Below are 54904 nucleotides of genomic sequence, written 5' to 3' on the forward strand. Positions count from 1 at the left end.
CCTCCAGACGGCCACCGTCCTCCTCGCAGACCTCCGCCGCCACGACCCCCGCCTACTGCTCAGCCAGCACGACACAGCCCACCTGGCCCCCGGCGTCGCCGCCTGGCTGGAACGCGACCTCACCCCCACCGCCGTACGCCACGCCCTGACTACCGACCTGCCACCCGAGCCCCTGTGCCGCCCAGCCGCCCTCCTGGCCCACCGCCTCACCACCCAACTGCCGCCCCCACCGCCGTTCCGTGCACCCGCACCACCGCCAGCCGTCCGGCACCCGCTCCAGAACTGCGACGGCTGCGACCTGGCCTTCCGGGCCCCGCAACCGGGCAAGTGCCGGGCGTGTGCAGCGGTGGCGGGCCGAGTCGCAGGAATCCACAGCGGCCGGGATGTCGTACCGGCAAGTTGATCCGCACGGCATTCGGGGGGGATCGATGACGGCTTCAGTCAGGAGCAGATCGCGCAGCCGGACTGACCACGCCTGCCTCAGGACGCCGTCTCATACACGACAGGACTTCATGTGCTGCCTTCCTTCGCCGCGAACGGTTTCCCTCCGCTGGGCCGGTACTCGGTCTCCTTCGACGAAGCAGAGGCCACGCTGGTCAGTGCGCCAGACTTTCGGGACTCCGTCACGCGCACAGAACTGTGGGACGGACTGCAGGGCTATCTGGAGCGCTTCTTCACGCTCGAGGACAAGTACGCGGACATCCTGGACGGGCTCACGCTCGTCCACCGGTTGTGGCTCGGCGGCAGCTTCGTCAGCGCGAAGCTCGACCCCGGGAACATCGACACGACTCTCCTGATCGACATGCGGGCCGAGCGCGCGGTGCGTGGCAAGCCGGGCTCGAAGTGGCTCACCAGCGCCTTCAAGAGCCGGGACAGTGTGAAGGGCAAGTTCGGCGTCTCGCCGGTCAGAGTCGGGTACCAGCCCGTCAGCCACGTCTTCCAGCCCGAACGCATGACACCGGAGGAACGGACATACTTCATGGAACGGGGTGTGTGGGACGACTGGTGGCAACGCTGCCGACTGTCTGACCCAGCGGACCGCTCTCCGTCAGAAGGGAGTGCCGCCCCGGCACGCGGATATCTGGAGGTGCGACTGTGACGACCAGCGACAGCTGGCGCGAGCGTCGGCGTGCGCTTCTGGCGAACGATTCCGCGGCCGCCGAGGCCGCAGCGCGTCTACTCGAAGAGATGGGTACCGAGGAACGGGACGACGAGGAGGTCGAGGCCGAGCACCGGGCGAGCCGCCTAGCAGCGGTGCGCGAGTATGAGCCGGACGCCCGTCTCGACGAAGAGCTTCAGATCCGTCTGACCGGGCCGGACACCGAAGGTGGCGCTCTCCGCTTCCAATGGGGCGACGCCCTGCTCAATCCCGTGGAGAACGCGGTATCCGCCGCCGCGGGCACCCCGGTGCAGCTGGAAGTCACGGGCATCTCGTCGGGGAGCACCGTGGTGCACGCCCGGCCCGTCGCCCCTGCTACTTCCCCAGAGCCGTACGCCTTGGACGCTTCCGCCACTTCCGCCGCGAGCACGGGTATGAGCATGCTCGCCGATCTGCTTGCCGCGGTGGAGTCGGAGCAGGACATCCGCGAGTGGGCGCGAATCTTCGACGCGGTGGAGACCCTCGCCCGTGCGCTGGGCAAGTATCAACTCGACCTGGGCGTGACCTGGTACGGCGCGGACGGCAGCATGCGCCGCGCCAAGCTGACCGAGCGGGGCAGGCGCTACGTCGAACGGCTCCGCGAGACCAGGGACCGCGACCAGGAGATCACCATCTCCGGGCGCATCACCGAGCTGCGCGAAAGCGGCTGGGTGAAGGTCAAGACGGGCACCGCCAAGAATGCGCCGGCCTACGACGTCCGCTTCGAGGAGCCTGGGGAGTTGTTGCGTATGCGCCCTGGCCTTGGGGACAACGTTCATTTCCGGGTCCGCTTCCGTCAGCGGCTGGACTCAGTGGGCATCGCGCGGGCCACCGAGTACACCTACCTGGGCCCCGCAGCGGAGCAGACCTCGCTTCCACTCGAATCCTGAACAACGGCGCACCGAACCATCGGAGGACACCACGAACCCCCAGCCCGGCCATCGACACGAGCTGATCCCCCGTCCCGAGCCGACCCCTGATGCCCTACGTGCCGCCCTCGCCGTCGTCGCTCCAGGTCGCCTGGACGAAATGCAGGCCATGAAGGACGAGGCCTTCGCCAAAGCAGTCGAGTGGCAGTCGCTGAGCCCCCTGCGAAGCTGGATCCTCATCTGGGCCAAGGAGATCGAGATCGCCCGTCGGGCGGACCTGTCCACGCGCTACGCCCAGGCGGAGAACAACCTGGAAGACGAGGATCCGGCCATCGCACGGGAAGCCCTTCGCGAGCTGAGCGCGGTGCTGGAAGCGGCGATGAAGGCAGTTCGCGAGTGAGAGCAACCGGGTTGAGCTCGCACCGCTATCGGGCCATGCGGGACCTCGTACAGTCCATGGACGACGTCCTTCCCGGCAAACTCGAGATCACCAAGGAGGGGCTCGTCCACGACCTGTCGTCGCCGAACGGCCGACACGAGCTCACCAGGGCACGCCTCCGAAAGCGCATGGAAAAGGTGATGCCGGAGGGAATCGTGGCCCACACGGGCAAACCTGACGTGGAGGACGAACCCGAGGGCATCCTGCGTCGCCCCGACGTGATGGTGATCGCCGAGGCCGACATGGAGGGAGACGGCTCCTTCGACCCCCGCACACTTATTGCCGCCATTGAGGTCGCGTCCAACTCCAACCCGGACAACGACTGGGTAAGCAAGGTCCGCGACTATCCCCTGATCGGCATCCCCGTCTACGCCGTCTTCGACCCCCGCACCGGCTGCGGCGCCGTCCTCAGCGACATCCACGCCACCCCCGACGGCCCCCGCTACGCGACCCGCAAGGACTTCGTCTACGGCGAGGACGTCACCATCGGCGACTGGACGATCTCGACGGAGGACCTGCCTCGCTATTCGGCCGCGGCCACGGCCAAGGGCCAGAGCTGAGGCTGGACCCCGTCCCGAGCAGACCCCTGACGCCCTGCGCGCAGCGCTCGCCGTAGTAGCCCCCGAAACGCCAAGGCAGTCGAGTAGTCGAGTAGCAGTCGCTGAGCCCCTGCGGAGCTGGCCACGATGCCCCCAGGGTTCCGGCCCTAGGAGTGCCCCAACTCCGCCGACTCCTCGTCCCCCGCCACCGACACCGACCCCGAATCCGGCGCCGGACGCAGCGGGAACGGGTCCACCCGGGTCTCGTCGATCACCGGCGGAGCCGGACGCGGCGGCTTGGGCATGACCGCGGCCTCGGAGTGTCCGCCGCAGCCGTAGGTCAGGGACACGACATGGCCGTCGGCCGGGGAGAACTCGTTCGCGCAGACGCCGAAGGCCTGGCCGAGCGAACCGCCGATGGGGGCCAGGAAGCCGCACGTCACGCAGGAGGCCGGGGCCGCCTGGGCCATGGGGGTCTTGGCGCCGTACGACTCCTCCCAGCGGTCCGCGGCGACGTGGAGGCCGTAGCGGGACAGGACGCGGGCGCGGCGCATGCCCAGTTCTTCGGCCACCGCGGCGATCGAGCCGCGGGACGGGGCCATCGGCAGCTCCGCGGGGACACCCGCCGTGACGTCGGCGTCCTCCGCCTCCACCAGTTCCGCCATCTCGTGCGAGACGGCCGAGCTCGGCACCGGCTCGTCCTCACCGGAGTACCCGGGCTCCAGCCGGAGGTCCTCGGCGTCCGTGGGGAGCAGGTCGCCGGGGCCCATGTCGCCTGGGCGCAGGCGCTCGCTCCACGGCACCCACTCGGGGGCGAGGAGGGCGTCCGGGCCGGGGAGCAGGACCACCTCGTCCAGCGTCACGATCTTCGCGCGCGACGCCCTCGCCACCGTCACCGCCCAGCGCCAGCCGCGGTATCCGAGTTCCTTGCACTCGAAGAAGTGCGTGACAACGCGGTCGCCTTCGGAGAGCAGGCCCGCGTGCTCCCCCACCACGCCTGGCGCGGCGGCCTCCTCGGCTGCACTGCGGGCGAGGTCGACCGCCTCGGCGCACAGACGGTCGGGGGTGCGGCTTCGCGTTGTCGCTGCGCTCACAGGTATCGCTTCTCTCCTACGCCGTCTCTCGGGTGCGGTGCCTTGAGGCGGTCGAGCGAAACGGAGCGGACCTGTGGGCCGCGTCGACGTCCGCATCCGAATCGCGCTCGGGCGCACCTACGTCATCCATTGTGCGGGATGGCTGAGATACGCACGCTACCTGTTCGCGAGCGCTGGGCCTACACCGACGGCCCTTTCACCGCTGCGCGGCGGTGCCGAAACCGTGCCCGCGACCGGACAGTCACCGTCGGCCGACCCGAGTCCGTACCCTCCATACGCGCCGTAACCGCACTACCCACCCCCATCTCGGGGCACTATTGCGTCGTGGCAACCGCGAAGCCGCCCCAAGGAGCCACCGGTGTCGGTGGGGCCAAGGGGGGCCGGAGTCGAAGTGGCGGATCGGGCCGGAGGCGCGGCTCCTTCCGCTCGGTCGGCCGTGCCCTGCACTTCCCGTTCACCGGAACCGCCCGCGGCATCCGCAAGGCCACCCACGCGCACGGCGCCGGAGAGTCCGGCCTCGGCAAGCTGATCGAACTGCACGGGGTGAACGGCGCCGGGGACATGATGATCACCGTCGCCCTCGCCTCCACCGTCTTCTTCTCCGTGCCCACCGACGAGGCCCGCGGCCGGGTCGCGCTCTACCTCGGCATCACCATGGCGCCGTTCACCATCCTCGCGCCCGTGATCGGTCCTCTTCTCGACCGTCTCCCCCACGGCCGCCGGGCCGCGATGGCCGGCGCCATGTTCGCGCGGGCGATGCTCGCGCTGGTCCTGTCCGGGGCGGTCGTCACCGGCAGCATCGAGCTGTATCCGGCGGCGCTCGGGGTGCTGGTCGCGTCGAAGGCCTACGGCGTCGTCAGAAGCGCCGTGGTCCCCCGGCTGCTCCCACCCCACTTCTCCTTGGTGAAGGCCAATTCCCGGGTCACTCTCGGCGGCCTCCTCGCCACCGGCATCGCGGCGCCCATAGGCGCGGGACTCCAGGCGCTCGGGGCGCGCTACCCGCTGTACGGCGCCTTCTTGATCTTCATCGCCGGTACGTTCCTGTCGTTCACCCTGCCGCCGAAGGTCGACTCGGCCAAGGGCGAGGACACCGCGCTGCTGGCGGCCGACGCGCAGCATCTGCACGGGCCGCACCTCAAGCCGGTCAAGCGCCCCGGGCTGCGCACGGTCGGCATCGCCGTCACCCACGCCCTCGGCGCGAACGCCGCCCTGCGCTGCCTCTCCGGCTTCCTGATCTTCTTCCTCGCGTTCCTGCTGCGCGAGCACCCGATGTCCGGGCAGAGCGCGGCCGTGTCCCTGGGCATAGTCGCGGTCTCGGCGGGGGTCGGGAACGCCTGCGGTACGGCGGTGGGGGCGTGGCTGCGCTCCAGGGCGCCCGAGATCATCATCGTGACGGTCGTGGGCTTCGTGCTGCTCGCGGCGATCACGGCCGCGGTCTTCTTCGGCGCGGTCCTGGTGGCGTTCCTCGCGGCGACCGCCGGGTTCGCGCAGGCGCTGGCCAAGCTGTCGCTGGACGCGCTGATCCAGCGGGACGTGCCCGAGCTGGTCCGTACGTCGGCGTTCGCGCGCTCCGAGACGCTGCTGCAGGTGTCCTGGGTGCTCGGCGGCGCGGTCGGCATCGTGCTGCCGCTGAAGGGCTCCCTGGGCCTGCTGGTGGGCGCGGGGATCGTCGCCGTCGGCTGGCTGACCACCATCAAGGGCCTGATCAGCTCGGCCCGGCACGGCGGCCGCACACGGCCGGACGTGGCCTGACACGCGCGCTCCGCCCCCGTGACGTACCGCGCTGACGTACTGCGCTCCGCCCCCGTGACGTACGGCACGCCGCCCCGCATAGAGAGAGCGTCACGCGGGCCCGATAGCCTTTGCCCATGACCTGGATGCCACGCGGCGGAGCCGCTAATGTCCGCGCCGTTGTGCGACGCCGCCGCGCGCTCGCCGCCGCCGGCGCCGTTTCCGCCGGACTGCTCGTCCTGTCGGCCTGCGACAAGCCGACGCCGATGGCGACGATCACCGTCGGCACCTCCTCCGTCAACGCGGAGGCCACCTGCGGTGGTGAGGGCGACGCCCTGAAGACCGCGGACCTGGCCAAGTGCCTGAAGGACAAGGACATCAAGTCCATCACGGTGGACCCCGACGAGACCGTGCGCTTCGGGGTCGACCCGGAGATCGCGGACGAGGGCTGGACCGTCCTCATGAACGGTCAGCCGCTCACCGACTCCAGCAAGAAGACGTACCGCACCATCCCGGGCAGCGTGTTCTTCAACGCCCAGTACGGCGCCAGCGGCGACTCGACGCTGGTGTCGATCAAGGAGGGCGAGCAGGACGTGAAGGGTCTGTGGTCCTTCAAGCTCAAGAAGGACAGCTGACCACGTCCGGCGTACGCGTACTGGTGGCCACCGCAGTCCCGGCTGAACGGGACGCGGTGGCCCGGGCGATCGAGGCACCCGGCGTCGACGTGATCGCCGCCGGCGTGGGCCCCGCCCTCGCCGCCGCCTCGACCGCCAAGGCCCTCACCACGGCCGCCCTCGAAGGCGCCCCGTACGGCCTGGTCGTCTCGTCCGGCATCGCGGGCGGCTTCGCGCCCCCCGCCCCCGTCGGCTCCCTCGTCGTGGCCGACGAGATCACCGCCGCCGACCTGGGCGCGGAGACCCCCGACGGCTTCCTGCCCGTCACCGAGCTGGGCTTCGGCACCGTCACCCACCGTCCTCCCGAAGCACTCGTACGAGAGGTCGCGACCGCCACCGGGGCGCGCCCCGGCGCGATCCTCACCGTCTCCACCGTGACCGGCACCGCCGTCCGCGCCGCACAGCTCCGCGAGCGCCACCCCACCGCGCTCGCCGAGGCCATGGAGGGCTTCGGCGTCGCCGAGGCCGCGGCCGCGCACGGCACGCCCGTGCTGGAGCTGCGCGCGATCTCCAACCCCGTCGGCCCGCGCGACCGCGCCGCCTGGCGCATCGCAGACGCCCTCGCGGCCCTCACCGAGGCCTTCGGGAAGCTCGCACCCGTCCTGGAAGGTTGGCACCCGCATGACCGGTGAGCAGCAGCAGCGACAGCCCTTGCAGATCGCGTACTCCCCCTGCCCGAACGACACCTTCGTCTTCGACGCCCTCGCCCACGACCGCGTCCCCGGCGCCCCCGCCCTCGACGTCACCTTCGCGGACATCGACATCACCAACGGCATGGCCGAACGCGGCGAGTTCGACGTGCTGAAGGTGTCGTACGCCGTGCTGCCGTACGTCCTCGGCGAGTACGCCCTGCTGCCCTGCGGCGGTGCGCTGGGCCGGGGTTGCGGACCGCTGGTGCTGACGCGCGAGGCCGGGGTGGACCTCACCGGCCGTACGGTCGCCGTGCCGAGCGAGAAGTCGACGGCGTACCTGCTGTTCCGGCTCTGGGCCGCCGACACGCTCCCCGGCGGAGTCGGCGAGATCGTGGTCATGCCCTTCCACGAGATCATGCCCGCCGTGCGGGACGGGAAGGTCGACGCGGGGCTCGTCATCCACGAGGCGCGCTTCACGTACCAGAACTACGGGCTGCACAAGCTCGCGGACATGGGCGAGCACTGGGAGGCCACCACCGGGCTGCCCATCCCGCTGGGCGCGATCATCGCCAAGCGCTCACTGGGCGCACGGCAGCTGAAGCTGCTCGCCGACTCCATCCGTACGTCCGTACAGGCCGCCTGGGACGACCCCGAGGCCTCCCGCGCCTACGTCATGGAGCACGCCCAGGAGATGGACCCGACCGTCGCCGACCAGCACATCGGCCTGTACGTCAACAAGTTCACCGCCGACCTCGGCGAGGACGGCTATGCGGCGGTGCGGGGGCTGCTCACCCGTGCGGCGGCCGAGGGGCTGGTGCTGCCCCTTGGATCCGAAGCACTCACCTTCCCCTGACCTCTCGCGCTCCCTTCAACCGCCGGACGCCCGCTACGGCAACGGCAGATGCCAACGCCGGCGCAGCCACCCGCAGCCCACGAAGCGGTACAAGGACGGCGAAAAGAGGCGCCGCGGCGGTGCGGGGCCTGCTCACCCGTGCGGCGGCCGAAGGGCTGGTGCCGCCCCTTGGACCCGAGGCACTCACCTTCCCCTGACCTTTCGCACTCGCTTCAACCGCCGGACGCCCGCCCTGCTCACACGTGCGGCGGCCGAGGGGCTGGTGCCGCCCCTCGGCCGTGATGCGCTGGAATTCCCGTAAGTCCCTGACGTACCTATACGTCGAGCTGGTCGGCGACCGCCCGCAGGAGGCCGGCGATTTTCTTGCCGGCGGTCTTCTCGGGGTAGCGGCCCCGTTCCAGCATCGGCGTGATGTTCTCGAGGAGGGTCGTCAGATCCTGGACGATGGACGCCAGTTCGTCCGGCTTCTTGCGGGTGGCGGCCGCGACCGACGGGGTCGGGTCCAGGACCGTGACCGAAAGTGCCTGGTCGCCGCGCTGGCCGGCGACCACGCCGAACTCAACTCGCTGGCCCGGCTTGAGTGTCTCGACTCCGGCGGGGAGGACCGAGGAATGAACGAAGACGTCACCGCCGTCGTCGCGGGAGAGAAAGCCGAAGCCCTTCTCGCTGTTGAACCACTTGACCTTGCCGGTAGGCACGTCTGTCCTCGTCCTCGTACTCGTCGGAAAACTGCTTCTGAAAACGGCTCTTGATAGCACTACAGCGGGTCGACCATGACCCGCCGCTACCAAGGCTAATGCTCCCGGAGCCGGTGACAAGACGTCGCCCGGTTGTTCCTTCGCGCAGGGAACTACCCTGGTCCGGTGCGTGACAAAACCCAAACGAATTCCGCCGCTCCCGGTGACCGACTGATCCGTGCCGGAGCCGTCGTGTTCTTCATCGGTGCCGTGGCCACTCTGGTCACTGTGGCCCCGTTCCTGCTCGGTACGACGCCATTTCCGACGTACATGTTCGGACTGAGCATGCTCATGGGCGTCGGATTCCTCGTCGCCGGCGCGGGGGTGCTCCGCTCGGTCGCGGCGGGGCGGCGTCAGGCGCGGGGCGCGTCCAGGTAACCGGTGAGCCAGGCAGGGAACTCGGTCAGGTCGGTGAGGATCACGTCCGCGCCGAGCGCACGCAGCTGATCAGTGCTGTACGGCCCGGTCGCCACGGTGACCGACAGCGCGTCGGCCGTGCGGGCGGCGCGGATGTCGCCCTCGTGGTCGCCGACGTAGACAGCCGCCTCGTGCTCACGCAGGGCCACCGCCTTCTGCTCGGCCCAGAGGTCGCCCACGACCGCGTCCGGCTCGATGCCGAGGTGTTCCAGGTGCAGCTTGGCGTTCGGCTCGTACTTGGCGGTGACGACGATCGCGCGGCCGCCTGCGGCGCGTACGGCGGTGATCGCCTCGCGGGCGCCGGGGAGGGCGGGGGTCGCGGTGATGGCGATCGCCGGGTACATCTCGCGGTACAGGTCGGCCATGGCCTCGACCTGGTCCGCCGGGAACCAGTTGATCAGCTCATCGGCGAGGGGCGGCCCGAGCCGCGTGATCGCCAGGTCGGCGTCGATGTACGTGCCCGTCCGCTCGGCCAGGGCCGTGAGGCAGGCGTGGATGCCGGGGCGGGAGTCTATGAGGGTCATGTCGAGGTCGAAGCCGACGGTGAGCGGGAGCGCGGTCGTGTAGGCCATATGCGTCATTGTGCCCAGCAGCTCGGTCCTATTCGTTGTATGGCGGCTGCGGGTGTGTTGGGTCCTTGGCCCGTGGGCTAGGTCTGCTTCTGCGAACGCCAGACGATGAACAGCGCCGACGCCACCGCCGCCCCCCGCAGCACCCACGGCCAGGTCTCGGCGATCGCGTCGCTCATGTGGGCCTCGGCGATCGGGGTGCCCCAGCGGCCCTCGGTGCGGCCCCACAGCCAGACGACGCCGGCGGTGAGGGAGAGGCCGGGCAGGATCATGACCGCCCATTTCGTCTCGGCGTCACTCAGCCGCCGTGAGCCCCAGGCGATGAGCCAGCCGAGGAGCAGGGCGATGAGGTTGCCGAGGACGGCACCGGCGACGAGGAGGGCGGCGGCGAGCAGGAGCAGGGGGTTGCTCCAGCGGCCGGTGGGGAGGGTCGGGCGGCGGGGCAGGAGGCGGCGGCGACGGGGGGCGTCGGTGTCCGCGTCCGGGGCGTCGGCCTGCTCGACGGCGGCCGGGGCGGGCTCCTCGGCGGGCTCCTTCTTCTTGAGCCGCGTCTCCTCCGCCGAGGGCGGGCGGCGGAGCATCTCCGGGATCTCGACGCCGCCGACGAATCCCGGGACGTCCTCGCCGGGGCCGAAGGGGCTGCTGTCCACCCGCCACCAGTCGGACTGGGTCGCGCTGCCTCCCAGTTCGTCCGTGCTGGCGAGGTGGGGCGGCGGGGGCGCGTAGTCGGCTGCCGGGGGCGCCTCGGCGGGGCGCGGGCGCGGCACCATACGGCGCAGCCCCTTGGGCCGTTCCTCGTCGGCCTGACTGTTCCGGCTGTCCGGCTGTACGGGCACGGAGGTGACCGGCGCCTGGGGTGCGGGGGCGGCGTTGCCTCCGGCGGCGGCGACCACCTCGTCCGGGGTGCCGAGGCGGGAGATGATGCGGCGGACGGCGGCGGGGCTGTCGACGGGGGCCTTCGCGCGCCGCCGGTCGATCTCGCCCCGCAGCTCGTTCACCAGGCGCATGCGGGTGGACGACGGCAACTGCCGCTGCTGAGCGACGTCGCCGACGCGGCTCAGATACTCGTAGACGACCTGGTCGCTCTCGATCCCCACGAAGTCCCCTCCGGGGTGGGTGCGTTGAATGCCCGGTGGGACGACGTTAGCGCAGGACAGGGTGGGTTGGGCGGGTCGGACCGGTGGGCGGTGCGGGTCGGAGCGGAGTTGGGTGGCCGGTGGGCGTGACCGAGGGCCGGGGCGGAGCCACCGGGGACACCCTCGTCGGCCCGGCCGCCGGAGGCAACCCGCTAACGTGGGCAGGATGAGCGACCCGGCTACACCGCCCCGTTCCCTCGCGGAAGCCCTCCGTGCGCGGGACGACGCCTCCCTGGCCGTCCTCCTGCGCAGCCGCCCCGACCTCATCACCCCCGTCCCGACCGACCTCACCCAGCTGGCGACCCGCGCCGGCACCCGGGCCTCCGTGGTGCGCGCCCTGGAGCGGCTGGACCGTTTCGCGCTGCAGACGGCGGAGGCGCTGGCCGTGGCTGCGGATCCGGCGACGTACGGCGAACTGCTCGGCCTGATGACCGGCGACGAGGGCGATCAGGCCGTCGCCGGCGCCCTGCCGCACGCTCTCGGCGCCCTGCGGGACCAGGCCCTGGTGTGGGGCTCCGACGACCGGCTGCGGCTCGTCCGTACGGCACGTGAGCTGCTGGCGCCTTCGCCGCAGCACCCGTCCCCCACCGGCCTGGGTCCGACCGTGCAGGAAGCCACCGCGGGCATGTCGCCGGGCCGTATCCAGGAGATCGTCACGACGGCCGGGCTGGCCTCGACCCACGACGCCGTGTCGGCCGTGTCGTCGCTCACCGCCCTGTTCGCCGACCGGCGGCGCATGGCGGCCCTGCTCGCCGACGCCCCGGAGGAGTCGCTGGAGGTCCTCGCCCGCCTGGTCTGGGGGCCGCCGTACGGCCAGGTCACCGCCGATCCGGCGCCCCGCCTGCGCTGGCTCCTCGACCGCGGCCTGCTCCTCCCGACGGCGCCCGGCACGGTCGTACTCCCCCGCGAGGTGGCCCTGCACCTGCGCGCCGGCCGCGCGCACCGCACCACCGAGCCGCTGCCGCCGCCCGTCGAGGCGACCGCGACGCACCGTCCACAGGTTGTGGACACGACGGCGGCCGGGCAGGCGTACACGGCGCTGGCGACCGTCGAGGAGCTGCTGAAGGACTGGGACGAGGGCGGGCCGACCGTCCTGCGGGCGGGCGGCCTGAGCGTGCGCGACCTCAAGCGGACCGCCGTCGCGCTCGACGTGTCCGAGCCGATGGCCGCGTTCTGGGTCGAGCTCGCCTACGCCGCGGGGCTGCTGGCCTCCGACGGCGAGGCCGACGAGCGGTACGCGGCGACGCCCGCCTACGACGAGTGGCTGGAGCAGCCCGCCCCGCAGCGCTGGGTGCGGCTGGCGGAGGCGTGGCTGACGGCGACGCGTACGGCGGGCGTGGTCGGGGGGCGGGACGCGAAGGACCGTACGTTGTCGGCACTGGGCCCGGGCCTGGACCGCTCCGCCGCGCCGGAGGTACGGCACCGGGTGCTGACCCTCCTCGCCGGGCTGCCGGAGGGAGCGTCCCCGTCCACCGAGTCGGTGCTGGCACGGCTGCACTGGGAGCGGCCGCTGCGCGGGCCCCAGCAGAACGACGACCTGCGCAGCCGCCTCGCCCGGTGGACGCTGAACGAGGCGGAACTGCTGGGAGTGACGGGGCGGGGGGCGCTGTCGGCGCAGGGGCGGGCGTTGCTGGGCGCGCGGCTGCCGGAACCGGCCGCCACGGAACCGGTCGGCCCCGGCGACAAACTCCCGGTGCACCACCACCGCCCGACCGCACCCCCCGAGCCCCTCACCCCCGCCGAGCAGACCGTCGCCTCCGCGGCCGCCGCCCGCCTCCTCACCCCGCTCCTGCCCGAGCCGCTCGACCACGTCCTCCTCCAGGCCGACCTCACGGCCGTGGCCCCCGGCCCCCTGCAGCGCCCGCTCGCCGAGATGCTGGGCGTCCTCGCGGACGTGGAGTCGAAGGGCGGGGCGACGGTCTACCGCTTCACGCCCGGCTCGGTACGCCGCGCCCTCGACGCCGGCCGCAGCACCTCGGACCTGCACGCCTTCCTCGCCGAGCACTCGCGTACGCCGGTGCCGCAGCCGCTGGCGTACCTGATCGACGACGTGGCCCGCAAGCACGGCCATCTTCGGGTGGGCGCCGCTTCGGCGTACGTCCGCTGCGACGACGACGCGCTGCTGAACGAGATCCTCGCCGACAAGCGGGCTGCCGGGCTGCGCCTGCGCCGCCTGGCGCCGACGGTGCTCGCCACCCAGGCCGATCCGGCCGCACTGCTGGAGGGCCTGCGCGCGATGGGCTTCGCCCCGGCCGCCGAGTCGGCGGAGGGCGATGTCCTGATCACCCGCGCCGACGCCCACCGCACCCCGCCGCGCACGGCCCCCGAGCCGGTCCCGGAGGGCCCGCCGACGCCGGATGCCACGCTGCTGGCGGCCGCGATCCGCGCCATCCGCGCGGGCGACCTCGCCTCCACGACACCGCGCAGGCCGAGCGGGGCCGCGGCTGCGGTGACCGGCGGTGAACTGCCCCGCACGACCCCCGCCGAGACCCTCGCCACCATGCAGGCCGCCGTCCTGACCGGCGAGGCGCTGTGGATCGGGTACGTCAACGCCGAGGGCGCCGCGAGTCAGCGGGTCATCGCGCCGGTGCGGGTCGAGGGCGGGTTCGTGACGGCGTACGACCACACCGCGGACGAGGTACGGACGTATCCGCTGCACCGGATCACGGGGGTCGCGGAGCTCGCGGACGACGAGACCTGACGGCTGGACCTGACGGCCGGATCCGACGGGCCCACTCGTTCGGGTGTACGTGTCATTCCATGCACGCCACGCCGGGCTCTTCCAACTCTTGAGGGACCTTACGGACCTTTCCGCATCGCGTCATGAGGCGCAGGGCAGCCACCCGGTGTCCTGATCACGCTCTCAAGTGAGCGCAACAGAGAGGTTGTTGTCCCATGCGCACTGCGCGCCGCATCGCCACCGTGCTGACCGCCACCGCCGCCATGATCGGAGCCTTCGCCGCCCAGGCCGCGGCGGTCGCCGTCGACGTCGCCGGCGCGGTGGTCGAGATCCCGATCTGACCCCGCCCCCGCACGCGTCGGGCCGGCCCCCGTACTCCGGGGTCCGGCCCGTCCGGCTCACATGTCCCGCTCCGGCATCAGAAAGGCTCACCAGTACCCATGCGCCCCACCCCCGCCCGCCTCGCCACCGTCGCTGCCGCCGTCCTCGTCGGCGTACTCGCCCCCGTGGCCGCCGCGGCCCCCGCCCCGGCCCTGCCGCTGCCCGTCCCGGCGGCCGGCGCGGAGTCCCTGGTCACCGAGGGCGTCACCATCGAAGGACCACTGGTCAACAACCTCACTCTGCCCATGCTGAAGTAGCGCGCCGCATCCGGTAGCTGTCGCCGTCGATCCGTACGAGCTCGACGTGGTGGGCCAGCCGGTCCACCATCGCGAGCGCCGAGGGGCCGCCGAAGATCTCGTCCCAGCGGCCGAGCGGACGGTCACTGGTCACGATCAGCGAGGCCCGTTCGTAGCGGTGCGCGACCAGCTGGAAGAAGAGGGCGGCGGTCTCCGCCTGGAAGGGGGTGTAGCCGACCTCGTCGACGATCAGCAGGGCGTGGTCGTCGAGCACCGCGAGCTCCTCGGCGAGCCGGCCTGCGTCCTGTGCGCCGGCCAGCCGGGCGGCCCACTCCGCGGCCGTCGCGAACCGCACCGAGTGGCCGGCCTGGCAGGCGCGCACGCCGAGGCCGACGGCCAGATGTGTCTTGCCGGTGCCGGGCGGACCGACGAAGACCACGTTCCGGCGGGCGGCGACGAAGTCCAGCTTGCCGAGCCGGGCCACGGTCTCCCGGTCGAAGGCGCGGGGGTACTCCTCGTCGAAGTCCTCCAGGAGCTTGCGGGCGGGAAACCCGGCGGCCCGGACCCGCGCCTCGGTGCCGGCGTCGGCGTTGGCGTGGACGTTGGCGTTGGCGTCGATGGCCGGGTGCGGGGCGGACGCCTGGGCGGGGATCGGCACGGAACACACGGCGGCGGTCACCGCTGCCGTCGGCGCCGCGTCGGTTCCCGTTCCCTGCCCCCGGTCCCCCTTGTGCGGTGCGTGATCGGCGGCCCGGTGGGCGGCCATCGGCCCCGACATGTACGCCAGGATCGCCGCCGACGCGATGAACGCCATGTGGATCACCGTGCCCCACAGCAGTGAGTGGTGCGAGGTGTGGTGCACATCCACGAACATCTGGAGCAGATGGACGGAGGAGATGCCCACGATGGCGGTGGCGAGCTTCACCTTCAGCACATTGGAGTTGACGTGCGAGAGCCATTCGGGCTGGTCACGGTGGCCCTGCAGACCGATGCGCGAGACGAATGTCTCATAGCCGCCGACGATCACCATGATCAGCAGGTTGGCGATCATGACGACGTCGACCAGCTTGAGCACCGCGAGCATCACATACGTCTCGGTCGCCTGCCCGCTCACGCACCGGACGAGTAACGTCCACAACTCGTAGAAGAACTTGTAGACGTACACGCCCTGGGCAGCCACCAGGCCGAAGTACAAGGGAGCCTGGAGCCAGCGGGTGGCAAACAGGGCGAAGCCGATTGTCGTGGTCGTCACGATCCGCCATTCTTCGGAAGCGACCGCCGAACAGCTCAACCGAACCACCCACAGGACTGAATAGACATCCTGTAGGACCGCAGGCGCCGACCCGTCCCGGCCCGGGGGACGATCAGGCAGACTGGACGTTTGGTCGCGTCGTCCGGCCGTACGGAAAGGTTGCCGCGCGTGAATGGTCCACTGATCGTCCAGTCCGACAAGACCCTGCTCCTGGAGGTCGACCACGAGCAGGCCGACGGCTGCCGTCGGGCCATCGCGCCGTTCGCGGAGCTGGAGCGGGCGCCGGAGCACATCCACACGTACCGGGTGACGCCGCTGGGGCTGTGGAACGCGCGCGCGGCGGGGCATGACGCCGAGCAGGTCGTGGACGCGCTGGTGCAGTACAGCCGGTATCCGGTGCCGCACGCACTGCTGGTCGACATCGCCGAGACGATGGACCGGTACGGCCGCCTGACCCTGAGCAAGCACCCGGCCCACGGGCTGGTCCTGACGACCACCGACCGTCCGGTCCTGGAGGAGGTGCTCCGCTCCAAGCGGATCGCGCCCCTCGTCGGCGCCCGTATCGACCCGGACACCGTCGTCGTCCATCCCTCCGAGCGGGGGCAGATCAAGCAGACCCTGCTGAAGCTGGGCTGGCCCGCCGAGGATCTCGCGGGGTACGTCGACGGCGAGGCGCATCCGATCGAGCTGGCCGAGGACGGGTGGGCGCTGCGGCCGTATCAGAAGCAGGCCGTGGAGAACTTCTGGCACGGCGGCAGTGGAGTCGTGGTCCTGCCCTGTGGGGCGGGCAAGACCCTGGTCGGCGCCGGGTCCATGGCCCAGGCGAAGTCGACCACTCTCATCCTCGTCACGAACACCGTCTCCGCCCGGCAGTGGAAGCACGAGCTGGTGAAGCGGACGTCGCTGACCGAGGACGAGATCGGTGAGTACAGCGGGACGCGCAAGGAGATCCGGCCCGTCACCATCGCCACATATCAGGTGCTCACCACCAGGCGGAAGGGTGTCTATCCGCACCTGGAGCTGTTCGACTCCCGGGACTGGGGTCTGATCGTCTACGACGAGGTGCATCTGCTGCCGGCGCCGGTCTTCAAGTTCACGGCGGACCTTCAGGCCCGGCGACGGCTGGGGCTGACCGCGACGCTGGTGCGGGAGGACGGGCGTGAGTCGGATGTGTTCTCGCTGATCGGTCCGAAGCGTTTCGACGCCCCTTGGAAGGAGATCGAGGCGCAGGGCTACATCGCGCCCGCGGACTGTGTGGAGGTGCGGGTCAATCTGACCGACTCCGAGCGGCTCGCGTACGCCACCGCCGAGCAGGAGGAGAAGTACCGCTTCTGCGCGACGACCGACACCAAGCGCAAGGTCACGGAGGCTCTCGTCCGCCGGTTCGCCGGGCAGCAGATCCTGGTCATCGGCCAGTACATCGACCAGCTCGATGAACTGGGCGAGCACCTGGACGCCCCCGTGATCAAGGGCGAGACCTCCAACGCCCAGCGCGAGAAGCTCTTCGACGCCTTCCGGCAGGGCGAGATCAGCGTCCTCGTCGTGTCCAAGGTCGCCAACTTCTCCATCGACCTGCCGGAGGCGACCGTCGCCATCCAGGTCTCGGGCACCTTCGGCTCCCGCCAGGAGGAGGCCCAGCGCCTCGGCCGCGTCCTGCGCCCCAAGGCCGACGGCCACCAGGCCCACTTCTACTCGGTCGTCGCCCGCGACACCCTCGACCAGGACTTCGCCGCCCACCGCCAGCGCTTCCTGGCGGAACAGGGGTACGCCTACCGGATCGTGGACGCGGACGAACTCCTGACAGAGGGCTGACCGGGCCGGCCCACGCGACCGACGGGGCCGGATGCACGACGCGGCCCCGTCCGCGCGCCCCCGCTCACGGCGCCGGCAGTGTGAACACCAGGAGCAGTACGAACAGGGGCGGCAGCAGGGCGGTGAGCGCGGCTGCGGTGCGCCAGGGGGACCAGCGGCGTTGCCAGGGGAGTGCCCAGGCGGTGAGCCAGGCGGCGAGTGTGGGCAGGCTGCCGTAGGAGAGGGTTCCGTAGATCACGGACAGTTGCGTGTTGAGCGCCGGGGAGCAGTCGTCGGGACCGCAGCTGTCCGTCGCCATGGCGGAGAGCCCGCCGAGGAGCAGCGCGGCCGGGCCCAGGAAGACCAGGAGGATCGTCGCGACGAGCGGCGCGATCCAGGCCTTGGGGTCCCGCTCAGCCGCGTCCGAGGGGCTCGGGGGCTGTGCCGCGATGTGCTGTGTCGTCATGCGAGCAGTGAACCGGCCCGGCGAGTGCCGGGGCACCGGTGCGCGTACTCATCCGGCGGGTGATCACGTACTCAGCCGTGGGCAGGAGCAACACCAGCAAGGGGTATGGGGACGCCAACGGCTGTTGCCACCAGGGCAGTTGGAGATCCAGTTCCCCCTCGTGCGGCAGCAGCCACATCGTGCGGGCGGTGAAGACGAGGGCCACGAGTGCGGCCGTACGGGTGCGGCCCTCTGCCAGGAGTACGGCGATCAGCGGGACGCACCACACCCAGTGGTGGGACCAGCTGATCGGCGAGACGAGCAGCGCCGTGAACGCCGTCAGGAGGATCGCGTGGCGGTCCTCGGCAGCCCGTGCGGCCAGCCACAGCCCGGTGAGCGCGACCGCCGCGCATGGCAGCGCCCAGGCCGCCGGGCCCGGTGCCGGGTCGCCGAGGGCGCGGGCGATCAGGCCCTGCAGCGACTGGTTGTCGACGATCCAGGCCTTTCCCACGCGGCCCGTCTCATAGAGGCGGCGGGTCCAGAAGTCGAGGCTCGCGGAGGGGAGGACGAGGGCGCCGAGCGCGACCGTCCCGGCACAGGCCGCCGTCGCCGTCCCCGCCTCCCGGTGTCGCCCGCGCAGCAGCAGGTACGCGATGAAGATCGCCGGAGTCAGCTTGATCCCGGCCGCGATGCCCACGGCGGCGCCCTTGAAGCGGGCGCCCGACGGCCGGGTGAGGTCCCACAGGATCAGGCAGGCCAGGGCGAGGTTGATCTGGCCGAAGAGCAGGGTCTGGAAGACCGGCTCCAGCCAGAGGGCCGCGGCCGTGGCGGCGCACAGCAGCGGGGGGCGGATCTTCGGCAGGCCTGCCAGGCGGGCGGAGAGGCGGACGAGTACGGCGAGCAGGAGCGCGTTGCCCGCCAGAAAGGCCGCCTTGAGGGTTGTCACCGGGATCAGGGCCGCCGGGACGAAGAGGAGTGCCGCGAAGGGCGGGTAGGTGGCGGGGAGGTGCCACTCGGTGACCGTGAAGCCGTAGAGGTCGTCGCCGCCGCGCAGGACGGCCTGTCCTTCGGCCCGGTAGACCAGCGCGTCGGCCATCGGGATGCGCTGGTGGACGCAGAGGGCCGTGAAGGTCGTCAGCGAGAGAACGGAAACGGCGAGAAGGACGCAGGGAGTTGCGGAGTGTGATCGGCGGGTCACGCGGTGACCCTAGACGGTCACTTGTGGCGGACGCCCGCCTCCTCGCCGTACTCACCGAGGATGATCACGTCGAAGGCCGCACCTGCGAACACCTTGACGGCACGCAGGGCTTCGCCGATGCGATGACGGTGGTGACTCCCCTGGAGCGCGGTCGCTCCGCGGGGGCCCACGGGGGCTGGGTTGATGGTTGCTGCGCTCATGTCTCCATGATGGATTCGCGGGCACGAAGACCGCATCGGCCTGCGGTCCCAAGTGCCGCACTACCTCCGTACGCCTCGGGACGGACCCCTTCCCCCAGGGAGTAGGGCCGCATCCCCTAGGGGACGGAACGGAACATGCCCGGGCAGGGGGCGGCGGGCAGCGGGCAGCGGGCAAGGGGCGGCGGGCAGGGCGCGGGCACGGGGACAGGCGCGGGCACGGGCACGGGCGCAATATTCGGTGGCCATCGTCGTCCCCCCTCACCTAAGATCTCCGCTCTTGCCCGCCTCCCCCGTGGAGTGCCGCCGCCCGGACGGAAACCGGTCGGCTCTCTCGATCACCTACCTGTAGGTCCCTCCGGAGGCACCCCCTTGGCCACGCCCGTCGACGACTCCCTCGACCCACTCTCCCGAGAGCGCTCCCACCTCGCCTCCTCCCGTTCGGCCCTGCGCGCCATGCGTGAGGACGTCGAATCCCTCGACATCAGCGACGTCACCGCGAACTGGGTCAACGCCGAAGTCCTCAGCCGCCAGATCGACGAGCGCATCAAGGCCCTGGCCGACCTCAGCGACACCCCGCTGTTCTTCGGCCGGCTCGACTATCTGCACGCTCCCGGCGCCGAGGAGGCGGAGGGCGCGGAGGGTGAGCGCTTCTACATCGGGCGCCGGCATGTGCACGACGCCGAGGGCGACCCGATGGTCATCGACTGGCGGGCACCGGTGTCCCAGCCCTTCTACCGGGCCTCCAAGAACGACCCGATGGACATCGCGCTGCGCCGCCGTTTCGGTTACACGGGCGGCGACCTCACGGCGTACGAGGACGAGCACCTCTCCGACCCGGCGGAGGCGGCGAAGACCAGCAAGCTGCTCCAGCAGGAGATCGAGCGGCCGCGCGTCGGCCCGATGCGCGACATCGTGGCGACGATCCAGCCGGAGCAGGACGAGATCGTACGGTCCGGACTCGGCGGGACCGTGTGCGTGCAGGGCGGCCCCGGTACCGGGAAGACGGCGGTGGGCCTGCACCGGGTCGCGTATCTGCTCTACGCCCACCGTGAGCGCCTCGCCCGCACCGGCACCCTGGTCATCGGGCCGAACAAGTCCTTCCTGCACTACATCGAGCAAGTCCTCCCGGCGCTGGGTGAGTTGACGGTCCGCCAGGCGACGGTGGACGACCTCGTCGCGCACGTCGAGGTGCGCGGCACGGACGACGCGGCGGCCGCGGTGATCAAGGGTGACGCGAGGATGGCGGAGGTGCTGCGGCGCGCCGTCTACTCGCATGTGACCATGCCGACCGAGCCGGTCGTCGTCGTCCGCGGATCCCGCCGCTGGCGCGTTGCGGCGTACGAAGTCGAGGAGATCGTCCGCGAGTTGCTCGCCCGCGACATCCGCTACGGCGCCGCTCGCGAGGCCCTTCCGCAGCGCATCGCGCACGCCGTGCTGGTGCAGATGGAGCGGTCGGGCGAGGCGCCGGACGACCGGGTGCAGGACGCGGTGGCCCGCAACAGCGCGGTGAAGGCCGCCGTCAAGGCGATCTGGCCGCCGGTCGACCCCGCGAAACTCGTCCTGCGCCTGCTCGCGGACGCGGACTTCCTCGCCGTACACGCGCAGGGGCTGCTGAGCGAGGACGAGCAGAAGACGATCCTCTGGGCGAAGCCGGCGCGCAGCGTCAAGTCCGCCAAGTGGTCCGCGGCGGACGCGGTGCTGATCGACGAGGCGAACGACATCGTCGCGCGCACGCCGTCCCTCGGCCATGTCGTCCTCGACGAGGCGCAGGACCTCTCGCCGATGCAGTACCGGGCGGTGGGGCGCCGCTGCACGACTGGTTCGGCGACGATCCTGGGCGACCTGGCGCAGGGTACGACCCCCTGGGCGACGCGGAGTTGGGACGAGGCGCTGGCCCACCTCGGCAAGTCGGAGGGCCTGATCGAGGAGCTGACGGCCGGCTTCCGCGTGCCGACGGACGTCATCGCCTTCGCCTCCCGCCTCCTCCCTCACATCGCGCCGGGCCTGACGCCGGTGGCGTCGATCCGTGAGAACCCCGGGTTCTTCGAGGTCCGTGCGGTGCCGGGGGCCGCCGAAGTCGTCGCCGCGTGCGAGGAGTTGCTGCGCAACGAGGGCTCGATCGGCCTGATCGCCGCGGACGCCCGGATCCCGGCCCTGTCGGAGGCGCTCACGGCGGCGGGGATCGCCTACCTGGCCCCGGGTGAGGAGACGACCCAGCAGGCCCGCCTGACGCTGGTCCCGGCGTCGCTCGCGAAGGGTCTGGAGTACGACTACGTCGTCCTGGACGAGCCGCAGGCGGTGGTGGACGGGGAGCCGGACGAGCGGACGGGGCTGCGGCGCTTGTATGTCGCGCTGACGCGAGCGGTGTCGGGGTTGATCGTGGTGCACGCGGCGGCGCTGCCGGGGCAGCTGGGCTGAGGGGCGGGAGCGTCGGGGGTGGTGACGTCTGGTGGCGGGCTGCGGGTGATCGGGGGCTGGTCGCGCCCACGCGGCGGAGCCGCATATCGATACAGCCCCGCGCCCCTGGGGCGTTGCAGCTGACGTCGCTTACTCGTGATGTGGTGCGGCGAGCCAGCTTCCGTCCTGGAACTCGGCAGGGATCTCGTCCTCCCACGGATCGATCCCCCGGCTCTCCATTTCGTCGAACCACCGGTCCCGCTGCGACTCGGGGAGGCGCTGTCCGCACCAGGGACAGAAGTCGATCCCGTGGCTGGATGTGCCGCCGTCATGGATCAGCAGGCCGTACTCCTGAAACCTGGCGCTGAATCGGATCAGGGCGTCCGGGCAGGCGAAAGGGTCGCCGTGCTGGTCGCAGTGCCAGTTCACTTGGCTCGTCATCGTGTCGCAGCAGTGTTCGGTCATGACCTCAGCTCAGGTTGATCAACAGTTGACGGGAAGTAGATCACGGTCTGAGGTGATCTACGACCGGGATACCTCGTCCAGCACAGCCCGCCACTGAGCCACAGCGGCGACGGACACCGGCCGGTCCCACCCGCCAGGCCGCGCCGCCCCGCCGATGTGAAACCCGTCGATACCAGCGGCCAGCAGCCTCGGCACATGGTCGAGGCGCAGCCCCCCGCCCACCAGGATCCGCTGCTCGTACCCGGGCTCCCCGCTCCTCGCCGCCTCGGCGACCAGCGTGAGGAGCCCGTCGTCCACACCCACCGCCGACCCGGCGGTGAGATATGTGTCCAGCCCCGGCATCCCGTCCAGCTGCTTGCGCAGCGCGTCCCGGTCGGCGGCCCGGTCGATGGCCCGGTGGAAGGTCCACCGGCACCCGTCCAGCTCGCCCACCACCCGCTCGACGGCCCCGAGGGCCACCCCGCCGTCGGCATCGAGAAACCCGAGCACGAACTCCTCGGCCCCGGCGTCCCGCATCTCCCGGGCCACCCGCACGACCCGCCGCACGTCCCCCACCGCGAACCCGTCCGCCAGCCGCAGCATCACGCGCAGATCGATGTCGACGGCGGCCCTGATCCCGGCGAAGGTCTCGACGGACGGGGTGAGCCCGTCGGCGGCCATATCGGTGACCAGTTCCAACCGGTCCGCACCCCCGGCCTGGGCGGCGACCGCGTCCTCGACGCCGAGGGCGATCACCTCCAGGACTGCACGCTCGCTCATGGGACCCCATTCCTCGGCATTCGACGGCGGCTACAGACTTACAGGTCTAGTCCAATCCAAGCGTACGTGGTGGAGGCCCGCCCGAGGATCCGCAGGGTCAGCGGAAGATGTTCAGCTCTCCCGTGTCCGCCCCCGCCAGCTCGTACGACGCCCCCTCCACCGGCCTCCCCGCATACAGCCGTACGAGCGTGGTGGCGTCCCCGATGTACCGCGCCGGGGGGCGCGGGGCCGCCGGGTCGCCCAGGCGCAGGGGCTCGTCGACGTCGTCCAGGTCGGCGTGCAGCGGGACGTGCCGCCGCTCGCGGGTCAGCCACGCGAGCAGCCGGAGCGCGTCCGGCAACCCGGCCCCGGCGTACGCCCCGGGCTCGCCGAGCACCTCCCGTACATCACCGGCGTGCACCCACTCCCCCAGCGCGATGCCGTCCAGGGCCCCGCCCGCCTTGGCGATCACCGGCCCCGCCTCGGTCATCCCGCGCTCCAACTCGTCGACGACCTGCGCGTTCGTCCAGTCGGCGCGCTCGGCGATGTCGCGGTCGTTGGAGGCGGGCGAGAAGACCCCCTCCTCGAACCGGCTCTCCACCACCCGCATCAACGCGGCCGAACAGTGCGCCAGCACATCCCGCACCGACCACCCCGGACACGCGCGCGTCGGCAGCGCGAAGTCGGCCTCCGTCCTCCCCCGCAACAGCGGAACCAGCGCGTCCCGCTCGACGACCAGCAACCGCCCCGGCAGCTCGGGGTCCCGTACGTCGTGCACGTCAGCAGAAGTCATGGCGTCCACGCTAGGGGGCGGGGCAGCCGACCCGGGAGAATGAGGACATGGCCGATCTCGACGACCTCCGTTCCCGCTGGCTGCGCACGCTGCTCGCGGCGCGGGAAGACGACTCCTGCGCCCTCTCCCCGCACCGGTACGGCGACGCCTTGCTGCGCCGCTGGTCGGAGCCGCAGCGGCGCTACCACACCGTCGAGCACCTGGCGGCGGTCCTCGGGCACATCGACGAACTGGAGGAGTACGCGGACGACATCGTGGCGGTGCGCCTCGCGGCCTGGTTCCACGACGCCGTGTACCTGCCGGAGCGGTCGACGAACGAGGAGCGCTCCGCCCGCCTCGCCGAACGCGCCCTCCCGGAGGCCGGTGTCCCCGCGGAGCGCACCGCCGAGGTGGCCCGCCTCGTCCGCCTCACCACCACCCACGCCCCAACGCCGGACGACCGCGACGGCCAGGTGCTGTGCGACGCCGACCTCGCGATCCTCGCCGCCCCGCCCTCCGCGTACGCCGCCTACACGGCCGCCGTCCGCGAGGAGTACCACTTCGTCCCGAACGACGCCTTCCGCGAGGGCCGTGCCGCGATCCTGCGCCAACTGCTCGCCCTGCCGAGCCTGTTCAGCACGCCGTACGGGCAGGAGAAGTGGGCGGCGACCGCCCGTTACAACCTCTCCTCCGAGCTGGAAATGCTGTCGCTGTGACCCGCCCGCCGTCGTAGCCTGCACGGCATGCGAGACATAAGCGGGGAACGCGTGGAACAGGCCGTGGCGAGCTGCGTGGCGCTGCTACGAACGCTGGCGGACCGGGAGTGGGGCGGGGGGAAGACCGGGCGGCTGGAGTGGAGCTGCCACGAGACGGCGTTCCACATCGCCGAAGCCCTCATCTCCTACGCCGCCAACCTGGCCGGACGTGCGCAGAACGACTACGTCCCCTTCGAGATCACCCTCGACGACGGCGCCGACAGCCACGGCCTCATCCAGGTCATCGAGACGACCGGCGCCCTCCTCACCGCCACCATCCGCACCACGCCCCCCGAGGTGCGCGCCTTCCACCCGTACCCCTTCCGCAGCGCGAACCGTGAGGGCTTCGCCGCGATGGGGATCGCCGAAGTGCTGCTGCACACGTACGACATCGCCGAGGAGTTCGGGGTGGCGTACGAACCGCCCGCCGAACTCCCGGAGTTCGTCCTCACCCGGATCTTCCCGCACGTCCAGCCCGGCCCCGACCACTGGCGCACCCTGCTGTGGGCCACCGGCCGCGGCGACCTGCCCGGCCGCGCACCCGTCACCGAGTGGCGCTGGCGCAACAACCTCGTCATCCCCACCGACCGCCTGACCCTCCAGGGCGTCACCCCCGCGGCCGCCGCCGACCTGAGCGCGGGCGGCGACGGCGGGTTCAACTGGGTCGTGGGCGGTCCTTTCGAGGGGACGAGGGAGGCGGCCGGGATGACGCTGAAGGCCTACGAGACGGGCGTGCACCGCCCCGAGTTCGGCCTGTTCGTCCTCGTACGCAAGGAGGACGGCCTCGCGGTCGGCGGCATGGGCTTCCACGGCGTCCCCGACGAGGAGGGCCGCGCCGAGGTCGGCTACGACCTCGTGGAGGGCGCCCGCGGCCGCGGCTACGCGAGCGAGGCCCTGGACGCACTGTCGGAGTGGGCCCTGGCCAGGGACGACGTACAGCTTCTCTGCGCCATCGTCGAGGCCGACAACCTCCCGTCGCAGGGCGTCACCTCGCGCGCCGGGTATGTGCGGGCGACGGTCGAGGAGGAGCGGGCGGCACAGGAGAGGCACGACATGGACCCGGCGCTCAGGCTGTACGTCCGCGGGGAGCGGCCCACAGCGGCCTAGCGTGGGGCGGAGCCGACCCGCACCGCCGCAGGGAGCCGCCATGTCGTTCACCGACGAGGAGATCGCCTACCTCACCGCGAACCCGCTCGCCCGCCTCGCCAGCCTCTGCGCGGACGAGCAGCCGGATGTGGTGCCGGTGGCCCTCGAGTTCGACGGGACCCACTTCTGGGTGGGCGGCCCGCGCCCCGAGGTCCTCGACACCCGCAAGTTCCGCAATGTCGCCCACGGCCGCGACAAGGTGGCCTTCGTCGTGGACGACCTGCTCTCCATCGAGCCGTTCGTCGCCCGCGGCATCCGGGTGTACGGCGTCGCGGACGGCCCCGTGGAGCGGGTCGGCATGGTGGGCCCCGGTCACTATCTGCGCATCACGCCGACGCTCTCGTGGAGCTGGAACCTGTCGGACCCTCCCCAGCCGTCCGGAGAGACCTGGTACCCCATGCGCCGCACCGAGCACGCCCAAGAGTGAGAGCAGGACGGTGACGGTGACCCAGGTCACATCCGCCCATGTCACATCCCGCCGAGCCGTTCCGTCATAGCTGTGTAACCCGACGACAACGGCAAGGGAGTTGGCCATGAACGCCCGCCTGAACCTCTTCGAGAACCCGATCGCCGGCAAGGTCATCAAGCACTTCGCAGCGGCCGGCAAGGCGGTACACGACTCACCGCTGCCGGTCAGCACCCAGCACCTTGTGACGCTCCGCGCCAGCCAGATCAACGGCTGCGGCTTCTGTACCGACATGCACAGCAAGGACGCGGTGGCCGCCGGCGAGGACTGGCTGCGCCTCAACCTGGTCGCGGCCTGGCGGGAGGCCACCTGCTTCACCGAGGCCGAGCGCGCCGCCCTGGAACTGACCGAGCAGGGCACTCGCATCGCGGACGGGGCCGGCGGGGTCCCGGACGAGATCTGGGAGAACGCCGCCAAGCACTACGACGAGGAGCAGCTCGCCGCCCTGGTGATCCTGATCGCCATGATCAACACCTACAACCGGCTGAACGTCATGATCCAGCAGCCCGCGGGCAGCTACCAGCCGGGACAGTTCGCCTAGCCAGGGGCGCTATAGCCAGCCGGGGCCGTCGCGCGCCAGCAGACAGCCCCGGCCCGGCACTGGCCCCGGTACGACCGCCCGACCCGCGGGAGGTCCGAGCGCCGTGCCTGTGAGCATCGAACCCGTCAGCACTGAACCTGTGCATCTCCAACCCCAAAATCACCTGGTCGAACTAGAGTTGTTCCTCTGAAGCGAGGCGACAGCAGCGCGGCACTGAGGGGGACAGGGGCAGCATGAGCGAGCAGGCCTTGGACCGGGTCGGGGAAACCGAGGGCACCACGGAGGACGATACGGTCCAAGCCACGGTCGACGGGCAGACCCTGCCCTTCTGGGTGGTGGCGACCGAGGAGGACATCGCCCTCGCCGCGCAGAACAGCGACACCATGGGAAGCCTTTTCAGCCGTGACGGCGACGCCGTGCTGCGCGCGGTGCCGCTCGGCCCGCTCCGCAAGAACCTCGCGGATGCCGTCGACGCCCTTCAACAGATCTTCCAGGAGGTCGCCGACCGTGGCGGGCCCCTCCCCTTGGCCGAGGCTCAGCTCTCCTTCCAGGTCACCGCGAGCGGAGGCATCCAGTTCGTCGGCTCCGGTGGGCAGATGCAGGGCTCCCGCAGCCTGACGCTGACTTTCAAGCGGCCCGCCTGAACAGGCGCTGCCCATGCAGAAGCACAAGGCGCTGCTCATCGGGGCGAGCGACTACTCCGACAGCCCCAGCTTCGGTGACCTGCCCTTCGTACGTGACGACCTCCAGCGGCTGCGCGAGGTCCTGACCAGCCGTGGCTTCCAGGCCGACGTCTTCGAGCACCGGCGCGGCATCACGGTGAACACCGTCCGCGGCGCGATCCACGGATTCCTCGGCGGCGCCCGGCAGGGCGACACCCTGCTCGTCGTGCTGAGCGGACACGGTCTCCACATCGAAGGCAAGGACTACCTGGTCCCCGAGGACGCGCCCGACACGGACCCGTTCATCGAGAGCTGCATCGAGGTCGGCTGGCACCAGCACGTGGAGCGGTCCCCGGCGGAACGTGTCGTCTTCCTGATCGACACCTGCCGCGAGGGCAGGATGCCGGACACCAAGTCGGTCCCCGGCACCCGACGTTGGAAGCCGCCGGAGATCATCGCCACCCTGCGCCGCAAGGTCGCCTACGTCCACGCCTGCGCGGCACCGGAAGTCGCCCGGTTCATCAGGGAGACGGACACCCCGCGGCCCGGACACGACATGGGGGCGCGGCAGGGCGAGTCGTTCAGCATCTTCTCGCGCGCCGTCGCCGACGTGATCACGGCCGATCCGCACGCCCTGCGGCTGCGGGAGTTCGCCGTACAGGTGCAGGAGCGGGTCGACGAGTACTACCGCGCCTACGGCAAGCCGAACCCCCCACAGCAGGTGAAGGTCACCTGCGAGACGGACGCCGACGGCGGGGACTTTCCGCTCCTGCCCGGGGCAGAACGACGCACTGAGGTTCACCCCTGGGTGCGCGGCGTGGACGAGTACCCCTGGCACCGCACCCCGGAGGGCCCGTCCCGGGAGACCTTGCAGGACATCTGCCGGGCCCTGGCGGACCGGCTGGCGCAGGCGCACGACAAGGCTTCACGCGCCCTGAGCGGCGACCCCTGGCGCGACGGCGATCTGGCCGCGCGTACCCACAAACGGCTCGGCTTCCTCGTCAGCAGGCTCACCGAGGGAGTACGGCTGTCGCCGACCGAGTCCGCACTCACCTACCTGTTCCCGCTGATCGCCCAGACCTTCTGGGCCCAGGAGGCGGCCCAGCGCGTCGGCGTCCTCACCTCCGGCCCCTCGGCCTGCGGACCCGACCAGAGCCGCTTCCAGAAGTTCGCTCAGGGGTTCCCCAGGCTCAAGCGGCGGCTGATCGCTCTGGAACACCAGAGGGCCGCGGGCAGATCCTCCGAGCAGAAAGAGGCAGCCCGCGCCTCCATGGAGCGGATTCGATGGTGGCTGTTCCACCGCTGGCTGATCCAGCAGCCCGAGCTGTACTCGGCCGAGCGGCTGAAGGAACTCCTCGGCGACCTGACGTCCGGCGGCGCGCATCCTCAATGGATCAACGACGCCCTCTCGCCCGAGCGCCTGATGCAGCTTCTGCGCGAGCACCGGGCCGCCCCGTTCAGCATGCGCCTGTCCACCACCGACCCGGCCCCGGGCGGGCACCGGGAGGACCGGGTGGTCATCGCCGCCAGCACCCTGGTGGAACAGGTGGTGCGCACCTCGCTGGTCACCGCCTTGGTCAAAGCGGCGCAGGCCATGGCCGTGGACCCGCTGGACCTGCCGGAGATCGTCGTCGAGCACCTCGGCATCCACGACAGCGTGGATCTGAACCAACTGCTGACCACTGTCCGCCAGTCCGACTGGCAGGCCTCCGGCCTGGGCCGTTCCCTGAACGCGGTGTGCACCCACCCGGCCGTCCAGGTGGCCCTGCGCGAACACGCGGTCCGGGTCGACGTACTGCTGCGCGACATCGACCGCGGCGACCATCCGGCCCTCGATCCACTCGAAGGGCTGCCGCCCTACGCCGACGGCAGCCGCGTACGCCTCGACGGCAACACCCCCGACGAGCTCTCCGACGGCATTCGCTTCCAGCTCGCCGAGGACCGCGTCCAGGAGCTCCTCATGGGCGAGGAGCTGTACGGCGACAGTGATCTGGCCGTCCGCGAGCTGTACCAGAACGCGCTGGACGCCGTCCGCTACCGGGACCGGCGCACGGAGTACCTGCAACGCACCGACCGCCCGGTCAACGGCTGGGAGGGCCGCATCACCTTCGCCCAGGGCGTCCGCTCCGACGGCCGCCCGTACCTCGAATGCCGCGACAACGGCATCGGCATGGGCATCACCGAACTGAGCACGGTGTTCTCCCAGGGCGGCGCCCGCTTCGTCGACCTGCCCGAGTACATCGAGGAACAGGCGGCCTGGGCGGAACTGCCGGGGCCCAAGCTGCGGCTTCACCCCAACTCCCGTTTCGGAATCGGGGTGTTGAGCTACTTCATGCTGGCCGACGAGATCGTCGTACGGACCTGCCGGATGGGGCGCGAGGACGGCCGACCAAGGCGGCTGTTGCAGGTGACGATCGCCGGGCCGGGGAACTTCTTCCGGGTGGAGGACCAGGGGGAGGGCAGACCGGAGGACATCGGTACGACCGTCACGCTGCTCCTGGGGAAGGAACACAGGTCGGTCTCCTGCCTGGAGGCGCTGGGGAAGGTGTTGTGGGTGGCGCCCTACCTCACGGAGGCCACTCATGGGGCGCGAAGCCTGAAGTGGCTGCCGGGGGAACTCTCGCGGGTCGCTCTCGCAACGTCCAACCCTTACCGGTTCGCCCGCAAGGGCCACACCGTGTGCATCGACTCCGCGGACCCGAATCTCTGGTGGGTCGAAGGCCGGGGCGCCGTGCTGGCGGACGGCGTGTACGCGGAGACCGACAACGAGGCCTACAGAAGCGACGTTCACGGCGCCATCATCAACCTCCGGGACGAGAAGTCACCGGAGCTGACTGTGGACCGCAAGACGCTGCGCTCCGTTGACCTCGCCCACGTGAAGGCCTGCATGATCGCTGCCGTCCCCAGCCTCACGGACCCCGACAGCGGACTGCCCAACGCGTCGTGGCTGGGGGCATGCAGTAGCTGGTCCGTGCCCGTAGCCGACGCCGTCGCCGAGCACGCCCGGCACACGGACATGTCCTGGAAGCTGACGGACGGATACTCGGTCCCCTTCAGCCGGCTCGGCTTCTTCCCGCCGGACATCGATCTGCTGTGCCTGGTCACGGGTGACTACAGGGAGGCCGACCCGGCGCTGTCCGCCTCCTTCTTCGCCAACGTGCCACTCCCGGTGCTGCGCTGGCGCCTGCGGACGCTGTACCGTGCCGGCTTCGGCGGCCCGGTCTCGCTGCCGGACACGGACGCCCCGGACTCGCTCTGCGCCCGCCCGTCGGACTTGGTGCTGCTGTGCGCCGACCGTACCGAGTTCCTCAACTGGAGCACCTGGCACGAAGGGTGGCTGAAAGGCCCGCGATCCTCGTTCTTCCTCCACGGATCCGCGCCTTCGCAGCCGCTCGCCGACACCGGCTGGGGCAGCCTCGGCCTGTTGTTCCCCTGGCGGGACCCGGCGACCACCGTGAGCACCGCCGACCTCTTCCGGCTCAGCTCGGCGGTCGAACGAGCGCCGGCCGACATCGCGGAGCGCCTGACAGCCCTGGAGTACCGCGTCGAGCCCTTGTCGGGCTGTTCCGCGGCCCAGTACGACGACCTGCCGCTCCTGCGTCCGGTGGGCGATCTGTCCGACTGGCTGTCTCCGGGGGCGACGCTGACGGGCGCCCAGATCGCGGTCAGTGCGGCGCTGGCCGCCTGCTCCACGCCTCGGGCCGCTCGGCGGCTTGCGGAGCTGGGCTTCGCGGTTCCGGCGGAATACCCGGTCAAGGAAGACTGGACCAAGGAGGAGTACAGCGTCGTCGCGAAGCTGTGGGACCCGTACTACACACCGCTCTCGCCCCAGGAAGCCGTGCACGTCTCTCCGGCCCAGCTGAGAGACGTGACCCACCAGACGGACCTTCCCCTTCGCTTCGTCACGGAGCTCCTCTCCAACCTCGGATTCCAGCTGCCCCCGGATGCCTCAGCGCTCCCGGAGCTGACCGACGACGACCGGGCCCTGATCGGCGGTCCCATGGTGCGCGTGGACAGGGAGATCCCGCTCCGCTACCTGGTGGACACCGCCCGCCGCTTGGGCCGTCCTGTCCTCGATGTGGCCGAGAGGCTGCGCGAACTCGGGTATGCGGTGCCGGACATACCGGATGACGACCACTTGCCCACACGGGATGAGATCGTTCTCCTCGGCACGCACTACGCCCTCGCAGACACCGGAAGCCCGGTGCCCCTGGGGGATGTGGTGGAAGTCGCGAGCCGCACCGAGAGCTCCCTGGCGGAGGCGGCCGACCGGCTCACGTCCCTGGGTTACCGATTCGGTTTCGATCCCGCAGCTCTCTCACATTTCAGGAAACGGGACGTCGAGGTCCTCTCGTTCGGCGTCGACCTGGGACGGTGGCCGAGCCCGGAACGCTTCGGCACGGTGTCCCTCACCGCACTCCACGCCGCCGCCCTGCGGACCGACAAAGATCACCCCAAGGTCGCCCACTCCCTCAGGGCCCTGGGCTTCGACGTCGCGTCGGAACCCGAGGGCTGGTACATGGAGCGCATGTGGGAATGGGAACTGTCCCGGTGCCTCAAGATCCCGGACGCCACGCCGGCCATGCCGCCCGATCCCTCCTGCTCCCTGGTCACGCTGGCGCTAGTGGCGATGCGAGCCGGCAAGTCCCTCCGCGAAGCCGCTCTGAGGGCCACCGAGTGGGGCATCCGTCACGACGCCGAGACCTGGTTCACCCCCGCCGAGGCGGAGCCTCCCGCCCCTTCGGCCTCCGCAACCCCGCCCCCAGCAGCAACCGCACCACCTCACGACTGCTGACCTCCACCGCCCCGGCCCGCACCACGTCGGCGTAACGGTGCGACGGGATGTCGTAGTGATCCCGCTCGAAGGCGTGCCGCGGCACGCCCAACTCGTCGGCGAACGCGTGCAGTTCGTCGTACGACACGTCGCTCACGAGGTGGGACCACATCCGGCCGTGCCCCGGCCAGGTCGGGGGGTCTATGTAGATCGCCACGGTCACGCGCTCCCCGACGAGGACGGCGCCCCGCCCGGCCCCGCCGACCCCAGCTCCCCCACCGCCGCGACCTTCACCCCCGCCTGATGGCACACCCAGTGCGGGTCGGGGCCGAGCTCCGGCTCGACCTCCAGCGCATGCGGATCGCCGGAGCCGCACACCGGGCACAACGGCCAGCGCCCGTACCGGTCCAGCAGCGCGTCCTGTACGTCCTGGGCGACCAGCCCGGCCACGTACTCCACGCCGTCCGGCCACTGCTCCACCCACCAGCGCCGCTGTACGACCGCCTCCTCGACCAGCGACACGACGTCCGCCTCGGCGACCTCGCCCGCGACCAGGTCGGCGAGTACGAGGGCGCGGGCCGTGTGCAGCGCCTGCTCCAGGGGACTGAGCGGACTGATGGGTTCCATGCACCTATTGTGCGCACTCTTGACCACGGCTCGGTGTTGAAAATACCTTTCAAGGGTGACCCGTGACGTGAAGGAAACTTTCGCAGGGCGGGTGGGCGCGGCCCCCGCACCCGCCGCCCTCGCCGCCAAGGTGCGCACGCTCGCCCCGTCGATGACCCGCTCCATGCAGCGCGTCGCCGAAGCGGTCGCGCACGACCCCGCGGGCTGCGCGGCCCTCACGGTCACCGGCCTCGCCGAACTCACCGGCACCAGCGAGGCCACCGTCGTCCGCACCGCCCGCCTCCTTGGCTACCCCGGCTACCGCGACCTGCGCCTCGCCCTCGCCGGCCTCGCCGCCCAGCAGCAGTCGGGCCGCGCGCCCGCCATCACGACCGACATCGCCGTGGACGACCCGATCGCCGACGTCGTCGCCAAGCTCGCCTACGACGAACAGCAGACCCTCGCCGACACGGCCGCCGGCCTCGACACGGCCCAGCTCGGAGCGGCCGTGTCGGCCGCCGCCGCGGCCCGCCGTATCGACGTGTACGGCGTCGGCGCGAGCGGGCTGGTCGCGCAGGACCTCACGCAGAAGCTGCTGCGGATAGGGCTGATAGCCCATGCGCACAGTGATCCGCATCTCGCCGTGACGAACGCGGTGCAGTTGCGGGCCGGTGACGTCGCCATCGCCATCACGCACTCCGGTTCGACCGGGGATGTCATCGAGCCGTTGCGGGTGGCTTTCGAGCATGGGGCCACGACGGTTGCCATCACGGGGCGGCCGGATGGGGCCGTGACTCAGTACGCCGATCACATACTGACGACGTCGACGGCGCGGGAGAGCGAGCTGCGACCGGCGGCGATGTCGTCCCGTACGAGTCAGCTTCTTGTGGTGGACTGCCTGTTCGTGGGGGTGGCTCAGCGGACTTATGAGACGGCGGCGCCTGCGTTGTCCGCGTCGTACGAAGCCCTTGCACATCGTCACCGTAGATAGACCGTGGGTCCGACCGTTGCGAGGGTCTGCGGGTCCGATGTGGCTGGTCGCGCCCACGCGGCGGTAGCCGCAAATTCAACACGGCCCGCGCCCCCAGGGCGTCAAGCACACCGAAGTCGAAAAGAGCCGTCCCCCCATGACCTCCACTTCCAACCCCCGTGACCTCCGCTCCGAGTTGGACTCCCTCACCACCGAGGCCTTCCGGCCCGAGCTCGCCGAGATCGACCGACTCCCCACCCTCGACATCGCCCGGCTCATGAACGGCGAGGACGCGGCAGTACCCAATGCCGTAGCCCCGTGCCTCCCCGAGATCGCCGCCGCCATCGATGCCACCGCCGACCGGATGGCACAGGGCGGCCGTCTCGTCTACGCCGGTGCCGGCACCGCCGGTCGCCTCGGCGTGCTCGACGCGTCCGAGTGTCCGCCCACCTTCAACACCGCCCCCTCCCAGGTCATCGGGCTCATCGCGGGCGGCCCGGAGGCCATGGTCACCTCGGTCGAGGGGGCCGAGGACTCCAAGGAGCTGGCCCGCGCCGATCTCGACGCGCTCGCGATCGGTTCCCTCGACACGGTGGTCGGCATCTCGGCCTCCGGGCGGACGCCGTACGCGATCGGGGCCGTCGAACATGCCCGTGCCCAGGGCGCGTTGACGATCGGGCTGGCCTGTAATCCGGGCAGCGCGCTCGGGGCGGCGGCCGACCATGGGATCGAGATCGTCGTCGGTCCGGAGCTGCTGACCGGCTCGACCCGGCTGAAGGCCGGCACCGCGCAGAAGCTGGTCCTCAACATGCTGTCGACGATCACGATGATCCGGCTCGGCAAGACCTACGGGAACCTGATGGTCGACGTCCGCGCCTCCAACGACAAGCTGCGGGCCCGCTCCCGCCGTATCGTCGCGCTCGCCACGGGCGCTCAGGACACGGACATCGAGCGGGCCCTGACCGAGGCGGGCGACGAGGTGAAGACCGCGATCCTGGTCCTGCTGGCGGACGTGGACGGCGCCACGGCCACCCGTCTCCTGGAGGAATCGGGCGGCCACCTGCGGGCCGCGCTGGCGTCGGCCACCTGACCGCGCCCTGTCCGGCCAACCCCCCTGTTAGCGTGACCACATGACGGCACCGACGACCTTCCGCATCGGCGGCGACCTGGAAGTACGACGGCTCGGCTTCGGGGCCATGCGGCTGCGGCCCGACCCCGACGAGAAGGCCCACGTCGCCCACCTCGCGGTCGCCCGGCGAGCCGTCGAACTCGGCGTCACTCTGATCGACACGGCCCACCTGTACGGCTGGGGAGCGAACGAGGAACTCCTCGCCGAGGCCCTGCACCCGTACCCCGACGACCTCGTGATCGCCACGAAGGTCGGCATCCGCCACACCACAGCGGGCGAGGGCTGGCGGCACGCGGGCGACCCCGCCGATCTCCGCGTCCAGGTCGACGAGGCCCTGCGCCGCCTCCGCCTCGACCGCATCGAACTGCTCCAACTCCACCGCCTCGACCCCGCCGTCCCGATCCCCGACCAGGTCGGCGCCCTCCGCGACCTGCGCGACGAGGGCAAGGTGGGCCGGATCGGCCTGTCCGAGGTGACGGCCGCCGAGCTCGCGCAGGCACAGGCCGTCGTCGAGATCGCGAGCGTCCAGAACCGCTACAACCTCCTCGACCGCGAGTACGAGCCCGTACTGAAGGCGTGCGAGGCGGCGGGGGTCGCGTTCCTTCCGTGGCGGCCGGTGGCGGCGGGACAGTCGGGGGCACGGGCCGAGATCGCCGCGGTGGCCAAGGAGGCCGACGCGACCCCGACCCAGGTCGTCCTGGCCTGGCTGCTCGCCCACTCCCCGGTGATCGTCCCGATCCCGGGCACGACGAGCATCGTGCACCTGGAGGAGAACGTCGGGGCGAACGCCGTACGCCTCACCCAGGAGCAGTACGACCGCCTGAACCGCGTCGCCGCCACAGAAACCCCGTAGCTCGCACAACCCTGCCCCGGTCACGTTGGTCTTGTGTGCGTGAACCCTGCGCCGCAACCGGGCGCAGGGCGTTGAGCACGGGAGAAGCACCAATGTCAGCCACCGCCATGCGTCGTACCGTCCTGGCCGCCTCCGCGGTCTCCCTCGCGCTTCTCGTCACCGCCTGCGGTGGCGGCGAGCAGAGTGGTGAGGACAAGGAGGCAGCGAAGGGCGGCACCAAGTCCGAGAAGCCCGCGGCGAAGACGCTCACCGCCGCCGAGCTGGAGAAGCTCGTGGTCGCCAAGGGCGATGTCGAGGGCCACCAGATCACGAAGCCGGGGAAGGCGGACGTCTTCGCGCCCGGTTCCGTGTCCGTCGAGAAGGCCGAGTGCGATGCCGTCGGGCAGGTGCTGTCGGCCCTTCCGGCGGGCAAGCCGGCGGCGACCGTCCAGCGCCTCGTGGTCCAGGAGTCCGCGGCATCCAAGAAGGGCATGCCCTCGGCGGAGGAACTCGCCGAGATGACGGAGAAGGAGGCCGAGGAGGCGACGCTCGACTCGCTCGACATCACCAAGACGATGACCTCCCTCTGGTCCTACGACGCCGACGGCGCCGAGCAGACCCTCACCACGCTGCGGGAGGCCGGCAAGAAGTGCGCCGGGGGCTTCGCCATGACGCTCGACGGTGAGAAGCAGCAGGTCACGAAGGTCACCGAGGAGAAGGTCGCGGCCGGCGAGGACGCCGTCGCCTGGACGGTGGGCACGAAGCAGGACGGCAGCGCGGGCGAGACCAAGGTCGTCGTCCTCCGTCAGGGCAGCACGCTCGCGGGCTTCTCGTCCTTCAACATCGCGGCGGTCACCCGGGGCGAGGCGTTCGAGCAGCCGACGGCCGTCATCGACGCCCAGGCGACCAAGCTCGGCTGAACCACGGCCCCCTGACGAGGACCGGGTGGGAAGGTCTGGCCTCAACACGCCCTTCCCACCCGGCTCCCACCAGGCGTCTCGGCTCAACAACGCATCCTCCCCTCCCGGTTGACGCCCCGGACCTGCTCCCGCAACACCTCCCCGCGCGGCGCCACCTCCACCGCGTCCGGCGGACAGTCCCACTCCCGCCCGCCCCCCACGGGCCGCAACTGCACCTTGCCGCCCACGTGCCCCCTGACCTCGCCGATACGCCCGTCCCGCACATCCACGGCATGACTGCCGACGGCCGGCCGCTCCCCGCGCACCACGGAGGCCAGCTTCTCGGCGACACGGACATTGCAGCGCCCGAGGTCGACGAGCGGGAACGGCTCGTCACTGGCGCCGGTCACCGGGTCCACGCACAGCGACGGCAACACGACACCGGCGCCCACGAGGGCCTCCCGCAAAGACGCCACCACTTCTTCGGTCGACGGCACACTTGCCTCCCGTATCCACACAGAGTTTGCGATTCACAACACAGCGTGGCGGGCACCGCTCTAGCCTGGCCATACGGGAGACACCAACATCTCCGATGTTCGACCTGGAGCTGCCATGCCGGGACCCAAGGACCTCGACCCGTCGTCATCGCCCCGCGCGCTGCTGGGCGCGGAATTACGACACGCCCGCGAAAGAAAGGGCCTCAGCCAGGAGTCGCTGGGCCTGAAGCTGTTCGTCAGCGGCACGTTCGTGGGGCAACTGGAGGCCGGGACGCGGCGCTTGCGGCCGGATATGGCCCCGCTGATCGACGAGGCGCTGGAAACGGACGGGTTCTTCGAGCGGAACTGCTCCGCAGCAGCCAAGTCGAGGTATGAGGACCATTTCGCCGAGGCGGCTGAAGCCGAGGGGCAAGCCACGGTAATCAGGCAGTACGCACCGCTCCTCATCCCCGGGCTGCTGCAGACACCCGCGTACGCACAGGCTGTGAACCGCGCCTACGACCCGACTGCGACGGAAGAGACCATCGAGGAGTGGACGGAAGGTCGGATGGAGCGGGTCCGTCTGCTGGGCCACCCAACAAAGCCTGTGTTGTGGACGGTGCTTGACGAGGCTGCCCTGCGACGGGTGACCGGCGGTCGAGCAGTGATGGCGGAGGCCCTACACCACATCGCCAACCTCGCCCGCCAAAACCGGGTCATCGTGCAGGTACTGCCGTTCAGCGCGGGAGCACACCCAGCGATGCGAGGTGCCTTGAAGCTGATGGAGTTCGAGGACGCCCCACCGCTGGTCTACTACGAGGGGGTCGGCACCGGACGACTGGAGGACGACCCGGCTACGGTCGTCCAACAGAGGTTCAGGTTCGATCTTCTCGTGGCCTCCGCACTCTCGCGGGAGAAGTCCCTGGTCCTGATCGAGGAGTTAGCGCAGGATTACACCCATGAGGAACACCCCTGACGACGACCTGAGCACCGCCACTTGGCACAAGTCGAGCTACAGCCAAGGCGGTGACAATTGCCTGGAAGTCGCCCGCTGGCGCAAGTCGACGTACAGCCAAGGCGGCGGCGACTGCCTCGAAGTAGCCGACGGCCACCCCACCGTCGTCCCCGTCCGCGACTCCAAGAACCCCCACGGCCCGAAGCTCATCTTCCGAGCATCGGCTTGGGCGGCCTTCGTCGAAGCGGTCAGGATCTGACCTAGTTGCCTCCTAGCGTGGCTGTCATGACTGAGACCACGCACAACAACGCCACCGCCACCACCGTCTCCGACGAGCGCAGCGACCTGCTGGAGGCACTTGCCAAGCAGCGCCACTTCCTGCGCTTCACCACGCGGGACCTCACCGACGAGCAGGCAGGGCAGCGGACCACGGTCAGTGAGCTGTGTCTGGGCGGCCTGATCAAGCACGTCACGTCGGTGGAGCGGCACTGGGTCGAGTTCATCCAGCACGGCCCGTCGGCGATGCCCGACTTCACCGCCCTGACCGAGGCCGACTGGGCCGCGCGAGCCGACGAGTTCCGGATGCTGCCCGGCGAGACGCTGGCCGGCGTACTGGCGGCGTACGAGGAAGTGGCCCGCGAGACCGACGAGTTGGTCACCACCCTGCCCGACCTGAACGTCACCCATCCGCTGCCCAAGGCCCCGTGGAACGAGCCCGGGGCTCGGATGTCGGCCCGCAGGGTGCTGATGCACATCGTCGCCGAGACGGCCCAGCACTCCGGCCACGCCGACATCATCCGGGAGGCCCTGGACGGCGCGAAGAGCATGGGCTGAGCGTCAGCCACGCCAGACGAGCGTGTACCGCCAGAACAACCGCCGCCGCAGCCGTACGCCGGGAAGGACGCGCCGGGCTTCACCGGCGATGTCACCGAACGGGATGACCGCGGGTCGGGTCACCGCGGTCATGGAGACGGGCCGGACCACCGTGCGCCGGCCCCGGTTCTTGACGAGCCCCATGAGCAGGTTGAGCGGGATCGAGACGAAGCCGAGCAGATGGTCGACGTAGTCCTCGTCACGGGCCAGTCCGACCACCACCAGGGTTCCGCCGGGGGCGAGTTGCTGTCGCAGGTGGGCCAGGGTCTCGCCGAGCGGCAGGTGATGGAGTACGGCGACGCAGGTGATGACGTCGTACGGCCCCTCGGGAATCCCGCCCGGAGCGTCGGCGACGGTGAAGGTGGCGGGAGTGCTGGGCGGGGTCAACTCCCGCGCCCGCCCGACGATCCCTGCGTCGGAGTCGATACCGACAACCCCCTTGTCCGCTCTCGTGGCCAGCAGCCGGACAAGATCCCCCGTCCCGCAACCGACATCCAGCGCGGTCGCGAACCGGCGGGGCAACTGCCGCAGGATCCAACGGTGATAGTGAGCGTTGTGGTCCCAGGGACGGGCGGCATTGAACTGTTCGAGCGCCTTCAGCAGGCGCGGCGGCAGGATCGTCATGGCGTCAGTCCACCAGAGGGGATCCTGGTCGTGTTCCGAGCGGAGGGTGCGGCGCCGCCGTTGTCAGTGCTGTCTGCGATGGTGTGAGCACGGGAGATCGACGGACTGGTGGGGGCATGGATGACGGGCAGGGACGCCGACGGCTGGGCGGGCATGGACCATTGGGACTGGGATGACCACGAGGACGTGAGGCGGCGTCTCGACGCGGGAGCCGATCCGGAGAGGTGGGGCCGCGGAGGCTCGCGGCCCCTGCACCGGGCAGCGGTGTTCGGCTCGCCCGAGGTCGTCGCGGAACTGGCCCGGCGCGTGGCGGACGTGGACGCGCTGGAGGACGGGACTACGGCACTGTGGGAGGCGGTGGTGGCGGGCCGTTCCGAGAACGCGCGAGCACTGGCCGCCGCCGGAGCCGACCCGGGGTGGATCGGGTACGGCGGCTGGACGCCGGGGCGGCTGAGCCTCGCCGGGCCGGAGCCCGACCTGTTCGCCGCCGCGCCCGGGGCTCAGCCCGGTCTGACGGAAGCGGAGCGCGCGGTGGCGGAGGAAGGCCGCCGGCTCATCGCGGCCCTCGGGGACATCTACTACGACGGCCTGGGGCTGGCATGCGTGGCCGGGATCGACGCCGAGGAGGCGATACGCCGCCTGGAGGCGACACCGGCCGACGCCGAGCTGGCGGCCGAGCTGCTGGAGGACCCGTACGCCTACGACCCGGACGAGACCCTGCGGCTCATCGGCGTGACGACCGTGCCGGGCGGCTGCGTCGTCACCCAGCCGTGGGGTTACGGCCCTTCGATGCCCGGCGTACACACCCGCCTGTCCGCAGGCACCGTCTCCTACGGTCTGTACGCCAACCCCAAGAGCGGCAACCAGGGCAGCATCCACCGCGACGGCGTCTGCGAGGGCTGGGACCTGCACCCGGGCGGCGGCCCGGACCCGGAGGACGGTCCGGCGGATGTCCTGTTCTCGTACGTCTACTGCCACCAGGCAGTGGCCTACTCGCTCGCCTACGCCGGTCTGCGCCCGACCGACACCCGAGCGGTCATCGGCCCACCGGACCACTGGGTCGAACTACCGGACCGGGATTACTGGGCGACCTGAACAGCCCCCCGAAGCTCAAGCGTCCAGCCCCGAGCCCTCTTTGCAAGGAATGGTTGGAGGGCCTCAACCCACCCTCCCACCCGGCGAGTTGACTTGACGCGTTCGACTTGCCACGCACAGTCACGGTCGTCTAGCGTGCCCGATTAACGAACAGCCCCCGCCAGGTGCTCGCAACACCTGCGGGGGCTTGACCTACGAGATCGAGCAAAGGTCGATCCAGTGGCTGATGCCAAGCTTAGTGCTGCCTCCCTGTCCGCGCACGCCTCCCCGCACCCCCTGGCCAATCCGGGTTACGGGAAACGGTCAGCGCCCGACCAACACCGCCGCACGAACCACGACTTCGCCGCCCTCCCACCCCGCGAAGCCGCCATCGCCGCCTACATCGACCGCCTCCCCGACGGCGCCGACATCTCCGTAAAAACGCTGGCCAAGCAGCTCCCGTACGGACAGTGCGCCCTCCGCACGGCCCTCAACAACCTCCAGCAGGCAGGCCACTTACGCCGAGGACGCGAGCACCTGACCTCCGATTCCGGCGCCGCCCGCTGGATCACCCGATCGTGGTTCTCCCGTACCGCACGCGACGACGCCTGGTGGGCGGCGTTCACGAGGGGCGACGTACCGCAGGAGCCGACGGACCCTCCGGACCACCCGCGCCCGACCCGCTCCCGCGCCTACATCCTGCTGGCCGCCCTCGGCCGCGAGACCCCCGCACTGTCACTGTCGGCCGCTGACTGCGCGGCCCTCGCGCCCCTGGTCGCCGAGTGGTACGCGCGCGGCGCCACCGACACGGACGTACTGCGTGCCCTGACCACCGGCCTCCCGACCCCGGTCCACCACCCGGCCGCCCTGATCCGCAACCGCCTCACCACCAAGCTCCCACCGGAACGCACCCCCGTCCGCGCACCCCTCCGCATCCTGGAGTGCGCGAAGTGCGGAGTGCCCGGCCGCCCGGAGGCGCTACCGGGCGGCATCTGCGGCGCGTGCCGGGGCGAACGCGCCCCCGACGGCTCCCCCACGCCGCTGCAAGCCTCCGCAATCCATGCCCACGCGGCAGAAATCCGTGCCGCAATGTCCCAACGACGACAAGAAAGGGCACCGGCATGACAGCTCCTACGGTCCGCCGACATCACCCCGGGGCACGATGGAGGGGAGGAGGCGAAGCCATGACCCCCAGCACCGCCGAACGCCCGCAGATGCCCATCGAGGACTTCGAGGACCTCGCCGCAGCCGCCCCGGAGCATGTGCGGCTCGAATTCGTCAACGGACGGGTCCGGACCAAGGATCCGCTCAGCGTCGAAGACTTCGAGGAACTGGAGCGCCGGGCGCCGGAGACCGTCCGGCTTGAGTACATCAATGGAAAACTCGAGGTCAAGGCAATGCCGGACGGCAACCACCGGGAGATCTTCGTCTGGCTTCAGGAGCAATGCATGCAGCATCGCCCTGACCTCCGCGTCTATGGCGAGTCCGGTGTCAAGACCGAGGCCTACCGCAAGGGTCGCGCCCGCACTGACGGCGCCGTCGCACGCAAGGGCCACTTCAAGGGCCACGGCGAGTGGTCCGGATCCAACGGCATCGTGATGGCTGTCGAGATCACGTCCCACGATCGCGACACCAATCAACGAGACCGCATCGACAAGCCCGTCGGCTACGCGGCAGCAGACATCCCGATCTACCTGCTCATCGACCGCGACAACAACACCGTCGTCGTGTACAGCGAGCCGAAGGACGACCGCTACCAGCAGATCGCTTCCCACCCCTGGGGGACCCCGGCCCAACTCCCCGACCCCCTCGGCTTCACCCTCGACACCGAGGAACTCAAGGACTACGCGGACTGACACTCACACGGACGGACGGAGCAGCCCCATGAACCCGCTGGAAGAGCAGCAGCGCCTACTCGACGAAGCCGACATCGCCGAAGCGCGCGCCCGCGCGGCGACTCCGTCCGGTCCATCACTGCCCCACGACGAGTTCATGGCCCAATTGGAGGCAGAGGATCTCCATGTGCATGCTGAAGGCCGGCCGCAACACCTGACCAGGCCCCCGCAAAGCCCCGGAGCCACCCCATGAACCACGCCCAGCTGACCGCCCTGGGCCGAGCCCTCCGCCTCCTCGGCGAGCACGGCGAGGCCCTCACCGCCACCACCCCGGACGCCAAGCTCCACGAGATGAAGGCCGACCTCCGCCGCGCCCTCGACCTCCTCGACGAGAGCGTCACCGGCGCCGCCCCCACCACCCGCTGCCCGGAGCACCCCAACGGCCCCGTCGACACCGCCGCCCCCGACCTCTGCCTGCTCTGCGAGACCCGCCGCCGGGCAGCCCCCCGCTCCGAGTTCAACGGCCCGGCCCCCGACGCCCGCCGCTCCTCCGAGCCCTCCGCCCCCTCCCGCTACGGCGTCCGCGGCGACCGCCCCCAGCCCCAGCAGCGCTGGCTGCCGGAGCTGTGGAACGGGCAGGAGTGGCAGCTGTGCGGCACCCCGCGCCGCGACCGCCACGAGGCCGAGCTCTATCTCGCCGCCCAGCGCCGCGGCCCGCGCCCCGCCATGGCCTACCGGCTGGTGCACGAGTTCACCGACTACGAGGTGCTGCGCGTGTGGGGTACGCCGGTGAAGGTCGACATCGAGCCGCTGGGCAACCTGTAGGCCCCGGTCCGCCCTAGGGCATTTCGTTTGGATCACCGCGCAGACCAGAGGAAGATGCCCGCGATGTGGAGTCCGGCCAGGTAGATGGTCGCGGTCTTCTCGTAGCGGGTGGCGATGCCTCGCCACTGTTTCAAGCGGTTGATGCAGCGTTCGATGGTGTTGCGCTGCTTGTATGCCTCGCGGTCGAAGGCCGGTGGCCTGCCGCCTCGGCTTCCGCGCCGCAGGCGGTGGCCGCGTTGGTCGGCAGGGACGGGGATGATCGCCTGGATTCCGCGCTTGCGCAGGTGTTCGCGGATCGCGCGTGAGGAGTACGCCTTGTCGGCCTGCGTCGGGGTGGGTGACGCCGGCGAACGCGCCACCGATGTTGAAGACGAACCGGCCTCCGGGCCGCAGTACACGGCGCACCGCGGTGACCACCGCGGCGACGTTGGTCTTCCACACCGCCGAGTTGCACACGACGGCATCGACGCTGCGTGTCGGGACGTGGTCGGCCAGGTCTTCGGCGGGTGCGTTGACCCAGGTCAGTCGGGGGTCGGTGAGGAGGCGGCAGCCGATGTTCTGCATGGCGGCGGAGCTGTCGAGGGAGACGACGGTGGCGTCGGGTGGTGCCAGGGCGAGGATGGCCTCGGCCGTCGTACCGGTGCCGCCACACAGGTCGACGATCACACGGCTGCTGGTGAGACCGGCACGCGTGGCCAGGTCGCGGCTGGAGGCGCTGTACATGGGGTAGGCGCGGGTGAAAGCGGCGTAGGTCTCGGCGGTGGCGGCGTCGTCCCAGCCGGTGAGGGCGTCGTACTCCAACGGGCTCACCTCGTTCTCGTGGTCGGGGTACCGCACGTGGCGGTGTGAAGGGGATCCGGATCCGTGCGGGCCGGACACGCGCTACGGGCCCGGGTGGTTCTGCGTGCTGTTTGGGCCGGCTGGCTCAGTCGAAGGACGGCTTGGCGTTGCGGCTCCGCTTGAGCTCGAAGAAGCCGTCCGTCGCCGCGACCATCACAGGCCGTCCCAGAGCTGTCCGGCGGCTTCGCCGCGGGGAGCCGGGGTGACCACGGGGCCGAACAGGGTCGTGCCGGCGATCCGCAGGACGGGTGTCCCGACGTCGAGGCCGACTTCGTCGAACGCCTCGTGGTGCGACGTCTTGATGAGCTGGTCGAACTCTGTGCTGGTGGCCGCCGCGGCCAGCGAGAGTGGCAGCCCGGCTGGAAGGGTGCCGGGACGCTCAAGGCGTCGCTTGGAGGACTCGATGCCCCGTCCGCAGACAGTGGCGACGCCCACCCTCGCCGGCGAACTGCTCCACGGCCTCTCTGACCGCCCACCAGCTGGAACTGACCTGGCTGCTACGCGGCCAATGCGTCGCGCACAGCGGCTGCTCGCTGGGCGCCGTCACCGGGTGACCACCGGCTCCATCCGGCACCCCCCACTGCCATTGCCCGATCCAGCAAGCACGGCCACTCCTCCGGCTGCGGCCACGTGGTGGCGACAACTCCGACTCCACTATCGTGGAAGCGGGGGTGGCGCAGCAGCCACTTCTTGACCGGCTCGGTCCTGTGGGTGGCGTAGTTGTCCAGGGCCAGGTGGAGTTCGACGTCCTTGGGGACGGCGGCGTCGATGACCTTCAGGAAGCGGAGAAACTCCTGGTGGCGGTGGCGGCGCTCGGACCTGGACCTGTGCCGCCTGCGGTGCGGTCCACGACCGGGACCACTACGCCGCGAAGAACGTGAGAACGGCCGCCGGACTGGCGGTTACAGCCTGCGGAGCGCAGGTCGGACCAGGACTCGTCCCGGCACAGCGCGACGAAGTAGGAAGCCACGGATTCCCGTCCGTTGCTGTGTCACGTAGTGGCAAAGCAACGCACGGGAAGGCCGGAAGTCTCGGGCTTCAGCCCGAGGAGCAAGTCAACGCGGTGCGGTTACGCGGCGCGGGTGAACTGCCACCAGTTGACATTGAACAAGTAGCCGCTGCCGCCGCTGAACGTCAGGTAGAGGTCATGGGTTCCCGTCACGCCGCTCACTGGGCAGGTCACCGTGGTCCAGGCCTGCCAGCCACCGGTGTTCGGCACACCGCACCGGCCCACGATCGTCCCGCTCGGACCGTCCAGGCGCACTTCGAGGGTGCCGCCGCTGGTGGCCGAGGCGACGCGTGCGGCGAAGGAGGAGGCGCCGGCCCCGAAGGCCACTCCCTTGACCTTGGTGTAGTCGCCGTTCTCGATCCAGCCGACGTTCATTCCGCCGTCACTGGACCATTCGGTCTCGATCCCGGAACCCCAGGCGATCGTCACGGCCTCCTGGCGGACGTACGGATCGAGTGGGCCGGCCTGCGGGGCACCCGTGCTCGTCATGTTGATTGTCGGAATGGTGCCGTCGGCGTTGTAGGAGAACTTCTCCACGGCTACCGAGCGGGTGAAGCCGCCTCCGCCCGGGAGGGCGCCGTTGTGGTAGAAGAAGTACGAACCGCCCTTGAAGTCCACGATGCCCGGGTGGTTGGTGAAGCTGTTGCCCTGGGCGGGCATGACTGTTCCACGGTAGGTCCAGGGTCCGGTCGGGCTGGGTGCCGTGGAGTAGGCGATGAACTCCTGGCAGCACCTGGCCGCGTACACCAGGTAGTACAGACCGTTCCGCTTGTAGGCCCACGGCCCTTCTTCGTACAGCGTGGGACGGTCGGGGTTGTCGGTGCGGGTGCCGAATCCCGAGGTGGTGAGCGGGATCTTGGTGGGGCTGCCCGAGTAGGAGGTCATGTCGGCGTTCAGCTTGACGTACCACAGGTTGGGGTTGCCCCAGTAGAGGTAGGCCTGACCGTCGTCGTCGATGAAGACGGTCGGGTCGAACTCAGTGTTCTCCAGCAGCGGGCGGCCGAGGGCGTCCCGGAACGGTCCGGTGGGGCTGTCCGCCACCGCCACGCCGATGGCGAATGCGCCGGTCGCCCGGACCGTCACCGGCACGTACCAGTAGAACTTGCCGCCCCGTTCGATGGCCTGGCCCGCCCACGCGTTGGCGCCTGCCCAGCTGAAGGTGTTCAGGCTGAGCGGTGTGCCGTGGTCGGTCCAGTTGACCATGTCGGCGGAGGACCACACCCGCCAGTCTTTCATCACGAAGGAGTCGGTGGAGCCGTCCTCGTCGTGCCCGGTGTAGAGGTAGACCCGTCCGTTGTGCACCAGCGGGGACGGGTCGGCGGTGTAGACGTGCTGCACGATCGGGTTGTCGGCCTTGGCCGCCGTGGGATGCACCGCGGCAGGAAGGACGGCGAACGCCAACATGAGGATCAGCACCCAGGTTGCCCGGGCGAGTCTCGTACCGGTGGCGGGTGGTCTCACTGCGGTCGGGGGAGCCATTGGCCTGTGGACGTCGGTACTGGACATGGTGTGGTCCTTCCTGGCGCTGCGGCTCGGGGACTGAGCAGCCGGTCAGATGCGGGGAGAGGAACGTTGCTGCGCTCGGGGTGTGGTCAGCGCGAACCGTGCGATGCGGACGGAGCCGCCGAGTGTCTGCGTGGCGTAGTTGGTAAGGGCGAAGCGGCAGCCCATGAAGAACTGTCAGGTGTCGCCCATGGTGAACGCGGGCCCCAGGCGGGTGAAGTTGGTGCCGTCGGTGCTGTGGAGAAGGTTCCCGGACGGGAGGCGCCGGGGCGGATGTCGGCGGCCGCGCGCAGCCAGATGCGACCGCCCGTGACGTTGGCGCTCGCGACTTCGGTGCCGGTGCCGGTGGTGTTCCAATTGCTGTCCATGGTCAAGCCGTTGACCATCACTACCGTGTTGTGCCGCCGTCTCGTTCGATGCCGATCCACGCGGAGAGGTCGCGCAGCAGGGCGAGTCCGGCCCGGTCGCCGTCGCGCATCGTCGCGTAGTCCAGCTGGATGGTCGCGGTGGAGGTGGGTCCCTGAATCCGGTCGGTGAGGGTATTGCGGGCCCAGTACAGGTCGTTGGCGACCGTCGCGGTGCGCAGGGTCAGGCCGTTGTTGACGGACCACTTGCCGTTGTCCGAATTGTGGTTCCATTCCCACTTCGGTTTCACGGTCGTTCCGTCGAAGGTGCCGACGCCGGTCAGTGGGGTGACCTGGCGGGGTGGGGGCAGCAGGACGGGGCTGGGATACGGCGTGTCCCAGGCACCGCCTACGAGTTGGACGACGGGCCGGCCGCGCCAGGCCTGACAGGAGGAGCACGGCCGCGCGGCACAGGCGCGGGCGCGGGCATGGTGCGGGTGACGTCACACGAAGCTCCAGGAGGCGATCGGGGCTTGCCGCACTAATGCCAGGGGCACCCTTCCAAGTCCGGCATTCGGCGTGTGGGGGGAGAGTCTTACCGGGACGGATGATGCGGGTGCCGTCATGCCCGGCATGTACACCATGCGCAAGCCGCTTCAGCCGGGCGTTCGATACTGCGAACGTGAACCGAACTTTCGAACGTCGTGGATCCTAGGAGTTGAGGGCGGACAGCACAAGATCCCTGGAAGCCGCATCTCATCCGAACGTGATCGCTCAGTTCTTCTGGCAAGGAATGGTTTCGCCCGGGGTGAGGGAGGCATGCGGCGTCTTGTTTCCGCTTCGTGGTTGAGGGGTGCACGGTGGCGTCGGTGCTGGGAATGCTGGAGGGGCGAGAGGCAGCGGCCAGGGTTCGGGTGGAAGGGCTGCGGCAGGAAGTCGCCTGGTTGGCTGGGGTGTTGGAGGCCGCCGAGATCGAGCTGGACCGGCGGGTGATCGCGCGGGAAGAGCTGGTCGAGGCCCTGGCAGCCTCGGCTGCCGAGACCACCGCCGTGACCGGGACCGAGGCGGAGCGGATCGCCATGGGGCGCGAGGAGCCGCCGCCCGGGGGGATCGCCACGGTTCGGGGGGAGCTGATGGTTCGGGGGTCTTCGGGGGCGCCTCGGGGGTAGGAGTCGGGGCGTTTGCCCAGGTCGGACGATGAACGCCGTCACCGGACCACTTCCTCGGCCCGGCGGTGGGTGCCGAACGTCCGCGCGTGGTAGGCCAAGGGCGCGACATCGGCAGCGTCCGCGTGGACCACGGCGCCGAGGACGATGACGTGGTCTCCTCCGTCGGTCAGCCCGGTCACGGTGCAGTCGGCCCAGGCCGCGATGCCGGCCAGGCGGGCGGAGCCCGACTCGGCGGACCAGGCGAGGCTTCCGCCAGGGCTTCGGTGATGACGGTGGGATCCTCGCGGCGCCGCTGGTTGTGCAGCCGGGTGCCGATGGCCGTGTACAGCGGCCGCCCCAGCACGGGGCGGCCGGCTGCTCGGCGGCTGCGGCGCAGACTCGCACCGACCCCCAGGCCGTGCTCATCAGCTTCTGGTAGTCCTCGCTGAGGCCCTTGCCTCGCGCTGGTCGAGGTTCAGGTAGGCGAGGGACATGAACCGCCAGTCGGCGCGCACCGGCCGGACCTGCTCGACCTCCAGGAGCCAGCGCGAGGTGATCCAGGCCCAGGGGCACAGCGGATCGAACCAGAACGGGACCTGGGCCTCGTCGCCGCGGGTCTCTTCGTTGGTCGTCATGATGCGTACCGTCCAATCTGCGAGTGGCACTGCATGGCTCGTCGTCGAGCGGAGGGGCTAGTCCGCCCCAGTCCGCCCTACGACTTAGCCGTCGCCCCCACCGACTCCGCCGCCGCCCCCTCCGCCACCGGCTCCCCACCAGCGGCAGCCACCCCCTGCCTCGGAATGAACGACGCCACCACGAACGCCAGCAGCGCCGCCCCGGCGCCCACCGCCAGGACCACCTTGAAGGCGTTCTCGGACGGAAGGGCGTAACCGCCCAGGTCCGTCGTCATCTGGGCCAGAATCACGCCCGCGACCGCACTCGCCGTCGACGTCCCCAGCGAGCGCATCAGCGTGTTGAGGCTGTTCGCCGCGGCCGTCTCCGAAGCAGGCACGGCGCTCATGATCAGCGCGGGCATCGAGCCGTAACCGAAGCCGACGCCGGCGCCGATGATGCAGGCCACCAGGACGAAGTGCCAGACCTCGGACATCAGGACGATGTTGAGGCCGTATCCGGCAGCAACGATCAGCACCCCCACCATCAGCGTGACCTTCGGCCCCTTGGCCCGCGAGATGGCCGCCGACACCGGGGCCGTCGCCATCATCACCAAGCCCGACGGCGCCATGCACAGGCCCGCGACCAGCATCGACCTGCCGAGGCCGTATCCCGTCTGCGCGGGGAGCTGGAGGAGCTGCGGGATGACCAGGCTCATCGCGAACATCGCGAAGCCCACCGCGATCGAGGCCAGGTTGGTGACCAGCACCTGACGGCGGGCCGTGGTCCGCAGGTCGACCAGCGGCTGCTCAACCCGCAGCTCCCACCAGCCCCAGGCGAGCAGGATCACGACCGCTGCCGCGAACAGCCCCAGCGTCGTACCACTGCCCCAGCCCCAGTCGGCACCCTTGGAGACGGCCAGCAGCAGGCAGACCAGGCCGGCCGCCATCCCGACCCCGCCGACCAGGTCGAAGCGCCCGCCCGTGCGGACCTTCGACTCGGGCACGACCAGCAGCACGCACACCAGCGCCACGACACCCATACCGGCCGATGTCCAGAACAGGACGTGCCAGTCGAAGTTGTCCGCGATGAGCGCAGCGGCAGGCAGACCGAGCGCGCCGCCGATGCCGAGGGAGGCGCTCATCAGGGCGGTGGCGGAGCCGAGGCGCTCGGCGGGGAGTTCGTCGCGCATGATGCTGATGCCGAGGGGGATGACACCGGAGGCCAAGCCCTGGAGCACCCGCCCGACGATCATCGGGACCAGTGACTCGCTCAGGGCGCAGACCACCGAGCCGGTCACCAGCAGCAAGACGCTGACCAGCAGCATCCGCCGCTTGCCGTACATGTCGCCGAGCCGCCCCATCACCGGCGTGGCCACGGCGGCGGCCAGCAGGGTCGCCGTGACGGCCCAGGCCGTGTCCGACGCGGGCGCGTCGAGGAGCTTCGGCAGCTCCGGGACGATCGGGATGACCAGGGTCTGCATCAGCGAGACGACGATCCCGGCGAAGGCCAGCACCGCCACCACGCCGTTCGATCTCGGCGGGGCGGCGCCTCCGGCCGCCTCGGCGGGACGGGTCGGTGCGTCGGACATGGTGCGGCCTCCGTCGGCGTACATGCGGGAGCGCTTGACTCTTAATTGACCGAGGCAACCTTAAGTCAGTTGATTGACTTACTCAAGGGAGCCAGAGTCAGGTCACGCCGACGCAGGTCACGCCTCCCGCTCCACGAACGACCGCACCTGCTCCTCGTCCAGCTCGTACACCGTCTCGTGCGCCCTGGGGTCCCGCGCATGGAAGGTGTGGAACATCGGCCCCGCCGCCCCGCCCAGCTCCACCAGCGACGCCGAGGCCCCGCGCACCGCGCGCTCCGTCCCGGGCGCGGACGTCAGGTCGATGCGGTTGACCACACCGGGCGTGACCCACACCGGCACCGACTCCAGCAGCCCGAAGAGCTGGAGATGGTAGTGACCGGTCAGCACGACCCGTACGTCACTCCCCCGGATCACCTCCCCCAGCTCCCCCGGGTTCCGCAGCCCGAAGTGCGGCTGGGTCGCCGAGATGTCGAGGCTGATCGGCGGGTGGTGGAAGGCGAGGACGGTGCCCCGCTCGGCGGGCTCGCTCAACGCCCCGCGCAGCCAGTCCAGTTGGGCCGTGCCCAGATGGCCGTACACCTTCCCCGGCACCAGCGAGTCCAGCGTCACGAAACGCCAGCCCGCGACCGTGCTCACCGCGGCCCGCTCCGACGCCTCGGAGTCCAGGACCAGCTCCGGTTCCGGATGCCCGCCGGCCAGCACCTTCCCGAAGGCGTCCCGCTCGTCGTGGTTGCCGGTCGTGTAGAACACCGGCGCGCCCAGCCGCTGCGCGAACCCGCCCACCAGTTCCCGTACGGCCGTGTACGCCTCCACAGATCCGTCGTCGGCGATGTCTCCGGTGACGACCACCGCGTCCACGTCCCGTTGATGCCGCAGCTCGGCGAGCATCAGCCGCAGCGAATCGGTGGCGTTGACGCCGTACTTGTTGGGGCCGTCGGTTCGCTCGATGTGCGTGTCCGAGAGATGAAGGATTCTCATCTCCCGGACGTTAGCGCGGAGTTGCCGATCAGCTCAGCGTCTTCAGCGACGCGGCGTCGTACGGCTTCAGCTCGTCGACGCGGTCACCGAGGACCTTCGCCGCCCACTCAGGGTCCTGGAGCAGCGCGCGGCCGACGGCCACCATGTCGAACTCGTCGCGCTCCAGGCGGTCCAGGAGGTCGTCGAAGCCCTTGACCGTGGAGCCCTCGCCCATGAACGCGCCGATGAAGTCGCCGTCGAGGCCGACCGAGCCGACGGTGATGGCCGGCTTGCCGGTGAGCTTCTTCGTCCAGCCGGCCAGGTTGAGGTCGGAGCCGTCGAACTCCGGGATCCAGTAGCGGCGGGTGGAGGCGTGGAAGGCGTCGACGCCGGCCGCGGCGAGCGGGGTGAGGATGGCGTCCAGCTCCTCGGGGGTCTCGGCGAGGCGGGCGTCGTAGGCCTCCTGCTTCCACTGCGAGTAGCGGAAGATGACGGGGAAGGATGCGGAGACCTTCTCGCGTACGGCGGCCACGATCTCCGCGGCGAACTTCGTACGGGCCACCGGGTCGCCGCCGTACGCGTCCGTGCGGCGGTTGGTGCCCTCCCAGAGGAACTGGTCGACGAGGTAGCCGTGGGCGCCGTGGATCTCCACGCCGTCGAAGCCGATGCGCTCGGCGTCCGCGGCGGCCTGGGCGAACGCGCCGATGACGTCGTCCAGGTCGCTCTGGGTCATCGCCTTGCCGGTGGCCTCCTCGGCGCCGATGCGCAGACCGGAGGGGCCGACCGGCGGGGCGTCGGCGTAGGGCGGCCTGCCCGGCTTGCGGACCATGCCGATGTGCCAGAGCTGCGGCACGATCGTGCCGCCGCCCGCGTGCACCGCCTCGGCGACCTTGGCCCAGCCCGCCAGCTGCTCCTCGCCGTGGAAGCGCGGGACGCGGTCGCTCTCTCCGGCCGAGTCGTGCCCGACGTAGGTGCCCTCGGTGACGATCAGGCCGACGCCGGCGGCGGCGCGGCGCGCGTAGTACGACAGCACGTCCTCGCCGGGGATGCCGCCCGGGGAGAACATGCGCGTCATCGGCGCCATCGCGATGCGGTTGGGGACGGTCAGGCCGTTGATCGTGGTCGGCCGGGACAGGATCTGGGCCGCACGGGAGGCGGAGGTCGTGGTGACGGTCACGCGGGGGCTCCTGGAGTGAGGGTTCATTGAGTCATTGACCGGCTGGTATGTGCGTATGCATTGTTGCACCGACTTAAGCAACCGATTATGCGGGTCCGCGCATTCCGTGGCTGCCGTATCCGCCCGTGATCCCGGCCACCCCGCACGGAGAATGTGCGTATGCCGAAGTCCTCACTGCTCTCCACGAGCGAGCTGGAACGCTCCTCCGTCGTCGCCAACAACACGATGAACCGGGAACGCGGACTCGCCGGAGTGAACAGCTACGCCCGTGAACTGGGCTTCGATCCCCTGTCCCGGCTGGCCGCCCGACCCCACGCCCCTTCCTGGCTGGACCTGTGCAGCGGCGAGGGCCACGCCCTGCGGGAGGCCGCCTCGACGCTGCCCGACGACGCGGCCCTCACCGGGATCGACCTGGTCGGCCCGCTGGTCCGCCTGCCGGCCCCGCCGACCCTGACGGAGGTCGTGGCCTCGGTGTCGACCTGGGCGCCGACCCGGACGTACGACCTGATCACCTGCGTACACGGCCTGCACTACGTCGGCGACCAGCTCGGCCTCCTCGCCCGCGCCGCCTCCTGGCTCGCCCCCGACGGACTGCTCGCCGCGCACTTCGACCCCGAGTCGATCCGCTGGGCCGACGGCTCGGCGGCGGGCCGGGCGACGGTCTCGGCCCTGCGCTCGGCCGGCTTCCGCTACAGCGCCCGCCACCACCGGCTCACCCTCGAAGGCGGGCGCGAGGTCACGCTCCCGTTCCACTACCTGGGCGCCGACCCGGCCGCCGGCCCGAACTACACGGGCCAGCCCGCGGTCGGTTCCCACTACGCCGACGCGCGGTTCAGCACGATCGCCGGTGCTTGAGGCCGACTCTGGCGGTGTTGCGAACCTGCTGGGTACGACCCCGCTCGGCGAGGCCAGGAACGGATGACGGAGAGCGACCTGGGCCATCGAATCGACCCTCGACCGACGGAAAAGCCCGAGGGCGGCACCCCTGTCGGAACAGGAAGTGCCGCCCTCGGTAAGGACGTTGATCAACCGTCAGGTCGATCAGAAGTCCATGTCACCGCCCGGCATGCCGCCACCGGCGGGCGCGGCGGCCTTCTCCGGCTTGTCGGCGATGACGGCCTCGGTGGTGAGGAACAGCGCGGCGATCGACGCGGCGTTCTGCAGCGCGGAACGCGTCACCTTCGCCGGGTCGATGATGCCCTCGGCGACCAGGTCGACGTACTCGCCGGTCGCGGCGTTCAGGCCGTGACCCGGGGTGAGGTTGCGGACCTTCTCCACCACGACGCCGCCCTCGAGGCCGGCGTTGACGGCGATCTGCTTCAGCGGGGCCTCGAGCGCGAGCTTCACGGCGTTGGCGCCGGTCGCCTCGTCGCCCTCGAGCTCCAGCTTCTCGAAGACAGCGGTGGCCTGGATGAGGGCCACGCCACCACCGGCGACGATGCCCTCCTCGACGGCCGCCTTGGCGTTGCGCACGGCGTCCTCGATGCGGTGCTTGCGCTCCTTGAGCTCCACCTCGGTGGCGGCACCGGCCTTGATGACCGCGACACCGCCGGCGAGCTTCGCCAGGCGCTCCTGCAGCTTCTCGCGGTCGTAGTCCGAGTCGCTGTTCTCGATCTCGGCGCGGATCTGGTTCACCCGGCCCGCGACCTGCTCGGAGGAGCCGGCACCGTCGACGATGGTGGTCTCGTCCTTGGTGATGACGACCTTGCGGGCCTTGCCCAGGAGGTCCAGGGAGGTGTTCTCGAGCTTGAGACCGACCTCCTCGGAGATGACCTCGCCACCGGTGAGGATGGCGATGTCGTTCAGCATCGCCTTACGGCGGTCACCGAAGCCCGGGGCCTTGACCGCGACGGACTTGAAGGTGCCGCGGATCTTGTTGACGACCAGGGTCGACAGGGCCTCGCCCTCGACGTCCTCGGCGATGATCAGCAGCGGCTTGCCCGACTGCATGACCTTCTCGAGGAGCGGGAGCAGGTCCTTGACGGAACCGATCTTGGAGTTGGCGATCAGGATGTACGGGTCGTCGAGCGACGCCTCCATCCGCTCCATGTCGGTGGCGAAGTACGCCGAGATGTAGCCCTTGTCGAAGCGCATACCCTCGGTGAGCTCCAGCTCCAGACCGAAGGTCTGGGACTCCTCGACGGTGATGACGCCTTCCTTGCCGACCTTGTCCATCGCCTCGGCGATGAGCTCGCCGATCTGGGTGTCGGCGGCGGAGATGGAGGCCGTGGAAGCGATCTGCTCCTTGGTCTCGACATCCTTGGCCTGCTCGAGCAGGGCGGCGGAGACGGCCTCGACGGCCTTCTCGATACCGCGCTTGAGGGCCATCGGGTTGGCGCCGGCGGCTACGTTACGCAGGCCTTCCTTGACGAGGGCCTGGGCGAGAACGGTCGCGGTGGTCGTACCGTCACCGGCGACGTCGTCCGTCTTCTTGGCGACTTCCTTGACCAGCTCGGCGCCGATCTTCTCGTACGGGTCCTCGAGCTCGATCTCCTTGGCGATGGAGACACCATCGTTGGTGATCGTGGGGGCGCCCCACTTCTTCTCGAGGACGACGTTGCGACCCTTGGGGCCGAGCGTCACCTTCACGGCGTCCGCGAGCTGGTTCATGCCGCGCTCGAGGCCGCGCCGCGCCTCCTCGTCGAACGCGATGATCTTGGCCATGTGAAGTGGTCCCTCCAGGACTGGGGGTGATTCCTTCGGACCGCGCCCGCGCCCGCGACGGACGGCTCGCATGCCTCGTGGTTCCTTGCCCCACCTGGCCTGCGGGCCTCACCGACCCGGTCCTTCGTTGTCACTCTCACCTTCAGAGTGCTAACGCCAATGATTAGCACTCGACCCATGCGAGTGCAAGCGGCTCTCGGGGATCGGTCGGGGCGCTCAGCGGTGCGCGGACAG

General features: G+C 70.6%; 58 protein-coding genes and 6 pseudogenes. 36 read left to right on the top strand and 28 right to left on the bottom strand.

Annotated features, from left to right (window positions below):
* The 5 genes and pseudogenes from ADL12_RS51165 to ADL12_RS30470 all read left to right on the top strand — a co-directional run.
* Positions 1 to 403 (top strand): annotated as a pseudogene (locus ADL12_RS51165) (helix-turn-helix domain-containing protein); the annotation flags it as partial.
* Positions 404 to 514: 111 nt separating this feature from the next.
* Positions 515 to 1099 carry a DUF6932 family protein gene (locus ADL12_RS30455; RefSeq protein ID WP_062707485.1) on the top strand — a complete coding sequence of 195 codons (585 nt, stop codon included), beginning with the start codon at positions 515 to 517 and terminating at the stop codon, positions 1097 to 1099.
* Complete coding sequence (locus ADL12_RS30460; RefSeq protein ID WP_062707488.1) at positions 1096 to 2028, top strand: hypothetical protein; 933 nt, start codon at positions 1096 to 1098, stop codon at positions 2026 to 2028. The genes ADL12_RS30455 and ADL12_RS30460 overlap by 4 nt, the downstream gene beginning before the upstream one ends.
* Positions 2029 to 2089: 61 nt before the next feature.
* Positions 2090 to 2407: a hypothetical protein gene (locus ADL12_RS30465; protein WP_062707633.1), complete on the top strand. Its 318-nt coding sequence runs from the start codon at positions 2090 to 2092 to the stop codon at positions 2405 to 2407.
* Between the two features lie 35 nt (positions 2408 to 2442).
* Positions 2443 to 3006 (top strand): Uma2 family endonuclease, encoded by a 564-nt coding sequence (locus ADL12_RS30470; protein ID WP_208614650.1) that lies wholly within the window; start codon positions 2443 to 2445, stop codon positions 3004 to 3006.
* 146 nt (positions 3007 to 3152) lie between these two features.
* Here ADL12_RS30470 and ADL12_RS30475 read toward each other — a convergent pair whose 3' ends face one another.
* The gene (locus ADL12_RS30475) at positions 3153 to 4079 is read right to left on the bottom strand and encodes a DUF3027 domain-containing protein (RefSeq protein WP_062707494.1); all 927 of its coding nucleotides are present in this window, start codon (positions 4077 to 4079) and stop codon (positions 3153 to 3155) included.
* A 324-nt stretch (positions 4080 to 4403) separates the two neighbouring features.
* On the opposite strand from ADL12_RS30475, the gene ADL12_RS30480 reads away from it, so the two are divergent.
* The 4 genes from ADL12_RS30480 to ADL12_RS30495 all read left to right on the top strand — a co-directional run bounded on the left by ADL12_RS30480 (position 4404) and on the right by ADL12_RS30495 (position 7969).
* Positions 4404 to 5831, top strand: coding sequence for an MFS transporter (locus ADL12_RS30480; RefSeq protein WP_062707497.1), 1428 nt, complete (start codon positions 4404 to 4406; stop codon positions 5829 to 5831).
* 116 nt (positions 5832 to 5947) lie between these two features.
* Positions 5948 to 6445, top strand: coding sequence for a DUF2771 domain-containing protein (locus tag ADL12_RS30485; protein WP_208614651.1), 498 nt, complete (start codon positions 5948 to 5950; stop codon positions 6443 to 6445).
* Entirely contained in the window at positions 6415 to 7116 is a 702-nt protein-coding gene (locus tag ADL12_RS30490; protein WP_208614652.1) for a futalosine hydrolase, read from the top strand. Before ADL12_RS30485 ends, ADL12_RS30490 begins: the two co-directional genes overlap by 31 nt.
* Entirely contained in the window at positions 7106 to 7969 is an 864-nt protein-coding gene (locus tag ADL12_RS30495; protein ID WP_062707500.1) for a 1,4-dihydroxy-6-naphtoate synthase, read from the top strand. Before ADL12_RS30490 ends, ADL12_RS30495 begins: the two co-directional genes overlap by 11 nt.
* A 314-nt stretch (positions 7970 to 8283) precedes the next feature.
* On the opposite strand, the gene ADL12_RS57830 is transcribed toward ADL12_RS30495, so the two are convergent.
* Positions 8284 to 8667 carry a cold-shock protein gene (locus ADL12_RS57830; RefSeq protein WP_058924654.1) on the bottom strand — a complete coding sequence of 128 codons (384 nt, stop codon included), beginning with the start codon at positions 8665 to 8667 and terminating at the stop codon, positions 8284 to 8286.
* 165 nt (positions 8668 to 8832) lie between these two features.
* Between ADL12_RS57830 and ADL12_RS30505 the strand changes: the two genes are divergently transcribed.
* Positions 8833 to 9084, top strand: a complete 252-nt coding sequence (locus ADL12_RS30505; RefSeq protein ID WP_037887985.1) for a hypothetical protein — start codon at positions 8833 to 8835, stop codon at positions 9082 to 9084.
* Here the strand turns inward: ADL12_RS30505 and ADL12_RS30510 are convergent.
* Both ADL12_RS30510 and ADL12_RS30515 read right to left on the bottom strand, forming a co-directional pair.
* Positions 9060 to 9704 carry an HAD family hydrolase gene (locus ADL12_RS30510; RefSeq protein WP_062707504.1) on the bottom strand — a complete coding sequence of 215 codons (645 nt, stop codon included), beginning with the start codon at positions 9702 to 9704 and terminating at the stop codon, positions 9060 to 9062. The genes ADL12_RS30505 and ADL12_RS30510 overlap by 25 nt on opposite strands.
* Positions 9705 to 9772: 68 nt before the next feature.
* Positions 9773 to 10789, bottom strand: a complete 1017-nt coding sequence (locus ADL12_RS30515) for a hypothetical protein (RefSeq protein ID WP_062707506.1) — start codon at positions 10787 to 10789, stop codon at positions 9773 to 9775.
* Between the two features lie 205 nt (positions 10790 to 10994).
* Here ADL12_RS30515 and ADL12_RS30520 point away from each other — a divergent pair, with 205 nt between their 5' ends.
* The 3 genes from ADL12_RS30520 to ADL12_RS30525 all read left to right on the top strand — a co-directional run bounded on the left by ADL12_RS30520 (position 10995) and on the right by ADL12_RS30525 (position 14146).
* A complete protein-coding gene (locus ADL12_RS30520) occupies positions 10995 to 13529 on the top strand; it encodes a helicase C-terminal domain-containing protein (RefSeq protein ID WP_062707509.1) in 2535 nt (844 codons plus the stop codon).
* A 194-nt stretch (positions 13530 to 13723) separates the two neighbouring features.
* Positions 13724 to 13849: a hypothetical protein gene (locus tag ADL12_RS57835; RefSeq protein WP_279617178.1), complete on the top strand. Its 126-nt coding sequence runs from the start codon at positions 13724 to 13726 to the stop codon at positions 13847 to 13849.
* Between the two features lie 99 nt (positions 13850 to 13948).
* Positions 13949 to 14146, top strand: a complete 198-nt coding sequence (locus ADL12_RS30525) for a hypothetical protein (RefSeq protein ID WP_062707512.1) — start codon at positions 13949 to 13951, stop codon at positions 14144 to 14146.
* Here the strand turns inward: ADL12_RS30525 and istB are convergent.
* Positions 14124 to 15377 carry an IS21-like element helper ATPase IstB gene (gene istB / locus ADL12_RS30530; RefSeq protein WP_244188116.1) on the bottom strand — a complete coding sequence of 418 codons (1254 nt, stop codon included), beginning with the start codon at positions 15375 to 15377 and terminating at the stop codon, positions 14124 to 14126. The two genes, ADL12_RS30525 and istB, sit on opposite strands and share 23 nt — an antisense overlap.
* A 168-nt stretch (positions 15378 to 15545) precedes the next feature.
* On the opposite strand from istB, the gene ADL12_RS30535 reads away from it, so the two are divergent.
* Entirely contained in the window at positions 15546 to 17189 is a 1644-nt protein-coding gene (locus ADL12_RS30535) for a DNA repair helicase XPB (RefSeq protein ID WP_062707518.1), read from the top strand.
* Positions 17190 to 17253: 64 nt separating this feature from the next.
* Here ADL12_RS30535 and ADL12_RS30540 read toward each other — a convergent pair whose 3' ends face one another.
* Genes ADL12_RS30540 through ADL12_RS30550 form a run of 3 tightly spaced genes read right to left on the bottom strand, consistent with a single transcriptional unit; the run spans position 17254 to position 19011 of the window.
* Positions 17254 to 17634: a hypothetical protein gene (locus ADL12_RS30540; protein WP_062707521.1), complete on the bottom strand. Its 381-nt coding sequence runs from the start codon at positions 17632 to 17634 to the stop codon at positions 17254 to 17256.
* Positions 17582 to 18811, bottom strand: coding sequence for a glycosyltransferase 87 family protein (locus tag ADL12_RS30545; RefSeq protein ID WP_244188117.1), 1230 nt, complete (start codon positions 18809 to 18811; stop codon positions 17582 to 17584). Before ADL12_RS30545 ends, ADL12_RS30540 begins: the two co-directional genes overlap by 53 nt.
* A gap of 17 nt (positions 18812 to 18828) precedes the next feature.
* Positions 18829 to 19011, bottom strand: a complete 183-nt coding sequence (locus ADL12_RS30550; protein ID WP_062707524.1) for a hypothetical protein — start codon at positions 19009 to 19011, stop codon at positions 18829 to 18831.
* A gap of 369 nt (positions 19012 to 19380) precedes the next feature.
* On the opposite strand from ADL12_RS30550, the gene ADL12_RS30555 reads away from it, so the two are divergent.
* A complete protein-coding gene (locus tag ADL12_RS30555) occupies positions 19381 to 21429 on the top strand; it encodes a HelD family protein (protein WP_062707528.1) in 2049 nt (682 codons plus the stop codon).
* Positions 21430 to 21558: 129 nt separating this feature from the next.
* Here the strand turns inward: ADL12_RS30555 and ADL12_RS30560 are convergent, their stop codons facing one another.
* From ADL12_RS30560 to ADL12_RS30570, 3 genes are all read right to left on the bottom strand, one after another.
* On the bottom strand, positions 21559 to 21873 hold the full coding sequence (locus ADL12_RS30560) for a DUF6980 family protein (RefSeq protein ID WP_062707531.1): 315 nt from the start codon (positions 21871 to 21873) through the stop codon (positions 21559 to 21561).
* Between the two features lie 57 nt (positions 21874 to 21930).
* Positions 21931 to 22632, bottom strand: coding sequence for a copper homeostasis protein CutC (locus ADL12_RS30565; RefSeq protein ID WP_062707534.1), 702 nt, complete (start codon positions 22630 to 22632; stop codon positions 21931 to 21933).
* 97 nt (positions 22633 to 22729) lie between these two features.
* A complete protein-coding gene (locus tag ADL12_RS30570; protein WP_208614653.1) occupies positions 22730 to 23404 on the bottom strand; it encodes a maleylpyruvate isomerase family mycothiol-dependent enzyme in 675 nt (224 codons plus the stop codon).
* Positions 23405 to 23451: 47 nt separating this feature from the next.
* Here ADL12_RS30570 and ADL12_RS30575 point away from each other — a divergent pair, with 47 nt between their 5' ends.
* The 6 genes from ADL12_RS30575 to ADL12_RS30600 all read left to right on the top strand — a co-directional run bounded on the left by ADL12_RS30575 (position 23452) and on the right by ADL12_RS30600 (position 31748).
* Positions 23452 to 24099, top strand: a complete 648-nt coding sequence (locus ADL12_RS30575; RefSeq protein ID WP_062707540.1) for an HD domain-containing protein — start codon at positions 23452 to 23454, stop codon at positions 24097 to 24099.
* Between the two features lie 27 nt (positions 24100 to 24126).
* Positions 24127 to 25245: a GNAT family N-acetyltransferase gene (locus tag ADL12_RS30580; RefSeq protein ID WP_208614654.1), complete on the top strand. Its 1119-nt coding sequence runs from the start codon at positions 24127 to 24129 to the stop codon at positions 25243 to 25245.
* 40 nt (positions 25246 to 25285) lie between these two features.
* On the top strand, positions 25286 to 25711 hold the full coding sequence (locus ADL12_RS30585) for a PPOX class F420-dependent oxidoreductase (RefSeq protein ID WP_062707546.1): 426 nt from the start codon (positions 25286 to 25288) through the stop codon (positions 25709 to 25711).
* 106 nt (positions 25712 to 25817) lie between these two features.
* Entirely contained in the window at positions 25818 to 26291 is a 474-nt protein-coding gene (locus ADL12_RS30590; RefSeq protein ID WP_062707551.1) for a carboxymuconolactone decarboxylase family protein, read from the top strand.
* A 233-nt stretch (positions 26292 to 26524) separates the two neighbouring features.
* Entirely contained in the window at positions 26525 to 26935 is a 411-nt protein-coding gene (locus ADL12_RS30595) for a Pepco domain-containing protein (RefSeq protein WP_062707554.1), read from the top strand.
* 13 nt (positions 26936 to 26948) lie between these two features.
* On the top strand, positions 26949 to 31748 hold the full coding sequence (locus tag ADL12_RS30600; protein ID WP_062707557.1) for a wHTH domain-containing protein: 4800 nt from the start codon (positions 26949 to 26951) through the stop codon (positions 31746 to 31748).
* Here the strand turns inward: ADL12_RS30600 and ADL12_RS51170 are convergent.
* Both ADL12_RS51170 and ADL12_RS30605 read right to left on the bottom strand, forming a co-directional pair.
* The gene (locus ADL12_RS51170; protein ID WP_079052368.1) at positions 31663 to 31944 is read right to left on the bottom strand and encodes a DUF4031 domain-containing protein; all 282 of its coding nucleotides are present in this window, start codon (positions 31942 to 31944) and stop codon (positions 31663 to 31665) included. The genes ADL12_RS30600 and ADL12_RS51170 overlap by 86 nt on opposite strands.
* Positions 31945 to 31946: 2 nt before the next feature.
* A complete protein-coding gene (locus ADL12_RS30605) occupies positions 31947 to 32345 on the bottom strand; it encodes a hypothetical protein (protein WP_107120063.1) in 399 nt (132 codons plus the stop codon).
* Between the two features lie 64 nt (positions 32346 to 32409).
* Here ADL12_RS30605 and ADL12_RS30610 point away from each other — a divergent pair, with 64 nt between their 5' ends.
* The 4 genes from ADL12_RS30610 (at position 32410) to ADL12_RS30625 (ending at position 36184) form a co-directional block, all read left to right on the top strand.
* Entirely contained in the window at positions 32410 to 33324 is a 915-nt protein-coding gene (locus ADL12_RS30610) for a MurR/RpiR family transcriptional regulator (RefSeq protein ID WP_062707564.1), read from the top strand.
* Positions 33325 to 33460: 136 nt separating this feature from the next.
* The gene (gene murQ / locus ADL12_RS30615; protein ID WP_062707567.1) at positions 33461 to 34393 is read left to right on the top strand and encodes an N-acetylmuramic acid 6-phosphate etherase; all 933 of its coding nucleotides are present in this window, start codon (positions 33461 to 33463) and stop codon (positions 34391 to 34393) included.
* A gap of 40 nt (positions 34394 to 34433) precedes the next feature.
* The gene (locus ADL12_RS30620; RefSeq protein WP_062707569.1) at positions 34434 to 35285 is read left to right on the top strand and encodes an aldo/keto reductase; all 852 of its coding nucleotides are present in this window, start codon (positions 34434 to 34436) and stop codon (positions 35283 to 35285) included.
* A gap of 92 nt (positions 35286 to 35377) precedes the next feature.
* On the top strand, positions 35378 to 36184 hold the full coding sequence (locus ADL12_RS30625; protein ID WP_062707572.1) for a hypothetical protein: 807 nt from the start codon (positions 35378 to 35380) through the stop codon (positions 36182 to 36184).
* 83 nt (positions 36185 to 36267) lie between these two features.
* On the opposite strand, the gene ADL12_RS30630 is transcribed toward ADL12_RS30625, so the two are convergent.
* A complete protein-coding gene (locus ADL12_RS30630) occupies positions 36268 to 36660 on the bottom strand; it encodes a hypothetical protein (protein WP_062707575.1) in 393 nt (130 codons plus the stop codon).
* Between the two features lie 115 nt (positions 36661 to 36775).
* Between ADL12_RS30630 and ADL12_RS30635 the strand changes: the two genes are divergently transcribed.
* Genes ADL12_RS30635 through ADL12_RS30645 form a run of 3 tightly spaced genes read left to right on the top strand, consistent with a single transcriptional unit; the run spans position 36776 to position 38428 of the window.
* A complete protein-coding gene (locus ADL12_RS30635) occupies positions 36776 to 37615 on the top strand; it encodes a helix-turn-helix domain-containing protein (protein ID WP_062707578.1) in 840 nt (279 codons plus the stop codon).
* Complete coding sequence (locus tag ADL12_RS30640; RefSeq protein ID WP_062707582.1) at positions 37599 to 37853, top strand: DUF397 domain-containing protein; 255 nt, start codon at positions 37599 to 37601, stop codon at positions 37851 to 37853. Before ADL12_RS30635 ends, ADL12_RS30640 begins: the two co-directional genes overlap by 17 nt.
* Before the next feature lie 26 nt (positions 37854 to 37879).
* The gene (locus ADL12_RS30645; RefSeq protein ID WP_062707585.1) at positions 37880 to 38428 is read left to right on the top strand and encodes a DinB family protein; all 549 of its coding nucleotides are present in this window, start codon (positions 37880 to 37882) and stop codon (positions 38426 to 38428) included.
* Between the two features lie 3 nt (positions 38429 to 38431).
* Here the strand turns inward: ADL12_RS30645 and ADL12_RS30650 are convergent, their stop codons facing one another.
* A complete protein-coding gene (locus ADL12_RS30650) occupies positions 38432 to 39091 on the bottom strand; it encodes a class I SAM-dependent methyltransferase (RefSeq protein ID WP_062707588.1) in 660 nt (219 codons plus the stop codon).
* Between the two features lie 120 nt (positions 39092 to 39211).
* On the opposite strand from ADL12_RS30650, the gene ADL12_RS30655 reads away from it, so the two are divergent.
* The 5 genes from ADL12_RS30655 (at position 39212) to ADL12_RS30670 (ending at position 42825) form a co-directional block, all read left to right on the top strand.
* Positions 39212 to 40186, top strand: coding sequence for an ankyrin repeat domain-containing protein (locus ADL12_RS30655; RefSeq protein WP_062707590.1), 975 nt, complete (start codon positions 39212 to 39214; stop codon positions 40184 to 40186).
* A 219-nt stretch (positions 40187 to 40405) separates the two neighbouring features.
* Positions 40406 to 41290, top strand: coding sequence for a hypothetical protein (locus tag ADL12_RS30660; RefSeq protein ID WP_208614655.1), 885 nt, complete (start codon positions 40406 to 40408; stop codon positions 41288 to 41290).
* 59 nt (positions 41291 to 41349) lie between these two features.
* Positions 41350 to 42021, top strand: a complete 672-nt coding sequence (locus ADL12_RS30665; RefSeq protein WP_079052369.1) for a Uma2 family endonuclease — start codon at positions 41350 to 41352, stop codon at positions 42019 to 42021.
* 28 nt (positions 42022 to 42049) lie between these two features.
* Complete coding sequence (locus tag ADL12_RS54335) at positions 42050 to 42253, top strand: hypothetical protein (protein WP_159053344.1); 204 nt, start codon at positions 42050 to 42052, stop codon at positions 42251 to 42253.
* Complete coding sequence (locus tag ADL12_RS30670; protein WP_062707593.1) at positions 42250 to 42825, top strand: hypothetical protein; 576 nt, start codon at positions 42250 to 42252, stop codon at positions 42823 to 42825. Before ADL12_RS54335 ends, ADL12_RS30670 begins: the two co-directional genes overlap by 4 nt.
* Positions 42826 to 42857: 32 nt before the next feature.
* On the opposite strand, the pseudogene ADL12_RS30675 reads toward ADL12_RS30670, so the two are convergent.
* The 5 genes and pseudogenes from ADL12_RS30675 to ADL12_RS30690 form a co-directional block, all read right to left on the bottom strand.
* A pseudogene (locus tag ADL12_RS30675) lies at positions 42858 to 43163 on the bottom strand (transposase); the annotation flags it as partial.
* Between the two features lie 88 nt (positions 43164 to 43251).
* Positions 43252 to 43548: pseudogene (locus tag ADL12_RS56965) on the bottom strand (class I SAM-dependent methyltransferase); the annotation flags it as partial.
* 270 nt (positions 43549 to 43818) lie between these two features.
* Positions 43819 to 44100, bottom strand: a complete 282-nt coding sequence (locus tag ADL12_RS30685) for a mycothiol-dependent nitroreductase Rv2466c family protein (RefSeq protein ID WP_244188118.1) — start codon at positions 44098 to 44100, stop codon at positions 43819 to 43821.
* Positions 44101 to 44324: 224 nt separating this feature from the next.
* Positions 44325 to 44474, bottom strand: a pseudogene (locus ADL12_RS53190) (IS630 family transposase); the annotation flags it as partial.
* 260 nt (positions 44475 to 44734) lie between these two features.
* Positions 44735 to 46078, bottom strand: a complete 1344-nt coding sequence (locus ADL12_RS30690) for a glycoside hydrolase family 43 protein (RefSeq protein ID WP_244188119.1) — start codon at positions 46076 to 46078, stop codon at positions 44735 to 44737.
* Between ADL12_RS30690 and ADL12_RS56975 the strand changes: the two genes are divergently transcribed.
* A complete protein-coding gene (locus tag ADL12_RS56975; protein WP_244188120.1) occupies positions 46077 to 46217 on the top strand; it encodes a hypothetical protein in 141 nt (46 codons plus the stop codon). The genes ADL12_RS30690 and ADL12_RS56975 overlap by 2 nt on opposite strands.
* An 8-nt stretch (positions 46218 to 46225) precedes the next feature.
* Here ADL12_RS56975 and ADL12_RS30695 read toward each other — a convergent pair.
* Positions 46226 to 46955: pseudogene (locus ADL12_RS30695) on the bottom strand (beta-xylosidase family glycoside hydrolase); the annotation flags it as partial.
* A gap of 621 nt (positions 46956 to 47576) precedes the next feature.
* On the opposite strand from ADL12_RS30695, the pseudogene ADL12_RS58595 reads away from it, so the two are divergent.
* Positions 47577 to 47690, top strand: a pseudogene (locus tag ADL12_RS58595) (LacI family transcriptional regulator); the annotation flags it as partial.
* A 38-nt stretch (positions 47691 to 47728) separates the two neighbouring features.
* Here the strand turns inward: ADL12_RS58595 and ADL12_RS51190 are convergent.
* The 6 genes from ADL12_RS51190 to ADL12_RS30720 all read right to left on the bottom strand — a co-directional run bounded on the left by ADL12_RS51190 (position 47729) and on the right by ADL12_RS30720 (position 52006).
* The gene (locus ADL12_RS51190; RefSeq protein WP_107120065.1) at positions 47729 to 47902 is read right to left on the bottom strand and encodes a flavin reductase; all 174 of its coding nucleotides are present in this window, start codon (positions 47900 to 47902) and stop codon (positions 47729 to 47731) included.
* Positions 47866 to 48033, bottom strand: coding sequence for a mycothiol-dependent nitroreductase Rv2466c family protein (locus ADL12_RS58600; protein WP_425265160.1), 168 nt, complete (start codon positions 48031 to 48033; stop codon positions 47866 to 47868). The genes ADL12_RS51190 and ADL12_RS58600 overlap by 37 nt, the downstream gene beginning before the upstream one ends.
* A gap of 61 nt (positions 48034 to 48094) precedes the next feature.
* Positions 48095 to 48304, bottom strand: a complete 210-nt coding sequence (locus ADL12_RS58605; RefSeq protein WP_425265161.1) for a mycothiol-dependent nitroreductase Rv2466c family protein — start codon at positions 48302 to 48304, stop codon at positions 48095 to 48097.
* A gap of 77 nt (positions 48305 to 48381) precedes the next feature.
* Positions 48382 to 49872, bottom strand: a complete 1491-nt coding sequence (locus ADL12_RS30710; RefSeq protein ID WP_062707647.1) for an MFS transporter — start codon at positions 49870 to 49872, stop codon at positions 48382 to 48384.
* 117 nt (positions 49873 to 49989) lie between these two features.
* On the bottom strand, positions 49990 to 50850 hold the full coding sequence (locus tag ADL12_RS30715; protein ID WP_062707608.1) for a metallophosphoesterase: 861 nt from the start codon (positions 50848 to 50850) through the stop codon (positions 49990 to 49992).
* A 28-nt stretch (positions 50851 to 50878) separates the two neighbouring features.
* The gene (locus ADL12_RS30720; protein ID WP_062707611.1) at positions 50879 to 52006 is read right to left on the bottom strand and encodes an NADH:flavin oxidoreductase; all 1128 of its coding nucleotides are present in this window, start codon (positions 52004 to 52006) and stop codon (positions 50879 to 50881) included.
* Between the two features lie 159 nt (positions 52007 to 52165).
* Between ADL12_RS30720 and ADL12_RS30725 the strand changes: the two genes are divergently transcribed.
* Complete coding sequence (locus ADL12_RS30725) at positions 52166 to 52861, top strand: class I SAM-dependent methyltransferase (RefSeq protein ID WP_062707614.1); 696 nt, start codon at positions 52166 to 52168, stop codon at positions 52859 to 52861.
* Positions 52862 to 53047: 186 nt separating this feature from the next.
* Here ADL12_RS30725 and groL read toward each other — a convergent pair whose 3' ends face one another.
* Entirely contained in the window at positions 53048 to 54670 is a 1623-nt protein-coding gene (gene groL, locus ADL12_RS30730; RefSeq protein ID WP_062707619.1) for a chaperonin GroEL, read from the bottom strand.
* Between the last annotated feature and the right edge of the window lie 234 nt (positions 54671 to 54904).

This window comes from Streptomyces regalis (genome assembly GCF_001509475.1).
Classification (GTDB): Bacteria; Actinomycetota; Actinomycetes; order Streptomycetales; family Streptomycetaceae; genus Streptomyces; species Streptomyces regalis.

Coding starts and splice junctions, on each gene's coding strand:
- ADL12_RS30690 (WP_244188119.1), bottom strand. CDS start 46,078: ATGTTGGCGTTCGCCGTCCTTCCTGCCGCGGTGCATCCCACGGCGGCC.
- ADL12_RS56975 (WP_244188120.1), top strand. CDS start 46,077: ATGAGGATCAGCACCCAGGTTGCCCGGGCGAGTCTCGTACCGGTGGCG.
- murQ (WP_062707567.1), top strand. CDS start 33,461: ATGACCTCCACTTCCAACCCCCGTGACCTCCGCTCCGAGTTGGACTCC.
- ADL12_RS30710 (WP_062707647.1), bottom strand. CDS start 49,872: ATGTCCGACGCACCGACCCGTCCCGCCGAGGCGGCCGGAGGCGCCGCC.
- ADL12_RS30645 (WP_062707585.1), top strand. CDS start 37,880: ATGACTGAGACCACGCACAACAACGCCACCGCCACCACCGTCTCCGAC.
- ADL12_RS30595 (WP_062707554.1), top strand. CDS start 26,525: ATGAGCGAGCAGGCCTTGGACCGGGTCGGGGAAACCGAGGGCACCACG.
- ADL12_RS30540 (WP_062707521.1), bottom strand. CDS start 17,634: ATGACGACACAGCACATCGCGGCACAGCCCCCGAGCCCCTCGGACGCG.
- ADL12_RS30560 (WP_062707531.1), bottom strand. CDS start 21,873: ATGACCGAACACTGCTGCGACACGATGACGAGCCAAGTGAACTGGCAC.
- ADL12_RS30650 (WP_062707588.1), bottom strand. CDS start 39,091: ATGACGATCCTGCCGCCGCGCCTGCTGAAGGCGCTCGAACAGTTCAAT.
- ADL12_RS30525 (WP_062707512.1), top strand. CDS start 13,949: ATGCGCCCCACCCCCGCCCGCCTCGCCACCGTCGCTGCCGCCGTCCTC.
- ADL12_RS57835 (WP_279617178.1), top strand. CDS start 13,724: ATGCGCACTGCGCGCCGCATCGCCACCGTGCTGACCGCCACCGCCGCC.
- ADL12_RS30485 (WP_208614651.1), top strand. CDS start 5,948: ATGACCTGGATGCCACGCGGCGGAGCCGCTAATGTCCGCGCCGTTGTG.
- ADL12_RS30670 (WP_062707593.1), top strand. CDS start 42,250: ATGAACCACGCCCAGCTGACCGCCCTGGGCCGAGCCCTCCGCCTCCTC.
- ADL12_RS30640 (WP_062707582.1), top strand. CDS start 37,599: ATGAGGAACACCCCTGACGACGACCTGAGCACCGCCACTTGGCACAAG.
- ADL12_RS30510 (WP_062707504.1), bottom strand. CDS start 9,704: ATGACGCATATGGCCTACACGACCGCGCTCCCGCTCACCGTCGGCTTC.
- ADL12_RS30625 (WP_062707572.1), top strand. CDS start 35,378: ATGTCAGCCACCGCCATGCGTCGTACCGTCCTGGCCGCCTCCGCGGTC.
- ADL12_RS30655 (WP_062707590.1), top strand. CDS start 39,212: ATGACGGGCAGGGACGCCGACGGCTGGGCGGGCATGGACCATTGGGAC.
- ADL12_RS30665 (WP_079052369.1), top strand. CDS start 41,350: ATGACCCCCAGCACCGCCGAACGCCCGCAGATGCCCATCGAGGACTTC.
- ADL12_RS30570 (WP_208614653.1), bottom strand. CDS start 23,404: ATGACTTCTGCTGACGTGCACGACGTACGGGACCCCGAGCTGCCGGGG.
- ADL12_RS30620 (WP_062707569.1), top strand. CDS start 34,434: ATGACGGCACCGACGACCTTCCGCATCGGCGGCGACCTGGAAGTACGA.
- ADL12_RS30520 (WP_062707509.1), top strand. CDS start 10,995: ATGAGCGACCCGGCTACACCGCCCCGTTCCCTCGCGGAAGCCCTCCGT.
- ADL12_RS30580 (WP_208614654.1), top strand. CDS start 24,127: ATGCGAGACATAAGCGGGGAACGCGTGGAACAGGCCGTGGCGAGCTGC.
- ADL12_RS30470 (WP_208614650.1), top strand. CDS start 2,443: ATGCGGGACCTCGTACAGTCCATGGACGACGTCCTTCCCGGCAAACTC.
- ADL12_RS30590 (WP_062707551.1), top strand. CDS start 25,818: ATGAACGCCCGCCTGAACCTCTTCGAGAACCCGATCGCCGGCAAGGTC.
- ADL12_RS30715 (WP_062707608.1), bottom strand. CDS start 50,850: ATGAGAATCCTTCATCTCTCGGACACGCACATCGAGCGAACCGACGGC.
- ADL12_RS30635 (WP_062707578.1), top strand. CDS start 36,776: ATGCCGGGACCCAAGGACCTCGACCCGTCGTCATCGCCCCGCGCGCTG.
- ADL12_RS30575 (WP_062707540.1), top strand. CDS start 23,452: ATGGCCGATCTCGACGACCTCCGTTCCCGCTGGCTGCGCACGCTGCTC.
- groL (WP_062707619.1), bottom strand. CDS start 54,670: ATGGCCAAGATCATCGCGTTCGACGAGGAGGCGCGGCGCGGCCTCGAG.
- ADL12_RS30585 (WP_062707546.1), top strand. CDS start 25,286: ATGTCGTTCACCGACGAGGAGATCGCCTACCTCACCGCGAACCCGCTC.
- ADL12_RS30495 (WP_062707500.1), top strand. CDS start 7,106: ATGACCGGTGAGCAGCAGCAGCGACAGCCCTTGCAGATCGCGTACTCC.
- ADL12_RS30725 (WP_062707614.1), top strand. CDS start 52,166: ATGCCGAAGTCCTCACTGCTCTCCACGAGCGAGCTGGAACGCTCCTCC.
- ADL12_RS30565 (WP_062707534.1), bottom strand. CDS start 22,632: ATGAGCGAGCGTGCAGTCCTGGAGGTGATCGCCCTCGGCGTCGAGGAC.
- ADL12_RS30600 (WP_062707557.1), top strand. CDS start 26,949: ATGCAGAAGCACAAGGCGCTGCTCATCGGGGCGAGCGACTACTCCGAC.
- ADL12_RS54335 (WP_159053344.1), top strand. CDS start 42,050: ATGAACCCGCTGGAAGAGCAGCAGCGCCTACTCGACGAAGCCGACATC.
- ADL12_RS58605 (WP_425265161.1), bottom strand. CDS start 48,304: ATGACGACCAACGAAGAGACCCGCGGCGACGAGGCCCAGGTCCCGTTC.
- ADL12_RS30550 (WP_062707524.1), bottom strand. CDS start 19,011: ATGAGCGCAGCAACCATCAACCCAGCCCCCGTGGGCCCCCGCGGAGCG.